Annotated in this window: 48 protein-coding genes, 3 tRNA genes, 3 rRNA genes and 3 pseudogenes (1 of these 57 running past the window's edge); 4 read left to right on the top strand and 53 right to left on the bottom strand. The window is 68.5% G+C overall.

The window, feature by feature from the left end; genetic code table 11:
- The 27 genes from GXY35_05415 to GXY35_05285 all read right to left on the bottom strand — a co-directional run.
- A protein-coding gene (locus GXY35_05415) for a beta-lactamase family protein (GenBank protein NLW94014.1) crosses the window boundary here: on the bottom strand, window positions 1-839 show its 5' portion. 640 nt of this gene lie to the left of the window's left edge; only the first 839 of its 1,479 coding nucleotides appear in the window; the start codon lies at window positions 837-839; the stop codon falls past the left edge of the window.
- Between the two features lie 168 nt (window positions 840-1,007).
- Entirely contained in the window at window positions 1,008-1,202 is a 195-nt protein-coding gene (locus GXY35_05410) for a hypothetical protein (GenBank protein ID NLW94013.1), read from the bottom strand.
- Between the two features lie 98 nt (window positions 1,203-1,300).
- Window positions 1,301-1,930: an NYN domain-containing protein gene (locus GXY35_05405; protein NLW94012.1), complete on the bottom strand. Its 630-nt coding sequence runs from the start codon at window positions 1,928-1,930 to the stop codon at window positions 1,301-1,303.
- A gap of 316 nt (window positions 1,931-2,246) precedes the next feature.
- A complete protein-coding gene (locus GXY35_05400; GenBank protein ID NLW94011.1) occupies window positions 2,247-2,825 on the bottom strand; it encodes a hypothetical protein in 579 nt (192 codons plus the stop codon).
- A 232-nt stretch (window positions 2,826-3,057) separates the two neighbouring features.
- The gene (locus GXY35_05395) at window positions 3,058-4,386 is read right to left on the bottom strand and encodes a sigma-54-dependent Fis family transcriptional regulator (protein ID NLW94010.1); all 1,329 of its coding nucleotides are present in this window, start codon (window positions 4,384-4,386) and stop codon (window positions 3,058-3,060) included.
- Between the two features lie 4 nt (window positions 4,387-4,390).
- Window positions 4,391-5,569 carry a PAS domain-containing protein gene (locus tag GXY35_05390; GenBank protein NLW94009.1) on the bottom strand — a complete coding sequence of 393 codons (1,179 nt, stop codon included), beginning with the start codon at window positions 5,567-5,569 and terminating at the stop codon, window positions 4,391-4,393.
- A 25-nt stretch (window positions 5,570-5,594) separates the two neighbouring features.
- Window positions 5,595-6,920 carry a tetratricopeptide repeat protein gene (locus GXY35_05385; protein NLW94008.1) on the bottom strand — a complete coding sequence of 442 codons (1,326 nt, stop codon included), beginning with the start codon at window positions 6,918-6,920 and terminating at the stop codon, window positions 5,595-5,597.
- A 34-nt stretch (window positions 6,921-6,954) separates the two neighbouring features.
- Window positions 6,955-7,128, bottom strand: coding sequence for a 4Fe-4S binding protein (locus tag GXY35_05380; protein NLW94007.1), 174 nt, complete (start codon window positions 7,126-7,128; stop codon window positions 6,955-6,957).
- A gap of 61 nt (window positions 7,129-7,189) precedes the next feature.
- On the bottom strand, window positions 7,190-8,530 hold the full coding sequence (locus tag GXY35_05375; GenBank protein NLW94006.1) for a chorismate synthase: 1,341 nt from the start codon (window positions 8,528-8,530) through the stop codon (window positions 7,190-7,192).
- A gap of 41 nt (window positions 8,531-8,571) precedes the next feature.
- Window positions 8,572-10,269, bottom strand: a complete 1,698-nt coding sequence (locus GXY35_05370) for an arginine--tRNA ligase (GenBank protein ID NLW94005.1) — start codon at window positions 10,267-10,269, stop codon at window positions 8,572-8,574.
- Window positions 10,270-10,311: 42 nt separating this feature from the next.
- Window positions 10,312-10,692 carry a ribosome silencing factor gene (rsfS, locus tag GXY35_05365; protein NLW94004.1) on the bottom strand — a complete coding sequence of 127 codons (381 nt, stop codon included), beginning with the start codon at window positions 10,690-10,692 and terminating at the stop codon, window positions 10,312-10,314.
- 168 nt (window positions 10,693-10,860) lie between these two features.
- Window positions 10,861-11,502: a nicotinate (nicotinamide) nucleotide adenylyltransferase gene (gene nadD, locus GXY35_05360; GenBank protein ID NLW94003.1), complete on the bottom strand. Its 642-nt coding sequence runs from the start codon at window positions 11,500-11,502 to the stop codon at window positions 10,861-10,863.
- 59 nt (window positions 11,503-11,561) lie between these two features.
- Complete coding sequence (locus tag GXY35_05355) at window positions 11,562-12,821, bottom strand: glutamate-5-semialdehyde dehydrogenase (protein NLW94002.1); 1,260 nt, start codon at window positions 12,819-12,821, stop codon at window positions 11,562-11,564.
- Between the two features lie 102 nt (window positions 12,822-12,923).
- The gene (gene proB, locus GXY35_05350) at window positions 12,924-14,066 is read right to left on the bottom strand and encodes a glutamate 5-kinase (protein ID NLW94001.1); all 1,143 of its coding nucleotides are present in this window, start codon (window positions 14,064-14,066) and stop codon (window positions 12,924-12,926) included.
- Between the two features lie 175 nt (window positions 14,067-14,241).
- Window positions 14,242-15,243, bottom strand: a complete 1,002-nt coding sequence (gene obgE, locus GXY35_05345; GenBank protein ID NLW94000.1) for a GTPase ObgE — start codon at window positions 15,241-15,243, stop codon at window positions 14,242-14,244.
- A 31-nt stretch (window positions 15,244-15,274) separates the two neighbouring features.
- A complete protein-coding gene (rpmA, locus tag GXY35_05340; protein ID NLW93999.1) occupies window positions 15,275-15,526 on the bottom strand; it encodes a 50S ribosomal protein L27 in 252 nt (83 codons plus the stop codon).
- Between the two features lie 10 nt (window positions 15,527-15,536).
- A complete protein-coding gene (gene rplU / locus GXY35_05335) occupies window positions 15,537-15,851 on the bottom strand; it encodes a 50S ribosomal protein L21 (protein ID NLW93998.1) in 315 nt (104 codons plus the stop codon).
- Window positions 15,852-15,953: 102 nt separating this feature from the next.
- On the bottom strand, window positions 15,954-16,880 hold the full coding sequence (locus GXY35_05330) for an alpha/beta fold hydrolase (GenBank protein NLW93997.1): 927 nt from the start codon (window positions 16,878-16,880) through the stop codon (window positions 15,954-15,956).
- Window positions 16,877-17,854 (bottom strand): NAD-dependent epimerase/dehydratase family protein, encoded by a 978-nt coding sequence (locus GXY35_05325; GenBank protein ID NLW93996.1) that lies wholly within the window; start codon window positions 17,852-17,854, stop codon window positions 16,877-16,879. The genes GXY35_05330 and GXY35_05325 overlap by 4 nt, the downstream gene beginning before the upstream one ends.
- 7 nt (window positions 17,855-17,861) lie before the next feature.
- Entirely contained in the window at window positions 17,862-18,872 is a 1,011-nt protein-coding gene (locus tag GXY35_05320) for an NAD-dependent epimerase/dehydratase family protein (protein NLW93995.1), read from the bottom strand.
- A 64-nt stretch (window positions 18,873-18,936) separates the two neighbouring features.
- A complete protein-coding gene (locus tag GXY35_05315) occupies window positions 18,937-19,746 on the bottom strand; it encodes an alpha/beta hydrolase (protein ID NLW93994.1) in 810 nt (269 codons plus the stop codon).
- 430 nt (window positions 19,747-20,176) lie between these two features.
- A complete protein-coding gene (locus tag GXY35_05310) occupies window positions 20,177-21,346 on the bottom strand; it encodes a dipeptide epimerase (GenBank protein NLW93993.1) in 1,170 nt (389 codons plus the stop codon).
- A gap of 12 nt (window positions 21,347-21,358) precedes the next feature.
- Window positions 21,359-22,111 (bottom strand): DUF1571 domain-containing protein, encoded by a 753-nt coding sequence (locus tag GXY35_05305; protein ID NLW93992.1) that lies wholly within the window; start codon window positions 22,109-22,111, stop codon window positions 21,359-21,361.
- A gap of 15 nt (window positions 22,112-22,126) precedes the next feature.
- Window positions 22,127-23,830, bottom strand: coding sequence for a GH3 auxin-responsive promoter family protein (locus tag GXY35_05300; GenBank protein ID NLW93991.1), 1,704 nt, complete (start codon window positions 23,828-23,830; stop codon window positions 22,127-22,129).
- Between the two features lie 38 nt (window positions 23,831-23,868).
- Window positions 23,869-24,714 carry a hypothetical protein gene (locus GXY35_05295; protein NLW93990.1) on the bottom strand — a complete coding sequence of 282 codons (846 nt, stop codon included), beginning with the start codon at window positions 24,712-24,714 and terminating at the stop codon, window positions 23,869-23,871.
- Between the two features lie 6 nt (window positions 24,715-24,720).
- The gene (locus tag GXY35_05290; GenBank protein ID NLW93989.1) at window positions 24,721-26,013 is read right to left on the bottom strand and encodes a beta-ketoacyl-ACP synthase II; all 1,293 of its coding nucleotides are present in this window, start codon (window positions 26,011-26,013) and stop codon (window positions 24,721-24,723) included.
- Complete coding sequence (locus GXY35_05285; protein ID NLW93988.1) at window positions 26,014-27,309, bottom strand: beta-ketoacyl-[acyl-carrier-protein] synthase family protein; 1,296 nt, start codon at window positions 27,307-27,309, stop codon at window positions 26,014-26,016.
- Between the two features lie 235 nt (window positions 27,310-27,544).
- Here GXY35_05285 and GXY35_05280 point away from each other — a divergent pair, with 235 nt between their 5' ends.
- On the top strand, window positions 27,545-27,787 hold the full coding sequence (locus tag GXY35_05280) for a DUF3006 domain-containing protein (protein ID NLW93987.1): 243 nt from the start codon (window positions 27,545-27,547) through the stop codon (window positions 27,785-27,787).
- Between the two features lie 160 nt (window positions 27,788-27,947).
- On the opposite strand, the gene GXY35_05275 is transcribed toward GXY35_05280, so the two are convergent.
- The 8 genes and pseudogenes from GXY35_05275 to GXY35_05240 form a co-directional block, all read right to left on the bottom strand.
- Window positions 27,948-30,386 carry a DNA internalization-related competence protein ComEC/Rec2 gene (locus tag GXY35_05275; protein ID NLW93986.1) on the bottom strand — a complete coding sequence of 813 codons (2,439 nt, stop codon included), beginning with the start codon at window positions 30,384-30,386 and terminating at the stop codon, window positions 27,948-27,950.
- A 222-nt stretch (window positions 30,387-30,608) separates the two neighbouring features.
- Window positions 30,609-31,229, bottom strand: a complete 621-nt coding sequence (locus GXY35_05270) for a hypothetical protein (protein NLW93985.1) — start codon at window positions 31,227-31,229, stop codon at window positions 30,609-30,611.
- 72 nt (window positions 31,230-31,301) lie between these two features.
- Window positions 31,302-31,457 (bottom strand): annotated as a pseudogene (locus tag GXY35_05265) (hypothetical protein).
- 210 nt (window positions 31,458-31,667) lie between these two features.
- Window positions 31,668-32,699 (bottom strand): annotated as a pseudogene (locus GXY35_05260) (hypothetical protein).
- A gap of 30 nt (window positions 32,700-32,729) precedes the next feature.
- Window positions 32,730-32,957: pseudogene (locus GXY35_05255) on the bottom strand (calcium-binding protein).
- 563 nt (window positions 32,958-33,520) lie between these two features.
- On the bottom strand, window positions 33,521-33,922 hold the full coding sequence (locus GXY35_05250) for a response regulator (protein NLW93984.1): 402 nt from the start codon (window positions 33,920-33,922) through the stop codon (window positions 33,521-33,523).
- Window positions 33,923-34,207: 285 nt separating this feature from the next.
- A complete protein-coding gene (locus GXY35_05245; GenBank protein ID NLW93983.1) occupies window positions 34,208-35,563 on the bottom strand; it encodes a sigma-54-dependent Fis family transcriptional regulator in 1,356 nt (451 codons plus the stop codon).
- 14 nt (window positions 35,564-35,577) lie between these two features.
- Entirely contained in the window at window positions 35,578-37,362 is a 1,785-nt protein-coding gene (locus tag GXY35_05240) for a response regulator (GenBank protein ID NLW93982.1), read from the bottom strand.
- A 165-nt stretch (window positions 37,363-37,527) separates the two neighbouring features.
- On the opposite strand from GXY35_05240, the gene GXY35_05235 reads away from it, so the two are divergent.
- On the top strand, window positions 37,528-38,508 hold the full coding sequence (locus GXY35_05235; GenBank protein NLW93981.1) for a hypothetical protein: 981 nt from the start codon (window positions 37,528-37,530) through the stop codon (window positions 38,506-38,508).
- Window positions 38,505-40,595 (top strand): tetratricopeptide repeat protein, encoded by a 2,091-nt coding sequence (locus GXY35_05230; protein ID NLW93980.1) that lies wholly within the window; start codon window positions 38,505-38,507, stop codon window positions 40,593-40,595. The genes GXY35_05235 and GXY35_05230 overlap by 4 nt, the downstream gene beginning before the upstream one ends.
- Window positions 40,596-40,629: 34 nt before the next feature.
- Here GXY35_05230 and GXY35_05225 read toward each other — a convergent pair whose 3' ends face one another.
- The 9 genes from GXY35_05225 to GXY35_05185 form a co-directional block, all read right to left on the bottom strand.
- Window positions 40,630-41,859 (bottom strand): hypothetical protein, encoded by a 1,230-nt coding sequence (locus GXY35_05225; protein NLW93979.1) that lies wholly within the window; start codon window positions 41,857-41,859, stop codon window positions 40,630-40,632.
- A gap of 43 nt (window positions 41,860-41,902) precedes the next feature.
- Window positions 41,903-42,985: a site-2 protease family protein gene (locus GXY35_05220; protein ID NLW93978.1), complete on the bottom strand. Its 1,083-nt coding sequence runs from the start codon at window positions 42,983-42,985 to the stop codon at window positions 41,903-41,905.
- A 95-nt stretch (window positions 42,986-43,080) separates the two neighbouring features.
- A complete protein-coding gene (locus GXY35_05215) occupies window positions 43,081-43,707 on the bottom strand; it encodes an XTP/dITP diphosphatase (GenBank protein NLW93977.1) in 627 nt (208 codons plus the stop codon).
- 5 nt (window positions 43,708-43,712) lie between these two features.
- The gene (gene rph, locus GXY35_05210; protein ID NLW93976.1) at window positions 43,713-44,450 is read right to left on the bottom strand and encodes a ribonuclease PH; all 738 of its coding nucleotides are present in this window, start codon (window positions 44,448-44,450) and stop codon (window positions 43,713-43,715) included.
- A 44-nt stretch (window positions 44,451-44,494) separates the two neighbouring features.
- Window positions 44,495-44,571 (bottom strand) — tRNA-Arg (locus tag GXY35_05205).
- Between the two features lie 485 nt (window positions 44,572-45,056).
- Window positions 45,057-46,163: an aminotransferase class I/II-fold pyridoxal phosphate-dependent enzyme gene (locus GXY35_05200; protein ID NLW93975.1), complete on the bottom strand. Its 1,107-nt coding sequence runs from the start codon at window positions 46,161-46,163 to the stop codon at window positions 45,057-45,059.
- Between the two features lie 71 nt (window positions 46,164-46,234).
- A complete protein-coding gene (locus GXY35_05195) occupies window positions 46,235-46,621 on the bottom strand; it encodes a cupin domain-containing protein (protein NLW93974.1) in 387 nt (128 codons plus the stop codon).
- 64 nt (window positions 46,622-46,685) lie between these two features.
- Window positions 46,686-47,579, bottom strand: coding sequence for a zinc metalloprotease HtpX (gene htpX, locus GXY35_05190; protein ID NLW93973.1), 894 nt, complete (start codon window positions 47,577-47,579; stop codon window positions 46,686-46,688).
- Window positions 47,580-47,604: 25 nt separating this feature from the next.
- Window positions 47,605-48,159: a LemA family protein gene (locus tag GXY35_05185; GenBank protein NLW93972.1), complete on the bottom strand. Its 555-nt coding sequence runs from the start codon at window positions 48,157-48,159 to the stop codon at window positions 47,605-47,607.
- Window positions 48,160-48,381: 222 nt separating this feature from the next.
- Between GXY35_05185 and GXY35_05180 the strand changes: the two genes are divergently transcribed.
- On the top strand, window positions 48,382-49,641 hold the full coding sequence (locus tag GXY35_05180; GenBank protein NLW93971.1) for a class I SAM-dependent methyltransferase: 1,260 nt from the start codon (window positions 48,382-48,384) through the stop codon (window positions 49,639-49,641).
- Window positions 49,642-49,671: 30 nt separating this feature from the next.
- Here the strand turns inward: GXY35_05180 and GXY35_05175 are convergent, their stop codons facing one another.
- From GXY35_05175 to GXY35_05135, 9 genes are all read right to left on the bottom strand, one after another.
- Entirely contained in the window at window positions 49,672-50,211 is a 540-nt protein-coding gene (locus GXY35_05175) for a Fe-S-containing hydro-lyase (protein ID NLW93970.1), read from the bottom strand.
- Window positions 50,212-50,278: 67 nt separating this feature from the next.
- Window positions 50,279-51,121 (bottom strand): fumarate hydratase, encoded by an 843-nt coding sequence (locus GXY35_05170; protein ID NLW93969.1) that lies wholly within the window; start codon window positions 51,119-51,121, stop codon window positions 50,279-50,281.
- A 51-nt stretch (window positions 51,122-51,172) separates the two neighbouring features.
- A complete protein-coding gene (locus GXY35_05165) occupies window positions 51,173-52,174 on the bottom strand; it encodes a 2-hydroxyacyl-CoA dehydratase (GenBank protein NLW93968.1) in 1,002 nt (333 codons plus the stop codon).
- Window positions 52,147-53,217 (bottom strand): pyruvate kinase, encoded by a 1,071-nt coding sequence (gene pyk, locus GXY35_05160; protein ID NLW93967.1) that lies wholly within the window; start codon window positions 53,215-53,217, stop codon window positions 52,147-52,149. Before pyk ends, GXY35_05165 begins: the two co-directional genes overlap by 28 nt.
- Window positions 53,218-53,528: 311 nt before the next feature.
- Window positions 53,529-53,642 (bottom strand): 5S ribosomal RNA (gene rrf / locus GXY35_05155).
- Between the two features lie 102 nt (window positions 53,643-53,744).
- A 23S ribosomal RNA gene (locus tag GXY35_05150) occupies window positions 53,745-56,646 on the bottom strand.
- 163 nt (window positions 56,647-56,809) lie between these two features.
- Window positions 56,810-56,886, bottom strand: a tRNA-Ile gene (locus GXY35_05145).
- Window positions 56,887-56,992: 106 nt separating this feature from the next.
- Window positions 56,993-57,068: transfer RNA gene (locus GXY35_05140), tRNA-Ala, on the bottom strand.
- A 189-nt stretch (window positions 57,069-57,257) separates the two neighbouring features.
- Window positions 57,258-57,494, bottom strand: a 16S ribosomal RNA gene (locus GXY35_05135); the annotation flags it as partial.

The following is a 57,494-nucleotide window of genomic DNA, read 5'->3' as shown; positions in this document are numbered from 1 at the left end:
GCGAACGCCTTCGCCCACACGAGGAGGTCCTCGACGCAGGAGATCATCGCACCCGCGCCGAACTCGGCGGTCGGCTCGTACCTGCTGCAATCCTTGAGAACGCCCGTGCATCCCGGGTCCCAGTAGCCATGCAGGCAGGGGTCCTCCATCGTGGGGCCGTCGGGCCACACGGTGCAGGCGAGCCCGAGCGGCTCGACGATGTTCTCGCGGATGAGGTCGCCGATAAACTCGCCGGAGACCTCCTCGGCGATCATCCCGAGGAGGATGTAGTTCGTGTTGGAGTACGCCCAGCGCGCGCCCGGCGGGAAGTCGGGGCCGTGCGATACGGCGATATCCACCAGCTCCTCCGGTGTCCAGGTCTTGTCGGGCTTCGTGGCGAAATCCTCCTCGAAGACCTCGTCGTTCGCATAGTCGAAGATGCCGCTCGTGTGATTGAGGAGCATCCGGACGGTGATCTCGGCGGCGTGGGGCACCTTCGCCCCGGCGTCAAACCGGTCGAGCGCGTCGTCGAGATCGAGCAGGCCGCGGTCGGCGAGCTGGAGCGCCGCGACCGCCGTAAACGACTTCGTGACGCTTCCGATGCGGATGGGGTCGGTGGCCTCCGCGTCCCTGCCCGCGTCGAGGTCGGCCTTCCCGCGCGCCACGAGCCACGTCCCCGCGCCGCCGATCCGGACGCCCACGACCGCCCCGGGGATGCCGTGCCGGACGAGGGCGGCGTCCGTGATCTCAACGATGCGGCGCTCGACCTGCGCATGCAGGGCGGTATCCTGCGCGGGGGCGGAAACCGCGCAGAGGGCCGTCGCTACGCCGAAGATCCCGAAGAACGCGATAGAGGCCATGTCACCAGTATAACCCCCCGCGGGCCTCTTCGGAAGAGGGACGCGCGCTACGGGCGGGGCGCGGCGCGCAGGGCGGACGATCCGCGCGGCATCCTCCCTCCCATGACGCGAGGGCAGGCCGGGATGCGGGAGCGGGAATATGCGCGTCGAGGCGCAGGGTGCGGACGGTTACACGACGAGCCAGGCGAGGATGGAGAGGATCAAAACGAGGGCGACAGCGGCGCAGAAGACGCCCCTCCAGCCGTAGCGCAGGGCGCCGAAGACGCCGAGCGCGGCGGGGAACGCCTCCCCGCAGTAGATGCAGTTGAGGTTCTCGTCCGGCGTGTCGCCGCCGCAGTGCGGGCACCGCACGTACTCATCCATAAAGCAATTTTCACCACAGAGACACGGAGGGCACGGAGAATGCTGAAGCTCAAATGACAAACGAATGACCACTATCCAATTGGGCCGTTTTGGTCCGGCTATGTCCCAATGGAGCGATAATCCCTGGAATCGATACAGGTGTCATATGTGGTGCGGTCGATACGGATCCAGTCAGTCTTGTTTATGCCGCGCGCCCTCGTCACCACAGGGCTCACCGGGAAGGCGGAGGCAACCTTGATCCAGCGGTTCTGCTCTTTCGCGATGACGCGCACCTCATCGGCAACCTCCGACAGATCCTGATCCTGGCTGAAGATGACGGCGACGTCGTACTCCCGACTGTGCGCAAGGCGGATCACATCGATGGCGATTCGAACATCAATACCCTTTTCCTCTCCGGAAGTGAATGTGTGCTGCGTGCTATCGGGCAGCCGGACTCGCCGATTGCGGTAGCGGAGGGAGCGCGAAAATACATGCACGCCATGCCGTCCCATTATCGCCAGCTTATGATTCCAGAAATGATGCCAGAATGCATTATCGGTCTGATCGGGCACTCCCGTGTAAAAGCGCGCCTGCCGAAGGTGCCAATTCTGCAAGCGACAGACTGCCTTTGAGAGAGCCATAACATCATAATTCGGATATGCATAGCCGAAGACATCCTTCACGGCGAAGAACAGATTCTGGCCGTCAACAAAGGTAATGGCGCGCTTTTGGGCGGGTTCAACGGGCATGGTGGGCCTCGGGAAAAAATAACCCCGTCCGAGGCCTTTCGGCGTGTCGGACGGGGATCAACTTCTGCCCATATAATATCACAGTGGTTTACCTTGTCAATATCCGATTGCCACTTGTCAGCAAGGGGCAGTTATAGGGGGAACTCCATAGTAGTTTGTCCTTCCGAGTAGTTTGTCCTTCCGACGACCTGCCCGCCATCCGGCAGGCGGGAAGCAGGAATCCAGCACTATGCGATCCAATGCTGGATCCCTGCTTCCGCGGGGATGAGATCCAAAAGACTACCCCCCCGAACTGACCCATTATCACTTGTCTTATTCACTCCGGCGGCAGGACGCCACTCGTGCGGATTTCGGCGTCGGGATCGACGGGCGCCGGGGACGGCCGCGAAGGGGCGTCCCGGTAGTTGATGGTGATCTCCGGCGTCGGCTCAGCCGGGCGTACCCACGGCCGGTACGGGGATTGGGAGATCACGTCCGTCCTGGGCGCCACGACAGGCGAGGAGGCCGATGGCGCCATTCCGGGGGGGACCTTCAGCGTCACGCTCTTGTTCTTGCCGGTGATCAGGCTGATCTTCAGCTTGATCTTGTCGCCGGTGGCGCCGGCGATACGGGCGCTGAACCCCCCGTCGGGCCCCACGATCCCCTGGCCGGGGGGGCGCTTGGGCCTGGCGCTCTTGTTCTCTATCGTGAAGGTGGCGGCGGGATTCCGGCCGAAGAAGACGGTCCCCGGGGGGCCCGAGAGGGTCACGATCCCGGCCGCGTCGGGCGGCGTGATGCCGATGCGCGATTCCGCCACGGAAAAATCCTTGGCGGCGTGCGCGGCGCACGCGCACACCAGCGGCGCCCCGAACGCGAGCGCGACGCACGCGATCATGCCCGGTCTGTATCCGTTCATCCCCGCTTTCCCCCGCCTTCGCGGCATGCGCCCGGGACGTCGGACCTGCCGGACTGGTCCGGCAAGCGCGTGCACGCGGCCCTATGCACGGCGGCCCCATCCCCACCCTGCGGGCTCGGCGCCTCGCAGCCGCGCGCCGCGATTCCACGCCTCGACCGCGCCTCGGCGGATGCCGCCGCACGGATGTGTGCGGCATTCGCGCGCCCGCGCGCGCGCCCGTGCCCCAGGCGGTTCACAGGCCGTACCGGTTGATCTTGCGGTGCAGCGTGCGGCGGCTGATGCCGAGGGCGCGGGCCGCCTCGGTCCGCGAGCCGCCGGCCTTCGCCAGCGCATCCTCGATCATCTTCCGTTCCGCGTCCCGGATCGTTGCGCCGCCCGGCGCCCGCGGCGTGTCGCCGGCCTCCTGCGCCCCTTCGCGGATCTTGCCCGGCAGGTCGGAGAGGGCGATCTCCGTCCCGCGGCAGAGCACGACGAGCCCCTCGACGCAGTTGCGCAGCTCCCTGACGTTCCCCGGCCAGCCGTAGGCGGCAAGCGCGGCGAGGGCGTCGGGGGCGAAGCCGGAGATCCGCGTTCCGTTGAGCGCGTTGAACTCGTTGAGGAACGCCGCCGCGAGCAGGGGGATATCCTCCTTCCGGTCGCGCAGGGGGGGCACCTCGAGCCGGATGACGTTCAAACGGTAGAACAGATCCTCGCGGAACCGGCCCTCGCGCATCAGTTTCTCGAGCGAGGCGTTCGTCGCGGTGATGAGGCGGACATCGACGTTGACCGTCTCCGTCCCGCCGACGCGCTCGAACGTTTGCTCCTGGAGGACGCGGAGCAGCTTCACCTGCGTCCCCGGGGCCGTGTCGCCCACCTCGTCGAGGAAGAGCGTGCCCCGGTCGGCCATCTCGAAGCGGCCGAGATGGCGACGGACGGCGCCGGTGAAGGCGCCCCGTTCGTGGCCGAAGAGCTCGCTCTCGAGCACCCCCTCCGCCAGGGCGGCGCAGTGCACCGCGACGAACGGGCGGGCGCTCCGGTCGCTCAGGGAATGGATCGCGCGGGCGATGAGCTCCTTCCCCGTGCCGCTCTCCCCCTCGATGAGGACGGTCGCCCGCGTCGGCGCGACCTGCCTGACGAGGCCCTTGATCCGCGCCATCGCCAGGCTGTCGCCGATGAGCGCGTCGAATCCCCTCCCCGCCGCCTCCTCGTCGCTAGGCCGCCGGGAGGCGATCGCGCGGTGCACCATCATCCCGAGCTCGTCGAGGTTCACCGGCTTGGTCAGGTAGTCGTACGCCCCCTCCTTCATCGCCTGGACCGCGGTCTCGACGGTCCCGTAGGCGGTGAGGAGGATGAAGATCGCGTCGGATTTTGCCGCCCGGGCGCGGCGCATCAGGTCGAGGCCGCTCTCCCCCGGCATCCTGAGGTCGGTGAGGACGAGGTCCACCTTCCGCGTCGTGAGCACCCCGAGCGCCTCGGCCGCGTCGGCGGCGAGCAGCAGCTCGTGCGCGGGCGACTCCAGCCCCCTCCGGAGCCCCTCGCGGGTGTTCTTCTCGTCGTCGACGATCAGAATAACCGGTTTCATCGCCTCACGCGCGCTCCCCGTTGACATCGCTGCCCCCGGTGAGGAGCTTGCCGTACTTCGCCGGCACCGGGATGCGCACCGTGATCGTCGTCCCCTTCCCCGGCGCGCTCGACACCGCAAGGTCCCCCCCGTGCGAGTTCACGAGCCGCTCCACGATCACGAGGCCGAGACCGCTCCCCTCCTCCTTCGTGGTGAAGTACGGCTCGAAGATCCTGCCGAGCTGGTCCCCGGGGATGCCGCAGCCGCTGTCGGCGACCGTCACCGCCACCTGCCCGCGCTCGACCCCCGCCCCGATGCGGATCGTCCCCCCCCCGCGCATCGCATGGACCGCGTTCTTGAGCAGGTTGATGAAGACCTGCCGCAGATGGTCGGGGCTGCACAGCACCGGGGGGACGAACGGCTCGTAGCGCCGCTCGACCGCGATCCCCGCCTGCCGCATCTCGGGCTCCATCAGGGCGATCGTCCGGTCGAGGATATCGGTCACCTCCGCCTCCGTGAACGCGGGGGGCTCCGGGCGCGCCGCCTTCAGGAACCCGCCGACGATCCGCTCGAGGCGCTTGACCTCCTCCTGGGCGACGCCGAGGAGTTCCGCGAGCTCGGCCTTCCCCGCCCCTTGCAAGAGCCTGATCTTGCGCCCGATGAGCTGAAGGTGGATATCGAGGCTGTTCAACGGGTTCCCGATCTCGTGGGCGATCCCCGCCGCCATCATCCCGAACGCCTGCATCCGCTTCATCTGGGCGTGCCGCGCCTGCCTGCGCATCTCCGCGGTGGTGACCCTGAAGATGAAGACCGCCCCGTCGAAGGCGCCCCCCTGCTCGTCGATCGGCATCACGGTGACCGTGAGGTGCTCGGGCGCCGGGCGCTCCACGGTCATCTCGCGGGCGAGTATCCCCACGCGCCCCCTGAGCGCCTCCGCGATGAAGCGGCGGAGCCGGGCGTCGGGGAGGACGTCGGCCAGGCGCATCCCCTCCAGCGTCTCCCTGCCCGCCGTCAGCATCGAGTCCGCGGACCGGTTGGCGAAGGTGACTTTCCCCTCCCGGTCGGTGACGACGATCCCCTCGCCGAGCAGGTTGAACACCTGCCGGAACAGGTCGCGCTCGCGCGCGAGCGTCGTGAGCATGCCGCCGAGCCGGTCCCGGTCGACCCGGTCGATCCGCGGCAGCACCTTGTCCAGGAACGGCATACCGGCCCGCCTCCGAGCGGCGCGTCTAGCCCCCGCCTTTCCCCCCGCCTTCCGCGTCCTCTATCCAGCGCGCCGCCTGCGCCGCGCGGGGGCTCCTCGAGTCGTAGAGCAGGTACATCCGGCAGTAGTGCGCGGCGGCGCGCGGGTCCTTCCGGTGCTCGCGCGCGATCAGGGCGAGCGCGAAGTAGGCGTCCGCGAAGTCGCAGTTCGCGTCGAGCGCCTTCTTGAAGCTCTTCTCCGCGTCGGCGTACTGCTTCTTCTTCGCCAAAAGCAGGCCGATCCTGTGGTGGGCGCGGGCGAGGCCGGGGTCGAGCTCCGCCGCCTTCCGGTACGCCTCCAGCGCCCTCTCGAAGCGCCCCGCCGCGCTCTGGATGGCGCCCAGCTCGAACCAGGCGTCGTAGTTCCCCGGGTCCGCCTTCAGGGCGAGCGTGTAGTGGCGCTCGGCCTCGTCGAGTTTTCCCTCGGCCCTGTACGCCTTCGCCAGGTTGGCGTGGAGATCGGCGGAATCGGGCGCGGTCTTCACCGCCGCGTCGAGCAGCCGGACGCTCTCTCCGGCGCGGTCCTGGACGAGGAGGACCATCCCGAGGCGCGACAGCGCCTCCGGGTGCCCGCGGTTGATCTCGATCGCCTTCTTGAGCGTCTCCTCCGCCTTCGGGTAGTCGCCGGCCAGGGCGTGGGCGAGGCCGAGGGAGGAGAGGGTCGAATAGTCGCCCGGCTGCGCGTCGAGCGCCTGCCGGAGCATCGCGAACCCCTCGTCCCTCCTGCCGTTCTCGACCAGCACCAGGCCGAGCATCCTTCGGACCTCCGGGGAGGAGGGGGAGAGCTCCAGCGCCCGCTCGTAGGCCCGTATCGCCCGGGGCACGTCGCCGGCCATCAGGGAGAGCCCGCCGATCGCCCGGAGCTTCTCGGTCTCCAGCGGCCGGGTCCGGACCGCCTGCCAGATCTCGCGGAACATCCCCGCGTAGTCGCCCCTGTTGCCGAGCAGGAAGGCGAGCTGGTAGCGCGCGGCGGCGTGGCCGGGATCGAGCGACAGCGCCTCCCTGAACTCCTTCTCCGCGAGCGAATCGTACCGGACGCCCAACTGCTCCAGCCCGGCGCGGTAACGCTTCTCGGAGGCGGAGGAGGGCGCCGCGGCGGCGGCCGTGCCGGCGCAGGCGTCGAGCGCAGCGGCCATCTCGGCTGCGGCTTCGCGCCGCCTGCCGGCCTCCAGGAGCTTCAGGGCGGAGGCGCAGCGCGCCCCCGCGTCGTCCGGCCCGGGGACGGCCTCTCCCCGGAGGGGCGCCGCGCAGGCGATCAGCGCCGCCGCGGCGAGCAGGCGGGCCGAATGCGGGCGCACGGTGTGCGGGGGCATCTGGGGCACCGAGACGACGGCGAGGCGGCGGCCGTCACTCGGGTTTCACGATGGCCTGCACGGGGCAGACCTCGACGCACGCCCCGCAGTCGGTGCACTTGGCGGGATCGATCAGGTAGGTCGTCTCGCCCTGGCTGATCGCCTGTACGGGGCACTCGGCCTCGCATGCGCCGCAGGACACGCACACCTCGATGATCTTGTGAGCCATCTCTCTCCTCCTGTCCTCACGCGATGGAACCGGTGCAACTATAGCACCTTGCGCCGGATTTTCAAGGGTTTGTTCCCGCCGCGCGCTCCCTGAGCGTCTGGTAGCCGAAATGGATCATCAGCTGGTCGAGCAGCGCCAGGGCGGCGTACGACTCCGCGACCGGCCAGATGCGCGCCACGATCGTCGGGTCGCGCCGCGTGATGGCCGCCAGCTCGGTATTCCTCTTCGTGTATTTGTCGATCGTCTTCTGCGGCCGGTCGATGGTGGGCGTGGGCTTGACGGCGATGCGCGCGACGACCGGCTGGCCGGTCGCCAGACCGCCGGTGATCCCGCCGGCGTTGTTGGAGAGGAAGATCACGCGCCCGTTCTCCGCCCGCATCTGGTCGTTGCACACCGAGCCGGTCATATCCTTCACGGCGAAGCCCGCGCCGACCTCCACCCCCTTGACCGCCCCGATGCCGAGCATCCCGCCGAGCGCCGCGTCGAGCTTGCAGAAGACCGGTTCGCCGAGCCCCGCGGGGACGCCGAGCGCGACGAGCTCCACCACGCCGCCCGAGGAGTCGCCGGCGGCCGACACCCGGGTGGCGGCCTCGAGCATCCCGGCGGCGGCATCCGGGTCCGGGCAGTTCACGACGTGGTGCACCCCGTACCGCTCCCGCACCTCCCCGGGGGCGAGCCGGGGCGCGCCGGCCCGTATTTTGTCGATCTCCTTCTCGATCTCGGCGAAGACGCGCGCCTTCTCGAGGAAGCGCATCTCCATCGTGACGCGCCCGCGCGCGTACACCGCCCGCTGGAACGGGTCGGTGTCGCGCCGCATCCGCTTGTACGCCTCCACGGAGGCGAACGCCTTCTCGTGGTCCATGTCGCCGCAGCGCACCCCCGCCATCTCGCGGACGTAGGCGAAGACGCGGATCCCGCAGCGGGCGAGGACCTTCCTGGCGACCGACCCCGCGGCGACGACCGGGGCGGTGTGGCGCCCGCTGAAGAAGCCGGCGCCGACGGCGTCGTCGTCGGGACCGTACTTGAGAAACGAGGCCCAGGAGGCGTGCCCGGGGCGCGGCGTGCGGTTGGTGTCCTGGTACTGCTTGATATGGACGAAGTGGCGGTCCAGGTTCGGGATGAGGATCGTCAGCGGCGTCCCGTTCGTTCGGTTCCGGTTCCCCGCCCCCTCCACGGTGTCGGCGGCGTTGAGGCCGGTCAGGATGATGGGCAGGTCCGGCTCCTTGCGCGGGCTGGAGAGCTCGTCCGCGCCCGGCTTGCGCAGCAGCAGGTCGGCGTAGATCTCCTCCTCGCTCAGCGGCATCCCGGGGGGGAGGCCCTGCACGACGGCGGCGAGCCCCTCCTGGTACGACCCCCCGGCGACGGTGACCTGGAACAGCCTCCCGATGGTGCATCCGATCATGGTCGTCTCCCTGTTGCGGTGGAGAGGCGCGCCGCGCCCCCCTACATCTCCCTCGGGGCCGAGACCCCCAGGAGGTCGAGGCCGCTCCGGACGACGGCGCGCACCCCCTCGGCGAGGGCCAGCCGCGCGGCGGTCAGGGCGGCGTCGTTCGAGATGACCGTGTGCGCGGCGTAGCAGCGGTGGAAACCGGCGGCGAGCGCCTCGAGGTAGTTGCAGAGCAGGTTCGGCTCGAGGGAGTCCGCGGCCTTCCGCACCATGTGCGGGAACTCCGAGAGCGCGCCGATCAGGTCGAGCTCCTCGCGCTGGACGAGCCGGTCGAGCGGCGCCTCGCCCCACGGCGGCACCACGAACCCCGGCAGCTTCTCCGGGAGCCGCTTGAAGATGCTGCAGATGCGCGCGTGGACGTACTGGACGTAGTAGACCGGGTTGTCGTTGGAGCGCTCCGCGGCGAGGGCGAGGTCGAAGTTGAGGTGGCTTTCGGTGCGCATCCGGGCGAAGAAGTACCGGGCGGCGTCCACGCCCACCTCGTCGACGACCTCCCGCAGCGTCACGAACTCGCCCGCGCGCGTGGACATCGACAGCTTCTCCTTCCCGCGGAAAAGGGTCGTGAGCTGGACGATGCGCGGGGTGAACCGGTCCTCTGGGTAGCCGAGCGCCCTGACCGCGGCCTTCATCCGGGGGATGTAGCCGTGGTGATCGGGACCCCAAAGGTCGATGACGCGGTCGAAACCGCGCTCGAACTTGTCGCGGTGGTAGGCGATATCGGGGGTGAAGTAGGTGCGCGACCCGTCGCCCTTGACGAGCACGCGGTCCTTGTCGTCGCCCAGCCTCGTGCTCTCGAACCAGACCGCCCCGTCCCGCTCCCGGACGAACCCGTTCCGGCGGAGGAGATCGAGGCACTCCTCGATCTTCCCCGTGGCGCCGAACTCCGTTTCGCTCGTCCACCGGTCGAAGCGCACGCGGAACCGGTCGAGGTCGTTCCGGATCTCCGCGAGGATCTCGCCCGCCGCGAAGCTGGAGAAGAACGCGACCGCCGCCTCCTCCGCCGCCCCGCGCCACCGGTCCCCCTCGCGCTCCCTCGCCCGCGCGGCGACGAGGCGCAGGTAGTCGCCGCGGTAGCCGTCCTCGGGGATCTCCGCCTTGTCGCCGAACAGCTCCAGGTAGCGCCGCCACGCGGAGAGGCCGAGGAGGCGGATCTGCTTCCCGCGGTCGTTCAGGTAGTACTCGCGCACGACTTGGTGTCCCGCCGCGCCGAGGAGGCGCGCGATGCTGTCCCCTACCGCCGCCTGCCTGCCGTGCGCGACCGTGAGGGGGCCGGTGGGGTTCGCGCTCACGAACTCGACGAGGATGCGCTTCGGGTCCGACGGGACGGAGACGCCGAACCGCTCCGGATCGCTCAGGAGCAGGGCGAGGGCGGCGTGGAACGCCCCGGGGGCGAGGAAGAAGTTGATGAACCCGCCCCCCGCGATCTGGATCTTCGCGATGACGGAGGGGCAGAGCCCGGCGTCCGCCCGGAGCGCGGCGGCGAGCCTCTCCGCGACGTCGCGCCCCTTCTCCCCCGTCTCCCGGGCGACGAGGAGAGCGAGGTTCGTGGACAGGTCGCCGTGCCCCTCCCGCCGGGGCTTCTCGAGGATGACGGCGGGGACGCGCCCAGGCGCGGAGGCGCGGCAGGCCCGGACGAGCGCCTCCTCGACGCGGGACCGGATGCTGCGGTCCCGGCGATGCCCTGGTGCGTCCATATCCGCCCTTCCGGGGAGCCGTACCCCCCATGCCGGAAACGATCAACCGGGAATTGTCTTCGTCTTCACCCGCGCGGCGTCGCCCCAGAGGCGCTCTATCCCGAACCGCTCGCGCGCCTCGTCCTGGAACACGTGGAAGATCACGTCGACGAAATCGAGGACGATCCAGGTGCAGTCCCGCCACCCGTCGCTGTGGTAGCAGCGCGTCCCGAGCGCCGCGATCGCGTCGATGACCCCCTCGGCGACCGCCTTCACCTGGCGGTCGGAGGCGGCGCCGCAGATCACGAAGTAGTCCGCGATCGAGGAGACCTTCCGGATGTCGAGGACGACGATGTCGCGCGCCTGCTTCTCCCCGGCGGCCTTCGCGCACGCGAGGGCGATCTTTTTCGCGGCCGGCGTCTTCCCGGCTCGTGGCGTTCTCACGCTGCCTCCTTTGTAGGGCGCCGCGGAGAAGTCGGAGGAGGCGCATCGTTCGCCGCGGACCTTCACGGCGACGGCATCATCCGACAAGATCCGCGAGTCTCCGCGGCGCACGCATCCCCGCATCGTATCCGCGCCGCGGCACCCGGCGCCGCGTTCCCTGCGGCCGCGTCAGCGCGTTCGCGCGGCGCGGCATCTGACGCGCCCCCTCTCCGCAGCCCCCCCGTACAGGCCGTGGGCGGCGATGTAGCGCTCCACCGCGGGGGGAACGAGATAGCGTATGCTCATCCCCGCCTGCCGCCGCCGGCGTATCTCCGAGGAGGATATGCCGATCAGCGGCGCGTCGAGGAAATGCTTCTTGAGCCGCGCGATCTCCCGGCCGCCGAACGCGCCCCGCGCCCCGCGCCACCGGTCGAGCGCAACGCCGGGCCGCCCCGCGGTCACCACCGTGCAGAGACGGAGCAGGCGCCGGTAGTCGCGCCAGGTGGTCAGTTCCCGCAAACTGTCGGCGCCGATGATGAACCAGAGTTTCGCCCCCCGGCCGTGGAGGTTCCGCAGCTCCTCGATCGTCTCCACCGTGTACGACACCCCCCCGCGGCGCAGCTCGATGTCGGAGGCGCGGAATCTCGGGTTGCCCGCCGCCGCGAGCTCGATCATGCGCAGCCGGTGCCGCCCGCTCGTGAGCCCGGCGGCGTCCTTGTGCGGCGGGATGTTGCACGGGATGAACAGCACCCGGTCCGCCCCGAGCGCCTCCCTCGCCCGCTCGGCGACGATCAGGTGCCCGAGATGGATCGGGTCGAACGAGCCGCCCATGATCCCGATCCTGGCCGGCTCCCCCGCCCCGTTTCGCCCGCCCCGCACGGTCGGCACGATCAGTCCCTCACCTGCCCCGCCCCGCGCACCACGTACTTGTAGATGGTCAGCTCGGGGAGGGCCATCGGCCCCCGGGCGTGGATCCGGTCGGTGCTGATCCCGATCTCGGCGCCCATCCCGAACTGGCCGCCGTCGTTGAAGCGCGTCGACGCGTTCCAGAAGACGGCGGACGAGTCCACCTCGCGCAGGAAGCGCTCGGCGGCCTCGCGGTCCTCCGCCACGATGGCGTCGGAGTGCTGCGAGCCGTACCGGGCGATGTGGGCCTCCGCCTCGTCGAGGTCTTTCACCACCCTGACCGCCAGGATGAGGTCGAGATACTCCCGCCCCCAGTCGGAGCCGGTCGCCTCCGCCATTTCGGGGACGATCGCCCGCGCCGCGGCGTCCCCCCGCAGCTCCACCCCGCGCGCGGCGAGGAGGGGGGCGAGGCGCGGGAGGAACGCGGGGGCGATCTCTTCGTGGACGAGAAGCGTCTCGGCGGCGTTGCAGACCGCGGGCTTCTGCGCCTTGGCGTTGACGACGATCCGCTCGGCCATTTCGAGCTCGGCGCTTCGGTCCACGTAGACGTGGCAGACGCCGCGGTAGTGCTTGATGACCGGGATGGTCGAGCGCTCGACGACCTTCCGTATCAACGCCTCGCCGCCCCGCGGTATCACGAGATCGATCCATTCGTTCAGCGTGAGCAGCTCGTCCACCGCCTCGTGCTCCGGCCTCTCGACGAGCTGGATCGAGTCCGCCGGGAGCCCACTCGCCGCGGAGGTTTCCCGGAGCAGCCGGGCGAGGGCGATGTTGGAGCGCAGGGCCTCGCGGCCGCCGCGCAGGATCACCGCGTTGCCGGACTTGACGCAGAGCGCCGCCGCGTCGGGCGTCACGTTGGGGCGCGCCTCGTAGATCATGGCGATCACGCCGATCGGGACCCGCACCTTGCTGATCCGGAGGCCGTTCGGCCGCTCCCACTCCCCGAGCAGCTCCCCCACCGGGTCGGGAAGCGCGGCCACCTGCCGCAGGCCGTCCCGGATCCCGGCGAGCGCGGCGCCGTCCAGCCGGAGGCGCTGGCGGACGGCGGGCGAAACCCCCGCCCGCTCCGCCGCCTCGAGGTCGAGCCGGTTGGCGGCTTCCAGCGACGCCGCCTCGCGCACGACGGCTTCGGCCATCGCCAGGAGCGCGGCGTTCTTGGCCTCCGTGGAGAGGCGGGCGAGCGCCGCGGCCGCCGCGCGGGCCCTGCGCCCGAGATCCTCGACATAGTTCCTGATCGCGCGCATACGCACCTCGGTTGTGATCGCCGGCGCGGCGCCGTGTGCGCCCCGTCCGTTTTCCGCCCGCCGAAAGGCAAAGGGCGTGTCCGCGCGGCGGGAGCGGGCCCCTTACCCCCCGCCGGTCTCCCGTCCCCCCATGAGCACCAGGTTGTCCCGGTGCACCGCCTCGTCGTAGTCCTTGTGCCCGAGAAGGCCCGCGATCTCGCCGGTCTTCCGCCCCCGGATGACGCGGAGGTCGGCGGCGGAGTAGTTCGAGAGCCCCCGCGCGATCTCCCGCCCGTCCGCGGCGGTGACGCGCACCGTGTCCCCGTCCCTGAACTCCCCGAGCACATCCCGGATGCCGGAGGGGAGCAGGCTGGTTCCCTTCCGCAGGAGGGCGGCCGCCGCGCCGTCGTCGACGATCAGCGTCCCCCTCGGCTTGACGAACCAGGCGATCCAGCGCTTCCGGCCGTCCATTTTCGCCCCGGCGGGGTGGAAGAACGTCCCGACATCCTCCCCGCGCAGTATGCGGCACAGGATCTCCCGCTCCCGGCCGTCGGCGATGACCGCCGCTTCGCCCGAAGAGACGACCATCTTCACCGCCCTGAGCTTGGACGCCATCCCGCCCGTGCCGCGGGCGGACCCGGCGCCCCTGGCGAGGGTTTCGATGCCGGGCGTCATGCGCTCCACCTCGCGGATGAGCTCCCCCTTCCCCTTCCGGGGGTCCTCGGTCATCAGGCCCCGCGTGTCGGTGAGGATCACCAGGAGGTCGGCGGCGACCAGATTCGCGACGAGCGCGGACAGGGTGTCGTTGTCGCCGAACTTGATCTCGTCGGTCGAGACGGTGTCGTTCTCGTTGATGATCGGGACGACCCCCTTCTCCAGCAGGGCGATGATCGTGTTGCGCGCGTTCAGGTGCCGGGTGCGGGCCTTCAGATCCTCCGCGGTGAGCAGGATCTGACCGACCTCCAGCCCCTCCCTGCGGAAGGCGGCGGCGTACAGCTGCATCAGGCGGCTCTGGCCCACCGCGGCGGCGGCCTGGAGCTGGGGGAGCAGCTTGGGGCGCGACGCGAGGCCCAGCTGGGCCACGCCCGCGGAGATCGCCCCGGAGGTGACCAGGACCGTTTCGCGCCCGCCGCCTCGCGCCGCGGCGACCTGGCGGGCCAGGTCGCCGATGACCCGCTCGCTCAGGTGCCCGGTCCTGTCGGAGAGCACGTTGCTCCCGACCTTGACCACGACCCTGCGCGCCTTCGATATCAGTTGCGTTCTCATATTCATCGTTGCCACAGAGATCACAGAGGCCACAGAGGGAAAGATTCCTTCTTTTGCCACGGATTCTCACGGATCTTCACGGATACCCGAGTGTTCGATCCGTGGACATCCGTGACGATCCGTGGCGAAACAAAACCGCCTCTTTCCGTGTGCTCTGTGCCCTCTGTGGCTGTCGTTATTCTTTTGAATACAGCGCCTTCGCGAGGGCCTCGACCAGCTCCCGCACCCCCTTCCCGGTGAGCGCCGAGATCGGGTATATCCTTCCGCGGTAGTCTTGCCGCCTGGCCCGCAGCGCCCGCAGCCGCTCCGCCGCGTCCGGGAGGTCCATCTTGTTCGCGGCGACGAGCCGCTCCTTCTGCATCAGGGCGGGCTGGTGCAGGGCGAGCTCGCGCTCGAGCGTCTCCAGCGCCGCCGCCGGGTCGTGCCCGTCCACCGCCGCCATGTCGAGGACGAACAGGAGCACGCGCGTCCGTTCGACGTGCCGGAGGAACTCGTGCCCCAGCCCGACGTTCCGGTGCGCCCCGTCGATGAGCCCGGGTATGTCCGCCGCGACGAACGACCGGTCGTCCCCCAGTCGGACGAGGCCCAGCTGCGGTTGGCGGGTGGTGAACGGATACGGGGCGATCCTGGGCCGGGCGGCGGAGATCTTCGCGATGAGGGAGGACTTGCCCGCGTTCGGGAAGCCGACGAGCCCCGCGTCGGCGATCATCTTGAGTTCGAGCTGGAGGGTCCGCTCCTCACCCGGCTGCCCCTTGGTGACGGTCCTCGGCGCGCGGTTCGTGGCACTCTTGAAGTGCGCGTTGCCGCGCCCTCCCCGCCCCCCCTTCGCCGCGACGAACCGTTGCCCGTGCTCCGTGAGATCGCAGAGCAGCTCCCCGTCGGGCGCCAGGCGCACCATCGTCCCCGGGGGCACCCGCACCTCGAGGTCGTCGCCGTCCGCGCCGGTCTGGAGCTTCCCCCTGCCGTGCTCGCCCCGGCCTGCGACGAGCCGCGGCCGGTAGTAGAAGTCGAGGAGCGTGGAGAGGTTCTTGTCCGCGACGAGGATCACATCCCCTCCCCCGCCGCCGTCGCCGCCGTTCGGACCGCCCCGCGGGACGTATTTCTCCCGGCGGAAACTCATGCAGCCGTTCCCGCCGTCGCCCGCCTTGACCAGGACCTTGATCTTGTCTATGAACACGTCGCGCCGTGAAGCCGGGGCCGGTCGCCGCTCACGATGCCGGCACCACGCTCACCTTCTTCTTCCTCGCGCCCGTGAAGGCGACGACGCCGTCGATCAGCGCGAACAGGGTGTCGTCTCTCCCCCTCCCGACGTTCGCGCCCGCGAGGATGCGCGTCCCGCGCTGGCGCACGAGGATGCTGCCGCTCGTGACGTCCTGCCCGCCGAAACGCTTCACGCCGAGACGCTGCGAATTGCTGTCCCGGCCGTTCCGGGAACTCCCCATCCCTTTTTTATGTGCCATGGCGAACCTCCTATGCGACGACGATGCTGCTGATCCTGACCACGCTCATCTTCTGGCGGTGGCCGATGCGGCGCTGCGAGTTCTTCCGGCGCCTCCGCTGGAGGGGGAAGAGCTTCGGCCCTTTCTTCTCCCCCTCGGCGGTCCCGACGACCTTCGCCCCCTCGACGACCGGGCGGCCGACGAGCACCTTCTTCCCGTCGGCGACGAGGAGCACCTCCTTGAACTCGATCTCCTTGCCGGGTTCGAGGCCGAGGGCGTAGATCTCGATCCTGTCCCCTTCGGACACCTTGTACTGCTTCGATCCGGACTCTATGATAGCAAACATTGTCGCCTCCCCGCACGTGGTGAGAACAAGGAGAGAATGGTACCGCGTTCCCCCTCCCTCGTCAAGGCCAAAGGGCCGGACGCGGGGAGGGGGCGGGGCGTCTCAGAGATACTCGCGGATGAAGGCGGTGACCCGCTTCCGGTACTCCTCGGGCTCGAGCTGGACCGCCTCGTTGTGCCGGGCCCCCTCGACGATCCAGAGCTCCTTGGAGGCGCGGATCCGGTCGTAGAGCCACGGGGCGAGGCGGGATTCGATGTAGCGGTCCTTCTTCCCGTGGATGATGAAGACGGGGACGTCGGTGTTCCTCCGGAGCGACCACTCGAGCGAGAGGAGCCGCAGACCGAGCCGCCGCTGCGCCGACTTCAGGCTGAGGAAACTCAGATAGACGATCAGCCATTTCGGAAGTCGCGGCGCCACGAAGCGGGGGAAGTAGATCGGCGCCCATCGGCGGATATAGCTCCCCATCGTCGCCATCGTCGAGAACGCCCCGTCGCTGACGACGGCCTTGACGCCCGGGTTCCTCCCGAGCACGCAGAGGCAGGTGGTGGCCCCGCGGGAGACGCCGAACAGGCCGATATGCTCGGGGTCGACGTCGGCGCGCCCCTGCACGTAGGCGATGGCCCCCAGGAGGTCGTAGTACTCGTTCTCGCTCGCCCACTGGGTCGGGTTGTAGTGCTCGTTCTCCTCGGCGTGCTGGCCGCGGAAGTCGAAGGAGAAGATGTTGTACCCCTCGTCGAGGAGGAAGGCGCAGTACCGCTCGTAGGAGTTGAGCCCCGCCCCCACCTCGTGCGCGAAGACGATCGTCCCGTTCGCCGCGCCGGAGGCGCACGGGACGAAGACGCCCTTGAGCTCGACGCCGTCGAGGCTGAGGAACCTCACCACCTCGCCGTCTATCTCCCAGCGCGTCTGCGGCGGCGCCGAGATCGTCGAGTTGAGGAAGATGCTCCTGATCAGGCGGACGTAGTGGACCGTGAGGCTACACAGGTAGGCCGCCAGCGCCAGGACCGCGACGAGGCCGACCCAGATCATCTCCCCTCCCCCCCCAGGAGCGCTTCGCGCCCGAAACGCGAAATCGTCCGCGCCATCCCCTCCTCGAACGAGACAAGGCGCCCGCCGCAGGCCGCGGGGGCGCGGTTGGCGGCGCAGACCGCGTCGCGGCGGGACATTCGCACCTGTTCGAGGTTCAGCGTCTTCTCCGCGCGCACGGCGCGCGCGCACAGGGCCAGCAGGTACGCCACCGGGAACGGGACCGCGGCGATCCCGTTCGGATTACCGAAGAGCCGCATCAGCGTGAGGGCCACGTCGCGGAGCATGAGCTGCGCGGGCCCGCCCGCTTCCCAAATCTCGCGGAGCGGGCCGTCGGCCAGGATCGCCGCCCGGAGACAGGAGACGAGGTCGGCGATGTAGATCGGCTGGATCCGGTTCCTCCCCCCGCCGACGAGCGGCACCGCGCGCCCCGAGGCCGCGAGGCGGGCGAGCTTGCGCACGATCTTGCTGTCGCGCCTCCCCGTCTCCCTCCCGAAGATGAGCGACGACCGCACGCTCACCCAGTCGAGCCCCGAACGCCTGAGCTCCTCCTCCGCCTCCCCCTTCGTGCGGGCGTAGAGGTTCGCGGCGTTTGGCGAGGCGCCGAGGGCGCTCAGGTACACCACCCGCCCGCGCCCGGACCCGCCCCGCCGCCGCCGGGCGTCGACCTCCGCGCGGAACGCTCGCGCGAGCAGCGCCGTCTTGGCGGTGTGCATCCCCCGGTAGCCGCCCCGCCGGGGACGCTCGATGCTCCCGAGGAGGTGCACGACCGTCTCCGCCCGGTCCAGCGCGGCGGCCAGGGGGCCGGCCTCCTCGAGGTCGGCCTCGACCAGCTCCGCGCCCGTCTTCCGCAGACACTCCGCCTCGGCGCCGGAACAGCCCCTCCGCACGAGCGCGCGGACCGCCGCCCCCTCCTCGCGGAGGCGCGCGACGAGGTGCGCGCCCACGTAGCCGTTCGCCCCGGTGACAAGGATCATGATCGGCTCACCTCGTCTTTCCGTTCGCCTTGAACCAGGCCACCGTCTCCTTCAGCGCCCGGTCGAACGGGATCCGCGGCTCGTAGCCGAGCTCGCGGCGGGCTTTGGAGATGTCGAAGGTGAGATGCGCCGTCATGAACTTCAGCCGGAAACGGTTGAGGATCGGCGGGGTCTTCAGCCGGAACAGTTTCGCCGCCGCCTCGCAGAGGGCGCAGACGGCGACGGCGACCGGGTACGGGACATTTTTCTTCGGCCGCGGGAGGCCGAGCTCGTCCGCCATCCGCTCGATCAGCTGCCGGCGGGTCACCGGGGCGCCGTCGGTGATGTTGTAGACCTTCCCGGCCGCCGCGGGGTTCCGAGCGGCCTTGAGGAGCCCCTCGGCGAGGTTCCCGGAGTAGACGAGCGTGAACGGGACGTCGCCGCCGCCGATGTAGGCGTACTTCCCCCGGGCGAGGTACTGAAGGATGCGGGGAAACATCTGCCGGTCCCGGGGACCGTAGACGTACGGGGCCCTGACCACCGTGACGGCGAGCTTGTGCGCGGCGGCGAACTCCATCAGCAGTTTCTCCGCCTCGATCTTCGTGGTGTTGTAGTTGTCGCCGGTGAAGACGTACGGGGCGGTCTCGTCGAGGTTGTCCTGCCTGTCCGCCCCGAGGACCACCATCGAGCTCATATATATGAAGCGCCGCACGCCCGCCGCCGCCGAGGCCTCGAGAAGCCGCCCCAGCCCCTCGACGTTCACCCGCCGCATCTCATCGAGGCTCACCCAGTCGCCCACCAGCGCCGCGCAGTGGAAGACCGCGTCCACGCCCCGCACCGCCGCGTCGAGGGAGGGGCGGTCGCCGAGGTCGCCGCGGGTCAGTTCCACGTCGAGCGTTTTCAGGAACGCGGTGTCGCTCCCCTCGCGCACGAGCGCCCGCACCTCGTGCCCCCGGGCCTTCAACAGCTCCGCCAGGGCGCTCCCCACGCACCCGGCCGCCCCCGTCACCAATGCCTGCATCTCCGTTCTCCTTGTCATCGGCCCCTTCCGCCCGGGCGCGTCCCCGCCCGGGGGGGGGCCCCCCACCCGGCGCACAGGCGCCCTATCCGTGCGCGTCGAACCAGGCCGCGAGGTCGTCGAAATACTCGTCGCGGCACGCGTCGAAGTCGAGCGTGTGCCGGGCCTCGGGGTACACCTTCAAGACCTTGTCCGCGGCCGGGCACTTCTCGAAGAGGCGTTGCGTCTTCGCGTTGTCCACGATCCGGTCGCGCCCCGCGAGGAGCAGCAGGAGCGGGGTCCGCAGCGTCCGCAGCGACCGGCGCCCGAGGCGCTCGAGTTTCCTGCTCTCGAAAAGAAACCGCGCGCTCGCGCGCCGGACCCCGAACTGGTCCTGCTCGATGTAGTTGCGCTCGTCGGGGTCGTCGGTGAAGAGGGCCGGGTCCTGCAGCGGTATCGAAAAGTCGCGGCGCGGGTTCAGGAGGAGCGCGGTGGCGACGGAGAGCTTCGTGCCGATGCTGCAGTCCCGCAAGGCGACGATGCCGGGGGCGGAGAGGACGACGCTGCGCACCCGGACGCGCCCCGCCGCGGCCGCCGCCGCGGCGATGCGCCCGCCCCACGAGATGCCGAGCAGGTGCACCGGTTTCCCCCGCAGTTCCACGGACGCGCGCGCGGCGAATTGCACCAGGTCCCCCACCCACCGCGCGACCCGCTCGGCGCCCGGCGTTCCCGCGTCCCGATTGAGGCCTGAGCCGCGGCGGTCGGGGAACAGCACCCGATACCCGCGTTCGGCGAGCCGGGCGCAGGAGCCGAGGTACCAGGCGCCGTGGCTCCGGATGCCGTGCACGCAGATCACGGCCCCTTTCGGATGCCGCGGCGCCCAGTCCCGGTACTGGAGCGCGATCCCGTCGTCCATGACCATCCGCTTTACCTCGGGCGCGGTCCCGTCCGTATCCGCACCCGTGGCCCCGCCGCAAGGTTCCTGCTCGTCCAAGCGGCGGTCCCGGCGTTCCTCCCGGCGATGCCCCTCCTCGTGTCCGTCTCCCCCCGCCCGGCGGCCGGCGGGACCGCGCGGCCTCCTGCGCCTCCTTCCGCCGCGCCTGCGCGCCTCCCTGTCGGCCTCCCCGCGGGGCGGCGGGACGTTCCCGGTCCCGGATTGACCGGCGCGCCGCCCGTCCGCTCCGCCGGCCCCTCCCGCATCCGTCCGCATCCCCGCCCGGCTTTCGTCGGGCGGGGGCGCCGATCCGCCGTGCAGCCGTTCTTCGCCGCGCTCTTCCCCGTTCATCCGCGTCCCAGTGCCTCCGTCCGTTTCGTCGGACGATGCGCCCGCCCGCCGCACGCCCTCGTCACAACGTCAGTTGCAGCCTCTCCGCCGCGCATCGGTCCAGCGCCTGAGGGTCGATTGTCACGCCGAGCCCCGCGCCCGGCAGCCGCCGCGCCCACCCGCCGCGGCCGAAGGTAACGTCCTCGGCGACCAGATTCTCCCGCAGCAGGTGCCTGTCGTACGAGCCCTCGAGGTGGCGCGCATCCGGGGCGAGGAACGCGAACAGGCGCCCCGCCGCGGAGAGGAGCCCGCTCTCGCCCACCTGGCACCCCATCTGAAACCCGAGCCCCGACGCCCGCGCCTGCGCCGCGAGCGCCAGCGACGCGAAGATCCCGCCGCACTTCGAGAGGCGGATATTCACGAGGTCGCACGCGCCGGCCTCCGCGAGACGGCGCAGCTCCGCGCTCGAGCGCACGGACTCGTCGAGCATCAGCGGCACCCCGGCTGCCCGCCTGAGCTCGGGGAGCCGGCCCCGCTCTTCCGGAGCGAGCGGCTCCTCCACCGACGAGACGCCGAACCCGCCGAGGCGGGGGATCAGACGCCTCGCGGTGTCGAAATTCCACCTGCCGTTGGCGTCCACCCGGATATCGGTCCGCCGCCCGAGCAGCCTCCTCGCGAGGCGCACGAGGGCGACGTCGCGCTCCTCCCCCCACCCGACCTTGAGCTTCACGGCCGCGAAGCCGTAGAGCCTGAATTTCAGGCAGGAGAGTGCGACCGCGCGCGGCTCCCCGCCCGAGCAGACGGCGCTGTAGCGCACCCGTTCAGGCGCCCCCCCCGCCGCGCCCGCCCCGGCGGCCTCCGCGCAGAGGGCTTCCGCGCCGACCTTCCAGGCCTTCCCCGCCGCGTCGAGGAGCGCCAGCGACAAGGCGCACCGCGCCGCGCCCGGGAATATCCCGCCGCGCTCCTCCGCCCCCTTCTCCCAGGCGCGCAGCGCCCGAACGGCCTCCCCCGCGGAACCCCAGCCCGCGGAGAGGAAGGCGAGGTCGAGCGTCCGGAGATAGTCGATCGCCGACGCGGGGGTCTCGCCGGTCACGTACTCCCTCGGCACCCCCTCGCCGAACCCGCGCACCCCGGCGTCGGTGACCGCCTCGACAACGACGTTGTCGGTCTCGGCGCGGGAGGCGCGGGCGTGGCTGAAGACGGTTCTGAACGGGACCCGGACACGGTACACGACCAGGCTGCGCACGCGCACTGCCGTCCTCCCTCAGGGAATGGGCGCGGTGAAGCGGCCGAACGCATAGGCGCGGTTTCCCCTGTCGAAATCGCGTTCGGTGAGGCCCACATTCGTGCGGAACCGCTCGTACCGGTACTTCTCGAGCAGCTCCCCGTCCCACCCGTAGCTGAGGACCGAGAGCGGGTAGCCTGTTTCCTTGTCGAGCTCCAGCAGGCTCAGGTGCGCCGGGTACCCCTTCCCCTTCGGCAGGAGGCGCTCGAAGATGTGCGTCGGCCGGCCCGCGACGTTCCCCTCCCCCCGATACCGCACCGTCAGGTCGCCGTTCCTTCGGGCCTCCTCGCAGACCCTGGCGATGAGGTTGATGGTGCTCTCCATTCCCGACTCGGTGATCGGGCGCAGGTTGTTCCGCATCGCGAGCATCCCGTTGGGATAGAGCGCCATGGTCGGGGCGAAATAGTTGGCCATCCCCCCCAGATGCACGAGCAGACGGTCGTGGTACTTCCCGCGCACGAAGAGCGCCTCCCTCCCCGTGTGCGAACCCCCGATCCACTTCATGTAGACGCTGAACGGCTTCATGAACTTGAACTGCGTCTTCTCCTCGGGCTGCAGCACCCCTCCCACGCGCTGCTGCTTGTGGAACACCGCCGTGTAGTCGGTGACGCCGGCGTAGTGGAGGCGCGCCGCGGCCAGGAGCCGCATCAGATCGGGCGCCTCCCCCTCCTCCGACGCCGAGAGGGGGGCGAGGATCAGCAGCAGCAGCGCAGCCGTCATCGTCGTCCGCATGCAATCCTCCGCGGCTCAGCCGCGTCCGTCTTCCGGCTCCGAGAGGCGGAACCGGGCGCAATGGTCGATCTGCGGGCTCAGGTAGGGGTGCTTGTACTGTTCCATCCTCCCCCCGCTCCTGCCGACGTGCGCGCACTTGTCCCGGTCGAACGAGCCGGGCTCGACCAGGCGCACGACCGGCATCCCGAGGCGCCCCGAGTCGCGCTTGCCCCGGTACTCGATATTCGCCCGCCCGAGGGCGAGGTCGAAGAGGGCGCCCGCCTCCGCCCAGCGCCGGCCCCCCTCCCCCGCCGAAACGGGGCCTCCGCCCTGCTCCTCGATCAGGATGAAGTAGCGGGGAGGGTCGCCCCATCCGGGGCAGACGGTGAACTGCGGGACCGCGAGGCCGAGCGACCGCTCGCACTCCCTGAACGCCTCCACCACCTGGTGCTCGGTGATCTTCTCACCGGTCAGGGAGCTGATGCGGCTTCCCTTGTGCAGGAATCTGAGCACCGGGGTGTCGCCGAACCGGCCGGTCACCTTCACGACGTCGGAGATATTATACCGGAAGAAGCCCGAGGAGGTGGTCAGGATAATGAAGTAGCTTTTCCCCACCTCCAGCTCGTGGGCGAGAAGCGTCGCCCCCGCCTCCTCCTCGCCGTACGGGATGAACTCGTAGAAGTGGCTCCCCACGTCCAGCACGCCGCCCCCGTCCCCGTCCTCCAAAGGGATGGTCATCCGCCCCTCGGAGGCGATGAGCCCGGGGTCGCGCAGCGGCCGGTCGCCCCAGTACGCCCGCGCGAGGTCGAGGTACGGCGTGAGCGTCCCGCCGGTCCAGCAACCGATCACCTCGAGTTCCGGCCAGGCGTCGCGCGGGAGAAGTTTCCCGTTCGCCGCAAGGATCCGGTCCAGCCGGCGCGCCCCCGCGGGGTCCTTCCGGAGCTGCCGGGCGACGACTGCCCGCACGGCGGGGGGGAGGGCGCCGGCCTCGTGGAAGACGCCGTCGCGAAGGTCCCGGACGAGCGCCGGCGCGCGCTCCTCGAACCGGCGCCCCAGCGCCACCAGCGTGCTCGGATTGGCCGCGATGAGGAGGCTGATCTTCTTCTGGAGGGCGAGCCGGAGGATGCACAGGTACTTCAGCCCGTAGTCGCCGATGCCGTACACCGCCGTCGGGAGGGCGTACTTCAGGTGGGCGATCCGCCGCTGCGATTCGGCGACGAGCCCGGTCGCCGCGCCGCACGGGATCCCCGAGGGGGTGGCGGACTCCCTGCTCGGGGAGACGATATGCAGTATCTTGTGCGCGATGGCGGCGGGGTGGTCCCGCAGGAGGCGCATCCCCCAGACGAAGTTCCCCTCCGCGAGCTCGGCGAGGTAGCGCTCCGTCACCGGGACGTACTTCGGCGTCGCGGTGGTCCCGCTGGTCATGGCGAACATCAGCAGCCGCTCGCGGGAGGGGAAGAGGATGTCGCCTTCCCCCGCGACCACGCGCGCCACGAGCGGGGAGATCGTCTGGTAGTCGACGAGCGGGACGGCGCGGCGGTAGTCGTCCGGCGTGGCGATGCGGGCGAATCCGTGGCGGCGGCCGTACTCGGTGCCGGCGGCCCAGGCGAGCTTCCGCCGGAGGACGCGCCGCTGCGTTTCGGCGCAGCGCCCCCCCCGCCGGAGGAAGGCCCGCTGCGCCCTGACGCCGTGCAACCTCGCCCACCCGTACGCGACGGCGGTGCAGACACTGCTGTACATTGCCGCAGAGGTCCCTTCGGGAGACGGCCGGGAGCGCCTCAGCGCTTCGAACCGGCGATGATCGAGTAGACCCCCAGGGGGTCCGACCGGAGGCTGAAATCCCCGAAGCCGCACTCCTCGAAGAGGCGCACGATCCTTTCCGGGGAACGGTAGTTCAGGTGCCAGTTGAAGATCCTGCGCATATAGCGGTCCACGCCGTGGCTCGAGACCATGCTGTTGGCGAGCACGGCGCCCCCCGGCGAGAGCTTCCGGTAACTGACCCGGAGGAGGTCGCGCACCTGGGCGTCGTTCAGATATTCGAGGATCCCCACCATCTTGACGATGTGCGGCACCACGTCGAGGAGACGCTCCAGGTTGATCGCGTTGCCGGCGATGTAGCGGATCCGCTCCCCGAGCCCCATCCGGGACGCCAGGGCGCGGCCGAAGTCGAACGCCTCCGCGTCCTCGTCGATGCAATAGGCGAAGACCCTGTCGGTGTTGGCGTCCACCATCGCCTCGAGGACGTTGAACCCCGGGCCGGTCCCGATGCCGACGATGTGGACGTCCCCCTTCACGCGGTATTTCTTGATCAGGTCGCTGATCGAGCGCGCCGCCATCCGCCGCCGGTTCCTGGCGCTGAGGGTGAGCACGGCGTCCTTCAGCATCCGCTTGTCGACGAAGTCCACCGGCACCCCGTCATCGTAGGTGATCTTCATCGCCCGCCAGCCGCCCGGGCGCAGCATCGACTCGTGCAGGAGCGGGCTCTTGCTCTTCTTGAGGAAATCCGAGAGGAGCCGCGCCGGGATGAGGTAGTTGATGAGCGGGTTCAGCAACGCCCGGTTGAACGCCCGCTGGAAGAGCGGCAGGGTCTCGTACCTGACGCCGTCGATCTCAAGCCATCGCATCGCGGTTCACCCCCTGTAGCGCGAGAGGACGAGGCAGATGTTCTGCCCCCCGAAACCGAACGAGTTCGAGAGGGCGATCTCCACCCGCGCCTCGCGGGCCCTGTTGGGGACATAGTCGAGATCGCACTCCGGGTCCGGGAACTCCTGGTTGATGGTGGGGGGGACGATCCCCCGCCCGATCGCGAGCAGGCAGACGGCCGCCTCCACCGCCCCCGCCGCGGCGATCAGGTGCCCCATCATCGATTTGGTCGAGCTGACCGGCACGGCGCGGCTGCGCTCCCCGAAGACCTTCTTGATCGCGAGGGTCTCCACGCGGTCGTTGATCTGCGTGGAGGTCCCGTGCGCGTTGATGTACCCCACCTCGTCCGGGGCGATCCGCGCGTCGTTCAGGGCGTTCCGCATCGCCTGGGCGGCGCCGCGGCCGTCCGGGTGGATGTCGGTGATCCGGTAGGCGTCCGAGGAGCAGCCGTAGCCGAGGAGCTCCCCGTAGATCCGCGCCCCGCGCCGCGCGGCGTGGCCGGCCTCCTCGAGGATGAGCACCCCCGACCCCTCGGCGATCACGAAGCCGTCGCGCTCCCGGTCGAACGGGCGGCTCGCCTTCTCGGGGTCGTCGTTGCGCGTGGAGATGGCGTTGAGGAGGTTGAACCCCGCGACCCCCATCGGGTGGATCATCGAGTGCGCCCCCCCCGCGAACATCAGCTCGGCGTCGCCGCGCACGATGGCGCAGGCCGCCTCGCCGAGCGCCTGGGCGCTCGCGGCGCAGGCGGTGAGGCAGTTGGAGTTGGGCCCCCGCGCGTTGAACAGATTCGCGATATGGTAGACCGGCTTGTTCGGCTCGTACTCGATGTCCCGCCGCGGATTCAGCATCTCCGCGCTGCGGCAGAGGAAGCGCCGGATGGAGACCTCGCCGTCTTCCTCGAGCGACTCCGCGATGCGCTGCGCGAGCCAGAGGAAGCTCGGGTCCCCCTCCCCGCAGCCGAGGTAGACGCCGACCCGCTCAGGGTCGAGGGGGCAGCCGCCGAGGCCCGCGTCCTCGTAGGCGAGGCGCGCGGCGGCGATGGCGAAGCGGCTGTGCGCGCCGAGGTAGTCGATGTCCCCGCGGTCCCCGAGGAGCCGGCTGGCGTCGAACTCCCGGACCTGCCCCGCGATCCGCGTCGCGTAGCCGGATGCGTTGAAGTGCGTGAGCCGGCCCACGCCGGAGCGGCCCTCGACGAGGGCGTCCCAGTTCCGCTCGATGCCGATGCCGAGCGGCGTGACCAGTCCGAGCCCCGTGATCACCACGCGCCGTGTGTCGTCCATCTAGGCGCACCCCGGATTTCGCAGCACCAGGCTCACGTTCTGTCCCATGAAGTCGAACGAGTTGCAGACGGCGCAGCGCAGCGCCGCCTCGCGCGGGTGCGGCACGTAGTCCAGATCGCAGTCCGCGTCGCGGTTCTCCCAGTTGAGGGTGCACGGGATGATCCCGCGTTCGATGGCCAACGCGGTTGCGATGACCCCGACCGCCCCCGAGGCGGGCCCCAGATCGCCGATCTGCCCCTTGATGGAGCTGACCGGGGTTGCGCGGGCCCGCTTCCCCCAGATCTCCTTGATCGCCAGCGTCTCGAGGCGGTCGGTGAACGGGATCGAGTTCCCGTGGGCGCCGATGTAGTCGACGCCGCCGGGTTCCGTTTCGGCCTCAAGGAGCGCCATCCGCATTGCGCGCGCCTTGCTGGACGGCTCGATCGTTCCGCCGGGGCCGCTCTGCATATCCACCGCGCTCCCGTAGCCGGCGATCTCGGCGTAGATCCGGGCGTTCCGCGCCCGCGCGCGCTCCCGCTCCTCGAGGATCAGCATCCCGGCCCCTTCCCCGATGACGAACCCGTCCCGCGCGGCGTCGAACGGACGGCTCGCCTTCTCGGGCTCGTCGTTGCGCGTGGAGAGGACGCCGAGCCGGTGGTAGCGCGCGAGCTTGAGCGGGGTGATGCAGGAGCTGGCCCCGCCGGTGATGACGAGGTCCGCGGCGCCGCGGGAGATGATGCGGAACGCCTCGCCGATCGCGTGGGCGCTCGCGGAACAGCCGCTGGTGATGGTGTTGCTCGGGCCCTGCGCGTCGTACATGATGGCGACGTGCGAGGCGAGCATGTTGGGGAGCTGCTTCAACAGCCAGAGGGGGAAGAGGTTCTGGATCCCCTCGGCGCCGAACCGCACAAGGTCGAACTGGCCGTCCTTCCCGAGGGACTGTTTGATGGCGGGGCCCAGCTCGCACGGGTCGGTCGAGATCATGCTCGCCCCGAAGACCACGCCGACGCGCTCGGGGTCGGGGGCGGAGGCGCCGAGGCCCGCGTCTGAGGCGGCCTCCCGCGCGGCGGCGACGGCGAACTGCATGTCCCGGATCATCACCTTGAGCGATTTCTTTTTCTCGATGTACCTCTGCGGGTCGAATCCTTTCACCTCCGCGGCGATCCTGGTGGGGAACCCCCGGGTGTCGAAGAGGGTGATGCGGGAGACGCCGGATCTCCGCGCCGTGAGGTTGGTCCAGAACTCGTCCCGGCTGAGGCCCAGGGGGCTTATCACCCCTATCCCGGTGATGACCACCCTGCGGTTGTCCTGGATCATGGCGCTCCGTCGACCGGCCCCCGGGCGGCCGCGAGGCGGCGCCTGCGGCATCCGACGGGGCACAAAGGAGAGCCGGGCCACGGAAAGACGCGCGCCCGGCAGCATGAAAAATCCTAGGGCATTTAGACGGAGATGTCAACACGCAATGCGCCCTCCGCGCAAGGGGGACGCCGCACTTTGCGCTTGAGCGACGCGCGGCTCCCTCCTATACTTGCGGCAACAGAGGAGGCGGGATATGAAGGTGCGCGTGGTCGTGGACCGGATCGAGGAGGATCTCGCGGTGCTCGAGGTCGGCGGCGAGGGGACGGTGGAGTGGCCGGTGAAGTTTCTGCCCCCAGAACTCCAGGAGGGAAACGTCCTCGACGTGGAGTTTTTGATCAACCGGCAGGCCGAAGCGGAGGCGCGCGCCGAGATCTCCGATCTCCAGAAACAGCTCCTCGAGCGGACGAAAAAACTGGACAAGGGAAAGAAGGCGTAACGACGAATGCAGGCGGCGCATGCCCGCGTGACGCTCGCGGGGGAGATGACGCCGCGCGCATGCCGTCGCCCGCCGCGTACCGCGCCGCGGGTTCGCGGCATCCTGCCGCAGCGGCGGATCGACGCCCGGCTCCCGCCGGCGGCCCCGAGGCGACGGCGTTCTATCGGAACGTATCCGCCGCCCAGCGCTCCCCGTCCGAGACGAACGTCACCGCCCCGTGCAGGTCGGTCCGGTAGACGATTATCCCCGCCTCCCGCAGGCGCGCCAGCGTCTTCGGCGAGGGATGCCCGAACCGGTTCCGCCTTCCCGCGCTTACGACCGCCCACGTCGGGGCCACCTCGCGAAGGAACTCCTCCGTGCACGAGGAGGCGCCCCCGTGGTGTCCGACCTTGAGCAGGTCGGCCTTCAGTGACAGGCCGCTGCGGCGCAACTCCTCCTCCCCCTCCCGCTCCAGGTCCCCGCAGAGCAGCGCGCGCGTCCGTCCGAACGCCACCATCAGCGCTACGGAGCCGTTGTTCAGATCCGCCTGCGTCTCCGGGCACAGGGCGCCCCCGGGGTGCAGCACGGTCACGGAGGCTCCGTCCCCGCGCGCGATGAGGTCCCCGCGTTTCACCTCGTAAAACCCTTCGCCTCCCGCGTCGTCCGGGGCGACCGCGAAAGGCGGCGGCGGGCGGCCGCCCGTCCCCCTCCCCGCGACCGTCCGTGCGGTCGGAAACTCGTCGAACACGGCGGCGAACCCCCCGAAATGGTCGTCATGGGCGTGCGTCAAAAGCGCCGTATCGACCCGTGACCGGCCCCGCGATTTCAGGAATGGCGCGACGACCCTTCTCCCCGCCGACCCCCCCGCCCCGGGTCCCGCGTCCACGAGAAGGGTCTCCCCTCGCGGAAACTCGATGCAGATCGCGTCCCCCTGCCCCACGTCGAGAAAGGTGATCCGGAGCTCGGGAGGGACACGCCCCAGCGCCGGGGGAAGGAGGGGGAACAGCGTCATCGCCGAGAGGAGGAGCGCCTTCCACCTCCCGCGCGCGGATCCTTTCAAGACGAGCAGGCCCGCGACGGCCGTCCCGTAGTAGGCGCACAGGAGGAGCGGTCCCGGCGAGCGCACGTGCCGCCAGGCCCACGGCAGACGCGAGATCGCGTCCACCCCGCCGAGCATCGCCCACGCGACGCACCAGGCGAGCCGGTGCAGGAGACCGGCGAGCGCCGTCGAGATGCAGGTGGCGAGAAGCCCCGCGAACCCCAGGCAGACGACCGCGAGCCCCGCGGGGATGACGAGCAGATTGCCGAGAAGGCCGAGCGCGGTCACGATGTGGAACGACGCCGCGAAAAGGGGGGCGAGGCCGATCCATGTGGCCAGCGACGCCGCCAGCAGCGAGATCGCCTGCCTCCCCGTCCACCATCGCACCCGCTCCCCGCGGCTCACCAGGAGCTGGCCCTGGAGCGGCCGACAGGGCCAGAGGCGGTGGAAGAACGCAGCCAGGGGGCCGGAGAAGACGAGGATGGAGAGGACGGCGGCGAAGGAGAGCCGGAATCCGGTGTCGAAAAGCTGGAGCGGGTTGGCGGCGAGGATGACGATCCCCGCGACGCCGAGGGCGTTGACCGGGTCCCGCTGCCTCCGCAGAAACGGGGCGATGAGCAGGGCGATGAACATCACCGAGGCGCGCAGCACGGGGACCGCGCCCCCCGTGACGACCGCGTAAAGCGCGATCAGCGGTATCGCGACAGCCGACGAGAGATGCCGCGGCACGCGCAACACGTCCAGCGCCGCGCGCACCGAAAGGTAGAAGAAGCCGACGTGCAGGCCGGATATCGCGAGGATGTGCATCGTGTTGGTCCGTCCGAACGGCCTGGAGATCTCGTCGCCGAGCCCCTCCCTGACGCCCAGGAGCATCGCCTGGACGACGCGCGCGGGGGCCCCCGGAGGCATCCCCGCGGCGAGTCTCCTGCTGAGCTCTCTTCTCAGCGCGTCGAGCAGCCCCGCGATCCGGCGCCGGCCGGCCCGATCCGTTATCCTCGTGCCGCCGGGGGAGACGGAGAGGATATACCCGATCCCCCTTCTTCGCCAGAACGTCCGCGCGTCGAACTGCCCGGGATTCGAGGCCCCGTCGATCGGGCGCAGGACGCCGTGCAGCGTCACCCGGTCGCCGCACCCGAGCGCGATCGGCTCGCCGGACCTCCACGCCGCGCGCACGATCCCCGACAGGCCGGTCCAGCCGCGCGCCGTCTCCACGGCCGAGACGCACACCTCTCCCGTGCCCCTCCAGTGCGCCTCCCCTCTCTCGTCGGGCCTCCTTTCCCACACCGGCGCGCGTCTCACCGTGCCGCGGAGCGAGAGGAATGCGGATCTTCCCCCCAACAACGCGTTCAGGTCGCACGCGTCCAGGCACCGTTCCTTCAGGGCGTATGCGCACACCCCGGCGAAGAAGACGGCGGCGAACGTCGCCGCCGTCGCCGCCCTGTCGTTCCTGATCCGGACACCGGCCGCGGCTGCGGCGAAGGCGCATGCGGCGGCGGGGATCGCGGGGCGGAACGGGAATTGGGCGCACACGAAGATCCCCCCCGCGAACGCGCATGCAAGCCAAAACGCCGGGTTGTGCATCGCGCCTCTCCGGCCCAGATGGTTGCAAGGAGCATGCCGAGGTGCGCACGGACCTTAACTTCCCGGGTTGCGCAACGCTCTAAGGATGAAGATGTTACGAATTGGGGGGGCGGGACATAACGGATTCGGGCGCACGGACTGTCAACCGGAGGCAACAGTGTCACCGCGGGTTGACAGCCGGTGGAACGCGGTGCCCGGGCGACGGCTGCACCCCGGCGGGGTTCAGTACGTCCAGCCGTACTCCAGGTAGCCGAGCGAGGGAGGGGGAGCGGGCTGCAGGTCGAACGTATAGCCGTTGTCTTCCACGAACCCCTCGGGAATCAGGTGCCATTCCGGCTGGAAGTTGACCTTCAGGGAATAGCCGATGTTGGGCAGCGTCGGCGTCGGCGTCGCGGTGGGCGGCACCGGGGTGATGGTCGGCGTCGCGGTCGGCGTCGCGGTGGGAGGCACAACCGTCGGCATGGAGGTCGGTGTCGGCGTCGGCGATTCCGTCGAGATCACGGAGAGATCGAAGGTTCCGCACGCGCCATCGAAGCCGTCGACCACGACGTAGTAGGTTCCCGCCGGGCCGTCGTACACGATCTCCTCATCGTGTGTTCCCCCGAACGCGCCGGCCGCGACGCACGAGTCGGGGCTCGGGCCGTCGAAGAGGAACAGGTCGAGGTCGGCGGAGAGGTTGGAGATCCTCACCGTGATCCTCCCGGCGAAGGCCGTGGTGAACATGTAGACGGCGTCCGTCCCGGTTTCGAGCACCTTCTGGAGGCAGGGATACGACTCGTAGTCGTTGTTCAGGCCGCAGGTGGTGCCGCTGCCGCCGTAATTCGGCTCGATTGCCATCGGCATTTCGAAGGTATCGTTGACAATGGGATTCGATATGGCCAGTTGGTACCCTCCGCAAACGCCGTCGTATCCGTCTATCACCAGGTAGTAGGTCCCCGCTTCGGCCTCGACGTCGATCGATTCGTCGGCCGATCCGGGATTGACGCTGGCGGCGACAGCGTATGCCGCCGAGGGGCCGTTGCAGAGGAACAGATCGAGGTCCGTCGCAAGACCCGTAAGGGCGATGTGCATCGGCCCGGCGGACTGGCGGGTGAACGAATAGACGACATCGGGACCGGACTCGACGATCTTGCTGTCGCCGTACCGTGTATAGTTGTCGTTGAAGCCGCACGTGGTGCCGCCCCCGCTGAAGTCCGATCCAACCTCGAAAGGCAGCTCGTACAGATCGCCTACAAGCGGTGTCGCCGTGGGTTCGGGCGTCTCCGTCGGTGTCGCCGTGGGTTCGGGTGTCTCCGTCGGTGTCGCCGTGGGCTCAGGCGTCTCCGTCGGCGTTGCCGTGGGTTCGGGTGTCTCCGTTGGTGTCGCGGTGGGCACCGGCGTCTCCGTCGGCGTTGCCGTGGGTTCGGGTGTATCCGTCGGCGTCGCCGTGGGCTCCGGCGTATCCGTCGGCGTTGCCGTGGGCTCGGGTGTCTCCGTCGGTGTCGCGGTGGGCACCGGCGTATCTGTCGGCGTCGCCGTGGGCTCGGGCGTCTCCGTCGGCGTCGCCGTGGGTTCGGGTGTCTCCGTCGGTGTCGCCGTGGGCTCAGGCGTATCCGTCGGCGTCGCCGTGGGCACCGGCGTATCCGTCGGTGTCGCCGTGGGCTCGGGTGTATCCGTCGGCGTTGCCGTGGGCTCGGGCGTCTCCGTCGGCGTTGCAGTGGGCACCGGCGTATCCGTCGGTGTCGCCGTGGGCTCGGGTGTATCCGTCGGCGTTGCCGTGGGCTCAGGCGTCTCCGTCGGTGTCGCCGTGGGCTCGGGTGTATCCGTCGGCGTTGCCGTGGGCTCGGGCGTATCTGTTGGCGTCGCCGTGGGTTCAGGCGTTTCCGTCGGTGTCGCCGTGGGCTCGGGTGTATCCGTCGGCGTTGCCGTGGGCTCGGGCGTATCCGTCGGCGTTGCCGTGGGCTCAGGCGTCTCCGTCGGCGTCGCAGTGGGCACCGGCGTATCCGTCGGCGTCGCCGTGGGTTCAGGCGTCTCCGTCGGTGTCGCCGTGGGCTCGGGTGTATCCGTCGGCGTTGCCGTGGGCTCGGGCGTATCCGTCGGCGTTGCCGTAGGCTCAGGCGTCTCCGTCGGCGTCGCAGTGGGCACCGGCGTATCCGTCGGCGTCGCCGTGGGTTCAGGCGTTTCCGTCGGTGTCGCCGTGGGCTCGGGTGTATCCGTCGGCGTTGCCGTGGGCTCGGGCGTATCCGTCGGCGTTGCCGTGGGCTCGGGCGTATCTGTTGGCGTCGCCGTGGGCTCGGGCGTCTCCGTCGGCGTCGCCGTAGGCTCCGGCGTATCCGTCGGCGTTGCCGTGGGTTCCGGCGTCTTCGTCGGCGTCGCCGTGGGTTCGGGCGTATCCGTCGGTGTCGCCGTGGGCTCCGGCGTATCCGTCGGCGTTGCCGTGGGCTCGGGCGTATCTGTTGGCGTCGCCGTGGGTTCAGGCGTCTCCGTCGGCGTCGCCGTAGGCTCCGGCGTATCCGTCGGCGTTGCCGTGGGCTCCGGCGTCTTCGTCGGCGTCGCCGTGGGCTCGGGTGTTTCCGTCGGCGTTGCCGTCGGTTGGATCGATCCACCGATCGCGACGATATAGACCTGCGTGACGTTGATCTGCCTATGGCCGGTGTTCCATTTGCTGTGCTTGATGGATGCCTTGAGCGCGTTGACCCCCTCGACCGTCCAGGGCGCCTGTGTGGCCGGGTCAACCGTCCATTCCGCCCCCTCCCCTCCGTATGTCGCATAGGATGTGGCGAGGACCTGCCCGGATCTCCAGCTCTCCGTTTTGCCTGATCGTATGCCTAGCTCGAGCTGGGTATGGGCGGGATGGGTCTTCCTGGCCACCACGTAGAGCCGGACCTTCTCGATCCCGGTCACCCCCGCAGGGAGGTTTTCGAGCTCGTAGGAGTCCGTGATGTATGGCGTCTTGCCGAAGACGTAGCTTCCTTCGCCGTCATGCGCGCCTTCCTCGTCCACGCAGTCGTAGTTGTGGGCGCCCGTGCTGCGCGTCCATTGGCTGAAGGCGTCGGCGATCGGGCGAAGCTCGTAGGACTGCGCGGAGGCATCCGCCGCGAACAGTCCGCACGCCGCGGCGAGGGCGCCGCATCCGATCCGGAGGGCCCGCTTCATCATCGCGCCGCCTCGCAGTTTGAATTCGCCGGGCCGCGCGCAAGCTCCCTGCCCACCGCGTCGAGAAGCGTTTCCTCGTCTATCGGCTTGCCCAGCACCGCACGCGCCACGCGCGGGATCTCCGCACGCCGTTGCGCGTTGAGGTAGCCGCTCATGAGTATCACCGGAGGCACGATGGGCTTCGACGAGATGGTTCTCGCCGCCTCTATGCCGGTCATTCCGGGCATCACCACGTCCATGAGGACGAGCGCCACGCCGCCGCGCTCCACGCACCGGATCGCATCCATGCCGCTGGATGCCTCGACGGCGTCGTACCCCGAGAATTCGAGCATCCGGCAGAAAGACCGCCGGATGTTCCTGGAATCGTCGACCACCAAAATCCTCTGTTTGTTCGAACTCACTGCAGTGTCACTCATTTCGCATATGGCGCGCATGTGACTGGATTCAGCAAGAACGATGCCACTCCATCGCATAGACCGTAGTTGCTATTCATTGTATCGCAAAGTGTTATAACTTGGATTATTTGCGCCCCTTAAAACAGTGCCATATTCGGCCCTTTCGGGTTGCTTGGAGAAAAAGAACAGTGCCAGTCTGGCACTGTTCGGGGGAACAATGGAACACCGAGGGTGCGTGTGGCACAGGATCGATAGAGTGTGCGGATACCTGGAGGATGCGGCGGGGAAGCGCTACGGCGAGGGGCGGCTTAGTTTGAACGAGGAGGGTTCGAGGGAATGGTGCGCGAGCTTCCTTCTGAATGTCCGCAGGGGGCAGCCCAGTTCCCGCGCCGCCCGCGCCGCGTTGCCGTGCAGTTCCTTGAGCTTCTCCACCATGATCTGCTTCTCGAAGTACGCCACCTTGTCGCTCAGGCGCATCGGCCGCGGCTCCTCGGGGGCGCCCAGAACGGGGGGAAGGTGCTCCGCCGCGAGGAGATCGCCCTCCACGGACGCCAGGGCGCTCTCCAGCACGTTCTCAAGCTCCCGGACGTTGCCCGGCCAGTCGTGTCGGAGGAGGAGGCTCATCGCCCCGGAGGAGACGCGCGCCCCGCCCCTGCCGAGCCGGCCGAGGAGGTGCCGTACCAGCGGCGGGATATCCTCCTTGTGCGTACGCAGCGGCGGCAGCTCGATATGCAGCACGTTAAGCCGATAGAACAGATCCTTCCTGAACCGCCCCTCCTCCACCGCCCGCGCCAGATCCTCGTTTGTGGCGGCGATGAGGCGGATATCCACCTCGATGGCGCGGTCGCTCCCCAGCGGCTCGAAGCTCCGCTCCTCGATGACGCGGAGGAGCTTGACCTGGGAGGAGAGACTCAGCGTCGCGATCTCGTCGAGGAACAGGGTCCCGCCGTCGGCGGATCGGATCTTGCCCGCCCTGTCGGCGACGGCCCCCGTGAACGCGCCCTTCAGGTGGCCGAAGAGCTCGCTCTCGATCAGCGCCTCCGGAAGCGCCCCGCAGCTCACGGCTACCAGCGGCCGGTCCTTCCTCGAACTGTTGAAGTGGATGGCGCGGGCGACGATCTCCTTCCCGCTCCCGGTCTCCCCGTTGATGAGCACGCTCGACTCCGCCGCCGCGGCGTTCGCGATGAAGCGATAGACCTCCCCCATCGCCTCGCTGCCGCCGACGAGGCCCTCGTACGGGGAGGACGCGCCGAGGCTCCTCCGGAGGGTGCGGACCTCGCTGCGCAGGGAGACGTAGTCGGAGGCTTTGCGGAGGGAGAGGAGCAGTTCCTCCTCGTCCAGCGGCTTCGTCAAATAGTCGAACGCCCCCTCCCGCATCGCCACGACGGCGTCCTTGACGTTGCCGTAGGCGGTCATCACCAGCACCATCACGTCGGGGAACCGTTTCTTGACCTCCCGCGCGAGGGAGATACCGTCCATCTCCGGCATCCGCACATCCGTGAGCAGGATGCCCGCCCCCCCCTCCTCGAGCGCGGCGAACGCCTCCGAGGGGCGCGTCGCGACTCTCACGGAAAGGCCCTGCATCGAGAGGAAGGTGGACAACCCCTTGCGGGTGTTGGCGTCGTCGTCGAGCAGCAGTATCGGCACCGGTTCCATCGGTTCTAGTCCCGCGGGAGCGAGATCGTGAAGACGGTCCCGCTCCCGGCCCCGCCTGCCAGCGCGATCGTCCCCCTGTGGCTCTCGACGGTGCGGTACACCTGCGAGAGCCCCAGCCCCGCCCCCTCCGCCTTCGTGGTGAAAAAGATGTCGAAGATCTTGTCCCTGATCTCGGCGGGGATGCCGCAGCCGTCGTCCTCGACCTCGACGACCACGCGATCCTTGTCAGACCGGGTCCGCACGGCGACGTGCCCCCCCCGCGGCGTCGCGTCGCGGGCGTTCAGAAGCAGATTGAGGATCGTATGGTGGAACGCGTCCCGCTCCACCCTCAACCGCGGCATGCCGTCCCCGTACCCCTCCCGGAGCTCGATCCCCGCCTCCGCGAACATCTCCCGCACCCCGCGCACCACGTTGGCGGCGAGTTCGTTCAGGTCGGTCTCCTCGAGGGTAATGGCCGCCGGCTTGGTGAACGCCATGAACTTGTCGACCATATCCTTCAGGCGGGCGATATCCGACCTGAGGATGCCGATGCTCTCGCCGCACAGTTCGCGGACGCGGGAGATCTCTCCGAGGGTGAGGGCCCTCTGGATGTTCGCCGTGGCGAACGACATCGAGTTGAGCGGATTCCTGATCTCGTGCGCCACCCCGGCGACGAGCTTGGAGGTGGCGGCGAGCTTCTCCGACTGGACGAGGTTCCGCTGCGCCTCCTCGAGCTCCTTCAGGTTCCTCCGGAGCGCCGCGGTCCGCTCGTCGACCCTCTGCTCCAGCGTGTCGCTGTACCGCTTCAGCTCCCGGTAGAGGCGGGCGTTCTCGAGCGCGATGGCGATCTGCCCGCCGATCTGCTGCAGTATCTCCTCGTGGCCCCGCGCATAGGCGGCCTCCGCGGCGCTCCCCAGGTTCAGCGTCCCGGTCACCTCGCCCCGGTACAGAAGGGGCACGACGATCCCCGACCGCATCCCGGTCGTTTGGATGAACTCGTCCTCGGCGAAGGATGCCTCCCCCTGGAGACGCCCCCGGATGAGCGGCCGCTTCTCTCCCGCGACCCACCTGATCCCGGTGCCGTCCAGGGGGAAGACGGCCCCCTGCATCCCCTCCATCGGCGGCTCCATGAAGTATACCCGGCTGTGCGTGCGGGTTTCGTTGAGCATCGCGATGCTCAAACGGTCGAACTGGATCAGCTTCTTGATCTCGCGCACCACGATCCGGAGGACCTCCTCCAGTTCGAGGCTCGATGTCAGGGCGTTGGAGATCTCATTGATGATGGCGAGCTGCCGGGCCTTCTTCTCGGTCTCCTCGCGCGCGGCCCCCAGATCGGCCGTCCGCCGGCGCACCGTCTCCTCGAGCCCGCGGGCGGACTCCTCGAGGCGCCCCCTTGACTCCTTGAGCTCGGCGATGAGCCGTTCGTTCTCGGCCCGGAGCCTGTTCTTCTCCGCGGCGCGCGAGACGGTATGGGATATCTCCCTGAGGTCGAACGGCTTCTGGATGTAGTCGAACGCCCCGTACTCGATCGCCCGGATCGCCGTCTCGACCGTCGCGTGCCCCGTGATGACGATGACCTCCGTGGACGGGGACGTCCTCCTGATCCAGTGCAGGAGGTCGATGCCGCTCTCGCCGGGGAGGACCAGGTCCACAAGGACGACGTCGAACGGTTCCCGCATCTCGCGGCGGGCTTCCTCCCCCCCCGCGGCGCAGCGCACCCGCCGGCCGTGGCTCGCGAGGGCGCGGGACAGGATGTCGCGCAGGGCCTTGTCGTCGTCCACGACCAGCACGCGCCCCTCGCCGGTCTTCATCGTCCCCTCCTCCCCCCCGCCGCCCCCTTCGCGCCGTCGTCGGCCGCGGCCGCCGCGGGGCGCCTGTCCGTTCAGTATAGCCGATTCCGCGGAAACGGCGCCAGGGAAAGAGGTTCGCGGCCGGACGCGAGGCGGCCTTGCCGCCCCCCCCGGCGATGCGCTACAATGGGTGCACTGAAAATGGCCGTTCCCCGCATCGCCCCCGCGGTCCCCCTTCGATCCCCGCCGCATCCGCGGCGGGGGACGGCCGCGTGCCTCCTCGCCGCCCTCGTGGCGGCGGCGCTGCCGGGATGCGCGCGCGACCGCCGGCCGGTCGCCGATGGCCGCTACGAACCGTACGAGAACCTCCTCGAGATCGCGAGCGACATCCAGCGGCACGCGCACGACAACACCTACCGTTTCGCCGCGCCCCGCGACCCGAGCGGACAGAACCTGCACAAGGCGAGCCTCATCCGCTTGATGAACTTCGAGAAGGTCTACCCCCGGCGGATGCCCGACACCGTGGCGTTCCTGAAGGGCCTCTGCATGGAACGGCTCCACGACTACGATGGCGCCCTCGGCGCGTTCAGACAGGTCGCCGAAAGCGACTCCCCGCTCAGGGAGCGCGCGCAGGCGAAGCTGCCGGTCCTGGCCAAATTCAACGATCTTGCCGGCTACCGGATAGAGAAGAACAACGTCGGCGACTATTTGACCGAGATGGAGTTCAGGCTCGACCGGTGGCGGCGGCTCATCGAGGAGGTCCGGGGCACCCCGTACGAATGGCTCGCCCTCGAGGAGGAGGAGAAGGCCGAGCAGCACCTCGCCGAGTTCGTCGCCCAGAACTACCTCATCGTCCGCAACGGGGCCGAGAGCGCGCTCACCCTGCACCGCCAGCTCACCGTGAAGCACGCCGCGAGCAAGAATATCAACATCCATTACCTCAACTGGGCCGACTTCTGCGCCCTGCTCGCCAAACGGTACGCGCAGGAGAAGGACCCGCGCAGCCTCGACTTCGACATGTCGGCCTTCAACAAATCCGCCGACGCGGCCATACGCCTCTACAGCCTCGTGGCGCAGAAGGACGGCGCCGAGGAGAAGGTGCAGGCCCTCGGCAAGCTCCAGTCGTTCAACGCCTACGTGGCGAGGATCCAGGGCGAGAGCGAATGAAACGGGCGATCGGCGTCCTTGCGCTCCTCTCGGCGCTCTCCGGCGCGGCTCGGGCGGAGGGGGAGCCCGCCGCCGCGGCGGGGACCGACTCCTCCTCCGGCATCGAGCGGCACGTCGAACGCGCGATCGCCTTCGCCTACCTCGGCGACGCCGATGCGCTCGAGAAGGAGTACCTCTTCTTCAAGGGGATGGACGACTTCCTCGATGCGCGAAACGCCCCCACCACGGGCCTGAGCGACAACGTGCTGGACCTCTCGATGAGCACCATCGCCGATCCCGACGAGTTCGTCAGGGCCCAGCGCAGTCTCCTCGGGGAGACGCCGGACGCGGATCTCCGCGGGCGGATCGAGCACCGCCTCGGCGACGAGGCGCGCAGCGCGGACGCCCTACTGCGCGCCGACCGGTACAACCGGTTCGCCTTCATCTTCAACACCTTCGTGCGCCCCCTGAGCCTCCTCGCGGTCGGCTACTTCCCGGCGATGATCGACGCCGGGATGGCGACGGCCCTCAACGCGGGGAAGCTCACCGAACTCAGCGTCGAGGAGAAGAAGGCCCTCGTCCTCTACCGGCGGTTTCTCGACAAGTACCCCGACAGCGACAAGGCGGAACTCCTGCGGCGGCGCGTGACCCGCCTCGACCGCAAGCGCCTCGAGACGGCCCGCTCCCGCGAGCTCGCCCTCGCCCAGGAGGAGCTGGCGAAAGGGAACTACTGGCAGTCGCAGCAGCATTTCAAGAACGCGCTCGCCTACGCGCCCGGCGACGACGCGGCGGCGAAGGGGCTCGCCCGCGCCCGGGAACTCGAGGCGGAACTGAACGCGCTCAAGCGCGGAACCCTCGAGCCCGCCGACAAGGCGGGCGCATTTCCGCCCGGGGAGGACGAGCGCGCCTACGCACGCGTCCTCTACGCCGCCGCCGACGGCGTCCCGGAGACGCTGATCTTCGAGGCGGAGGAGTTCCTCGCGCGCCACCCGCAGAGCCCCTACGCCCCCTCCGCCCGCTACGCGATCGCCGTCGCCCACGACATGAAGGGGGCGCACGACAGGGCGATCTCCCTGATGCGGGAGCTCGCGGAACGCGACGAACAGACCCATATCGGAAGGCGCGCCGCGGCGTTCCTCGCCGACGAGGGGTACAACCCGCAGCGGGCGTTCGAGCGCTCGCGGATGCAGCACCATAAGGAGACCGCGAAATACATCGCGCTGGGGGACGGGTTCGTGAAGTCGAACGTCATCCTCGGCACCTCCCGCTTCATCACCCAGGGTCTCCAGGCGCTCGGGAGCATGGGGACGTTCAACCTCCTCGCTCTCGGCATCCGCGGCGCGAGCTCGGTCCTGCGCACCCCTGTCTCCGAGGGGGAGATCATCGACCGCGGGGTCGCCTTCCTGCGCCGCTATCCGGACTCCCCGGAGGCCCCCGACGTCCATCTGAAGCTCGGCCGCGCCTACGCACGCCGGCAGAACCTGGCCAAGGCCGTATACCACTACGAGAGAAGCGGCAAGCTCTCCGAGGGGCGGCTCGTGAAGCTGCGGGAGAAGGCGGCCGCGCAGTACCTCGAGTTCGCGGAGGCGACGGACAGCGCCGAGGAGAAGATCCGCTGCTACGAGACCGTCCTCGACGACTATCCGGGGACCGCGGCGGCGCCCAAGGCGCTCGAGCGTCTCGCCGTCCTCGAGAAGTCCCGGGAGCCGGTCTTCTCCCTCGACAAACAGACCCTCAGCGAGGATCCGATCGTCTTCTCGATGACCGCGCTGCATCTGGGGCCGCACCTGCTCGACGGCGACCCGGACAACGGCGAGCTCTCCCCGAAAGGGATCGTCTCGACGCAGCGCGGCACGATCACCCTCATCCACCTCGACGGGAAGGGGGAGCGCGAGGAGACGATCGACCTCGACTACGCCACCTACCGCCGGCTGATGGCGTTCGCGGAGGAGGCGAAGTACCGCAGCGGCCTCCGGGAGAAGGGCGGCTACGCCGGGGGCAAGATCCCGATCGAACTGCGCGGCACCATAGGCGACGACGGGGTGTACGCGTACCCGCGGCTCAAGATCAGGGAGTACAAGGAGAAGGATCTCTATCTCTACCGGTGAGGGGGGGCGCCGCCTCCGTTTCGCCACCCTCGCGTCATGGACGGGCGAGATCGGGGAGGCGGTACCGGAACGGGGACGAGACGACCCGCCGGATCGCCGACTCGTCGAGCGCCAGGGCGCGCGCCATCCGGACGATCTCCCAGCTCAGCTTCGTGTGGGAGATCCAGCGGTTGTCGGTGCAGATGGCCACGGGGACGCCGTCGGCGAGGAAACGGCGTAGCGGGTGCTCTTCGAGGGTGGCGACGTTGCCCGTGTGCAGATTGCTCGAGGGGCACACCTCCACGAGGACGTCGTCATTCCGCAGTTTCGCGCGCAGGGCGCGCTGCCGGGCGGCCAGCCGCTCCAGGCGCGCCTCGGTGTAGCGCCGGCCGTTGAGATCGACCGTACCGCCCAGGCGGCGCGCATCCAGCCCCGCGGCGAGGCCGTGCCCGATCCTCTTCGCCTTCAGGATCTCCACGGCGTCCTCGATCATCGCGACCCCGTCCTCGAGCGCGGCGAACGCCTCCCCCGCATGGCAGACGACCGCCAGCCCCGCACTGTGCGCCATCGCAAACGCCTTGGCGTGCCGGGCGATGCAGAAGCCTATCTCGTTTCCCGCGCTGTCCACCCCGCCGATCTTCCCCCGAAGGGAGGGGCTCGAGGCCGCGTCGAGCATCTCCGACACGATCTCCTCCACCACCTCCGCGCTGTAGTCCTTCACCAGGGAGATGAGGAGGACGGCCTCGAGGTCGGGATGGCGGTCACGGGCGCGGTCGAGCCCGCGCCCGAGCGCCTTGAGATACGGCTTGATCTTGATCGCCCCGGTGAGCATCCGGGGGTTGCACCGGATCTCGAGGTAGCGTATCCGCTCGCGGAAGGCGTCCTCGCACACCTCGCAGGTCACCCGTTCGAGCGCCTCCTCGGTGGCGAGCACGGTCTTGGGCAGCGAGTAGGCGAGCATGTAGTCGGAGAGGCTGCCGCCGGTCTTGCGGTACTCGAGCAGCCGCGTGACCTCCGCCGGGTCCCCTTCCGCGATCCGCCTCCTCACCGAGTAGCCGTACCCTGAGTCGCAGAAGCTCCAGTCGAGGGCCGGAACGGTCCTGGCGAGGTCCCTGAGCGTGCCGGGGCGCATCGATCCGGCGAGGTGGCAGTGCAGCTCGGCCTTGGGCATCGCGACGACCGCTTCGAGGCGCCGCGTCCACCGCGCCCTCTCGGCCGGTTTCATCCCGGCGCACAGCTTGTCGAGAAAGCGCTCGTCGCTCCCGTCCAATTGTGTCGCAGGCACCGTCTCTCTTCCTTCCGCCGCCTCGTTTCGCGCATCCGGCATCTCACCCGCGCGCCGAGATCGGCACGGGCACGAAGCATAGCACGAGAATCAGGGCCGCCGCAAAGGCGATCCAGGTCCTCCCGCGGCCGATCGGCGTCACGTCGTCCAGCGGCGGGGAGTGGCCGGGGCCGAGGGCCAGTATGAGGAGCACCCATATCCACCAGGGACGCCAGAGGAAGCCGAGGGCGAGGAGGGCCGCGAGCGCGACGCGGGCGATGAACGAGTGGCCGCGCCCCGCGACCGCGTAGGCGATATGCCCCCCGTCGAGCTGCCCGACCGGCATCAGGTTGAACGCGGTCACGAGCAGCCCCACCCACCCGGCGAACGCGACAGGATGCAGGACCACGTCCCGTCCTTCGGCGATCCCCCCCTTGACGAGAAGGGTCATCACCCAGACGGCCAGCGAGTCGCCGAAGTAGTCCACCCTCCCCGCCCTGAGGAGCGGGGCGATCTCGACCACCTCCGAGCGCGCCAGGCCGACGCCGAGCGCGACCAGGGCGACGATGAAGCCGCAGATCGGCCCCGCGACCCCGATGTCGAGCAGGGCCTTCCTGCCGGGGATGAACGACTGCGTCTTGATCAGCGCCCCGAGCGTCCCGATCGCGGTCGGGGCGGGGATGAAATACGGGAGCGTCGCGCGAACGCCGTGGTACGCGGCCATGAAAAAGTGCCCGAACTCGTGCACGATGAGGATGGCGAGCAAACTCGCGGAGAAGGGGATCCCGGCCGCGAGGCGCCCGGGGTGCGCAACGATGTCGACGCCCGCGTTCGCCGCGCCGACGAGAAGCGTCGAGTAGACGGTGAGGGCGAACAGCAGAAGATTGACCAGCGGATTCGCGCGGGGCGGGGCAACGTCGCGGGCCAGGCGGATTTCGCACTCCTCCCCGCGCCGCGAGAGCAGGGGGACGAATCCGATCGCGCCGAGACGCTCCCTGAGAAAGGCGACGGCATCCCCCGGCGCCATGAGGAGCGCGCCGCGAAACACCATCCCGCGCCTGCTGAGGGTCGCGGAGCGGATCCGCATCGCCTGCTCGACCGGCTCCCGCAGCCGCAGGGCGAGCAACGTCAGGTCGTCGGTTCGCACCGGAGCTCCTTCCGTCGAAGACCGGTCCGCCCCGTTTCGACCGGGCCCGCGCCCGGGAAAGGCGTCCGGGGCACGGGAGGGCGGAGAGGGACGGTTCAACCGCCGGATCCCGCCCGATCGCGCTCCGTCTTGTACAGATGCTTCTCGAGCATCATCAGCGCCTTCTCGAGCGCCCGGGCGCGGTGGCTTATCCTGTTCTTGACGCCCGAAGGGAGCTCGGCGAAGGTCTTGTGGTACTCCAGCGGCTGGAAGAGCGGGTCGTAGCCGAATCCGCCGCTCCCCCGGCGCTTCATCACGATGCTCCCCGCGCAGCTCCCCTCCGCGACGTCGAGCACCTTCTCCGGATCGGCGATGGCGATGCAGCAGACGAAACGCGCCTGGCGCCTGCGCTCGGGGACGTCGCGCAGCAGGGCGAGGAGCTTCTCGTTGTTGTCCTCGTCGGTGGCGTTCTCCCCCGCGAACCTGGCGGAGCGGACCCCCGGACGGCCCGCGAGCGCGTCCACCTCGATGCCGGAATCGTCGCCGAGGGCGAGTTTCCCCGTCGCCTGCGCGGCGGCGAGGGCCTTCTTCGCGGCGTTCTCGGCGAACGTCTCACCGTCCTCGGGGACCGCCGCAGAGCCGGGGAAGTCGGCGAGGCAGCGCGCCTCGAGTCCGAGCCCGGAACGCCGGAGCATCTCCTTGAACTCGCGGACCTTGTCCCGGTTGTTCGTCGCGAGCACGATCTCGTTCACGAACGCCCCTCGAGCGCGCGCTTCTGGGTTTCGATGAGCGCGGCGATGCCGGACCGCGCCATCGCCGTCAACGACGCCATCTCCTCCGCCGTGAACGGCTCCGTCTCCGCCGTGCCCTGGATCTCGATGAACCGCCCGCTCTCCGTGACGACGAGGTTCATGTCGACCTGGGCGCGGCAATCCTCCTCGTAGTCGAGGTCGAGCAGTATCTCCCCGTCCACCTTGCCGACGCTCACCGCAGCAAGCGCCTCGCGCAGCGGGTTTCGTTCCAGGAGCCCCTCCGCCGCCATCCTCCGCAGGGCCAGCCGGAGGGCGACGAAGCTGCCGGTCACGGAGGCGGTCCGCGTCCCGCCGTCCGCCTGGAGCACCTCGCAGTCGATCCAGATGGTGCGGGGGCCGATGCTCTCCAAATCCACCACCGCCCGCAACGCCCGTCCGATCATCCGCTGGATCTCGTGCGTCCTCCCCCCGATCCTGCCGCGGGTCGACTCCCGCACCATCCGCTCCGGGGAGGAGAACGGCATCATCGAATACTCGCAGCTGATCCAGCCGCCGGGCCTCTTCTGGTCTCGCATCCAACGGGGCTGCACGTTGTCCGCCGAGGCGGCGCAGAGGATCTTCGTGTCCCCGAACTCCACCAGCACCGAACCGAGCGGGTACTTGACGAAATCCGGCGTGATCCGCACCTGCCGAAGCTCGTCGTTTTTCCGCCCGTCCTTCCGGTTCACGGACATACCTTTGCCTTCAACCTTGCACCTTCAACCTTGCACCGTGGTACTGGCGCGCCCGGGGCGGTTCGAACGCCCAACCTTTGGCTCCGGAGGCCAACGCTCTATCCAATTGAGCTACGGGCGCAGACGACATACGCGAGGTCCGCCGCGGCGCTTTTCGCCGCGGCGCGCGTTTCAGAAGGGAACTGCGCGGCGGAGGGGAGCGGTCGGCCGCTCCTTGTCACGCCGATGGCGTGCACGATGTTCCAACGGCGATGCGTCTGCGGACCTACTCCTTCTTCAGAAAGCTCGCAAGCGCGATGCTGTCCAGCGAAATGAGGAAGCAGAGGAGCAGCAGATCGTTCGGCGCGTCGATCTTCCCTATCAACCGCGCCAGGATGAAAAGGATGGTTCCCATAGGTACTCCTCTCTCGGCCGCTGAGGACCGTTCGCCTGAAACCGTCACAGTGATACCACAACGGGCCGGAGCCGGTCAATCGCAAAAGCGCCTCGCCCGGTCGGCGGGCGCGCCGGAGGGGTGTATCGGGCCCGCGGTTCAGGAGGCCGGTTTCGGGCGATTTCGGGCCCGGATCGGAGACGTTCGTGTGGGGCTCTCCCCGCGGACCGCGTTCAGGCGAGGCGGTTGAGGATCTCCACCCCCTGTCGGAGGGTGTCGTCGGGGGCGGCGAAGGAGATCCGGAAGTGCGTGTCCCGCTCCGAGAAGACGGAGCCGGGGACGAGGATGAGCTTCTCTTCGACCGCACGCCTGACGAACTCGGCCCCGCTCCCCCCGGGCGCTTCGGGGAAGAGATAGAATGCGCCCTCGGGCCTGACGAAGCGGAACTTCTCCGCGAGCCCGTCGCAGAGCAGATCGCGCTTCCGCCGGTATGCGTCGAGGACCGGGCGCATATCGATCCGGTAGGCGTCGAGGACGGCGTGCTGCAGCGGCGCGGGGGCGCAGATGAACGAGTACTGCTGCAGCTTGGTCATCTCGGCCAGGATCTCCCTAGGCCCGGCCGCGTAGCCTAGGCGCCAGCCCGGCATCCCGAACGCCTTCGAGTAGCCGCCGACGACCAGGGCGTCCCTCGAGGAGGCGCCGACGCTCTCGTGCGGGCCGTCGTAGCAGAAGAAGTCGTAGACCTCGTCCGAGAGGATGTACGCCCCCGCCCGTGCCGCGATCGCCGCGATCTCGCGCAGGCGCGCGCCGCGGGGGACCGCGCCGGTCGGGTTGCAGGGGCTGTTGATGATGACCATCGCCGCCCCCTTCCCCATCGCGCGCTCGAGGCGCTCGCCGGTGATTTCGAAGTCCGGGTAGGTGTCGAGGTAGACCGGCTCGGCCCCGACGACTCGGCAGAGGTGTTTGTAGATGACGAAGTACGGGTCGGGGATGACGACCCGGTCGCCCGGGTTGAGAAGCGCGAGGAAGGAGAGCATAATGCCGCCCGCCGCGCCGGAGGTGACGATGACCTCCTCGGGCGAGTATCCCTTCTCCTCCTCGAGGTGCCGGCGGATCTCGCGCCGGAGCGCGTCGATCCCCTGCGTGAGCGTGTAGCGGCTGTGCCCCGCCCGGATGGCGCGGATGGCCGCCTCCCTGATCTCCTCGGGGACGTCGAAATCCGGCTGGCCGATGCTCAGGTTGACGGGGTCCTCGATCGCGTGGGCGAGATCGAACGCCTTCCGGATGCCGGAGGCGTCGATCATCTTCATCCGCTCCGCGATCCTCAGGGGATTCTTCACGGTAATCTGCCTGTCGTTGCGGCCGCACGCACGCCTGAACCGCATCCGGTCGCGCCTCGACCCTTGTTGGCTCAGACGAGCTGCACCTTCTCCTGCGGATCCGTCCCCGCCACCCGGTCGCTGAAACAGACGATGAAGGCGTCGGTAGTCCCCGCGTTGACGAACGCGTGCGCGACGCCCGGGGGGATGGTGACCCGGATGCACTCCCCGTCGTGGAAGAGATGCTCCTCGGAAGCGCCGTCCAAGTCCCGCAAGACGAGCCGGATCTCGCCGGAGAAGACGACTGTCTCGGTCGCGCTCCGGTGGCGATGGGAGCCGCGAACGGCCCCGGGCGCCATCGTCGCCACGTGCGTGTTGCGGAGCAGGCCCGACTGGAGCGTCTCCGGGCCGAGCGGCTCGAACACCTTGCCGCGCTCGTCGCGGTGCATCCGTATCCGCTCGATCGTCACGCCCCGCATCGCATCCCCCCCGCCCCGCCACGCGGAGCATATCGTGTTCCGGTTCCGACGCGCCGCGTACGGCTCATATCCCCTCCAGCGCCCGTATCCTCTCCGCGACGGGCGGGTGCGTCGAGAAGAGGCGGCTCACCATCCCGCGGTCCCCCCGCAGGGGATTGACGATGTACATGTGCGCGGTGGCCTTGTTCGCCGCCTCGAGCGGGTCCGAGTCCGCGTCCAGCTTCCGGAGGGCGTCGGCGAGCCCCTTCGGGTAGCGCGTGAGCATCGCCGCGCTCGCGTCCGCGAGGAACTCCCGCCGCCGCGAGATCGCCAGCCGGACGAGCTGCGCGACCAGCGGCGCGAGGAGCGCGAGGAGCAGCGCGACGATCAAGAGGATCGCCTGCGCCTGCCCTCCCCCTCCGCGGTTGTCGCGGCGGCGGCGCCCGCCCCAGAAGAAACTCCTGAATATCCAGTCGCTCAGGAGCGTGACGACCCCGACCATCACCACCACGAGGGAGCCGAGAAGGATGTCGTAGTTCCTGATGTGCGAGAGCTCGTGGGCGACGACCCCTTCCAGCTCGAGCCGGTTCATCTTCTGGAGGAGGCCCGTGGTCACGCAGACGACCGCGTGCGCCGGATCGCGCCCGGTCGCGAAGGCGTTCGGGGCGCTGTCCTCGATCACGTAGACCCGCGGGACGGGGAGCCCCCCCGCGATCGCCAGCCCCTCGACGGCGTGGAACAGGTGCGGGAACTCCTCTTTCACAAGCGGCCTCGCGCCGCTCATCGCGAGGACGATCCGGTCGCTCCAGTAGTAGGAGCCGAAGGTCCACGCCACCGCGACGGCGACGGCGATGACGACCCCCGCGTTCCCCATCGCGGATACCTGGCCGAAGACCCAGCCGAGGAAGGCGACGAAGGCGACGAAGAGGACGCAGAGGACGACCGAGTTGCGCTTGTTGCGGGCGATCTGTTCGTACATTATTGTAGTATGCGGCAAGCTATCTTCAGAACTTCACCTTCACCGGCTCCCGCGCCGCCTCCTCCCCCGTCTGGAAATACTCCCTCTCGCCGAAGCCGAACAGGTTCGCGATGATGTTCGAGGGGAACGTCTCGCGCGTGGTGTCGTAGGTCATCACCGTGTCGTTGTAGAACTGGCGGGAGTAGGCGATCTTGCTCTCGGTCCCCGACAGCTCCTCCTGGAGCATTAGGAAGTTTTGGTTGGCCTTGAGATCGGGGTAGTTCTCCGCCACGGCGAATAAGGACTTCAGCGCGCCGGTGAGGGCGTTGTCCGCCTGCCCCTGCGCCATCACGCCGGAGGCGTTGATCGCCTTCGCGCGGGCCTCGGTCACCTTCTGGAAGACCTCCTTCTCGTGGCTGGCGTACCCCTTCACCGTCTCGACGAGGTTGGGGATCAGGTCGTAGCGGCGCCTGAGCTGCACGTCGATCTGCGACCAGGCGTTCTCGATCCTGTTCCGCAGGCGTACGAGACGGTTGTACCCGAGAACCGCATACAACACGACCGCGGCAACGACCAGCAGGATGATCCATCCGACCGACATTGCGCACCTCCTCATCTGTCCGACCGGATCCTTGCCGGCCGGCAACGCCTCGGTGATGCTACGGCAGCGCCGCTGTTTTCCTCCTCACGCGAGAGGGAGGAAACTGGTGGGCGGTGTGAATGCCATCCCACCGCAACCGGCCTATTGCGCCGGTCGGGAGATTATCGTTGCCCGATGTTCGGATACCGTATACAGTATCCTTTCCTGAGGAGAAAGTGTAGCATGAACCCACGCCCCGTGCTCGCGAAATGTCTCCCCGCAGGGGTGCGCTCGTTCATAAAGAACGTCCTCGGGATCTCCTCCACGGATACGTCGGTCGACGAGCGGCTCAGTGCGCTCCGGACAAGCCTGGCCGCGGCGGGCCATCGCGCCGACGCCGACGCTATGGCGCTCCGGGGGAGGATCGAGAGGATCGAGGCCGCCCTCGACGCGTCGGGCGCACTACCGCGGAGGGTCGAAACAGCCCGGGGGTATTTTGAAAAACTCGCCTGCGAGAAGAATCTGTTCAGGGCTTCCGGATGGATGCTCCTTCCCGACAGGGAACTTGACACGGCGTCGCTGTATATCAATCGGGTGAAGGTCGCGCAGGAGGAACTGGCCGAACGCGGGAGCCTCCAGGACGCGTTCCCGTTCATCTCCCACTCGCGCCGTTCAGCGTTCGACTTCTCCGTCCCCCTCCCCCAGCAGGACGGGGGGGGATTCACCGAGATCCGCGTGACGGGCTCGTCCCGCGGGAACGAAGCCGCCCAGATGGTCGCCTGGTACTATCCGGGCCTCTATTCCTGTTATCCGCTGCCGCCCGCCGAAAACATCAAGAGGTCCCAGGGAAGCATCTGGGGCGATATGTTCATGATCTCCGGCTTGCAATCCTACATGGAGTTTTGGAACCTCGCCTCCTCGCATCTTGACGCCCGGGGCATACGGACGATGCTGGAGTGGGGATGCGGGTGCGGACGGATCACCAGGTTCTTCTTGAGCTTCTCCGGGATCCCCTCCATACACGGCTGCGACATCGACTCCGACTCCATTGCGTGGTGCCGGGATTTTCTCCCGCCGGGGATATTCTCGACCGTCGATCCCTATCCGCCCACCGGGTACGCCGATGACTCCTTCGACCTTATCATTGCCTATTCGGTGCTGACGCACCTGGCAAAGGAAGTCCAGCACGCCTGGCTGGAGGAGCTGCGGCGCATCCTTGCCCCCGGCGGGTTATTGCTGGCCACCGTGCACGGTGAATTCGCGGCGGGATTCGCGCTTCCGGGGCGTCAGGCGGAGGAGTTGCTCGCGGGGGGGATCTACGACGGAATGGTCGATCACGGTCTGGACGGCGTCGCGCCGTCCGGATACTACCGGGGGGTGTTCCAGAAACAGGGGTACACGCGTGAGGCGTATTCCCGATATTTCGAGATCATCGACTATAGAGAACGCGGCGCCCTGAATTTCCAGGATATGGTCGTGATGAGAAAGAGGCGATCGGAATGATCGGCGCCATGCGCCGCTCCCGCCGCGCCTTTAAGCCGTGCGGCTATACAGATCGTTCCCCCGGCAGTCGGTCGCCACGATCGCGGGGAACCGCTCCACCGTGAGCTCCGTGATCGCCTCCGCGCCGAGGTCCGGATAGGCGACCGGCTTCGCCGCCTTGACGCACTTGGCCAGCAGGGCGCCCGCCCCGCCCACGGCGGCGAAGTACACTGCCCCGTGTTTCTTCATCGCGTCGATGACCTCCTTCGCGCGGGGCCCCTTCCCGATCATCCCCTTGAGGCCCAACTCCATCGTCTTCGGCGCAAACGCGTCCATCCGGTAGCTCGTCGTGGGGCCGACGGACCCGATCGGCTTCCCCGGAGGGGCGGGCGACGGGCCGGCGTAGTAGAAGATTTGCCCCTTCAGCTCGACGGGGGGCTTCTCCCCCTTGGCGACCGCCTCGGTGAGGCGCTTGTGCGCCGCGTCGCGGGCCGTGTAGATCGTCCCGGTGATGAGCACGCTGTCCCCCGCCTTGAGCCCCTTCACGACCTCGTCCGTCAGCGGCGTGGTGATCTCGATTGTCGCCATGATGATCCTCCCCATATTCGTGTCGGCATCGATTGCCTCTTCGCCCGCGCGCCGTCACTCCCATACGCCCTCACAGCTCCACGACCCCGTGCCGGTAGGCGTGGCAGCAGATGTTCACCGCGACCGGCATCCCGGCGATGTGCGTCGGGTAGGTGTCGACGTGGACGGCGAGGGCGGTGGTGGAGCCGCCGAGGCCCTGCGGGCCGACCCCCGTCCTGTTGATCTCCTCGAGGAGCTCGCCCTCGAGCTTCGCGATCTCCGGCCTCGGGCTCTTTTCGCCGAGCTTCCTCGTGAGCGCCTGCTTCGCCATCAGGGCCGCCTTCTCGAATGTCCCGCCGACGCCGACGCCGACGACGACCGGCGGGCACGGGTTCCCGCCGGCCTTCTTCACGCACTCCACGACGAACTGCCTGATCCCCTCGTAGCCGGCGGTGGGGGTGCACATCTTCACGAAGCTCATGTTCTCGCTGCCGAAGCCCTTCGGCGCGACGGTGATCCTGACCTTGTCCCCGGGGACGATGCGCGTGTGGATGACCGCCGGCGTGTTGTCGCCGGTGTTGCCCCGCTCGACCGGGTCCTTCACGACGGACTTCCTGAGGTAGCCGTCCTTGTACCCCTGCCGCACCCCCTCGTGCACCGCCATCTCGAGGTCCCCGCCGACGAGGCGGACCTCCTGTCCGACTTCGAGGAAGACGATCGCCATCCCCGTGTCCTGGCAGATCGGGAGGCGCTCCTCCTTGGCGATCCGCGCGTTCTCGAGGAGGGTCTTCAGCACCTCCTTCCCTACGGGGGAGGTTTCCGTCTTCAGGCGCTCCCTGAACGCCGCGAGCACGTCCTCGTCGGCGACGATGTTCGCCTCGATGCAGAGCCCCCTCACCGCCCGCGTGATCTCGGCGACTTTCAGCTCTCTCATACGATTTCCCCCCGGGGCGACTAACGCTATATCTCCCTTACTCCGCACATGTTACATACAACGTCTGCAAAGCATCTCCCCGAACGCCTCGAGGCGGATGCGGTTCCGCTCGTCCAGGCGGCCCGGGCGGTCGCACTCGAGCGCGAGGACCGGTACGCCGACCGCGCGCTGGATCAGAAGATCCTCGATCGCGCGATGGCAGAAGGTCTGGACATAGTGGATGATACCCGAAATGCGCCGCGTCCGCACCTCGGCCGTTATGTCCCGGAGGCGCGCCTGAATGTCGTACGGGTAGGTGTACGCGAGGTACTGGGAGGGAAGGTCGCGGGTCGCGTACGGCATCGCGAACTGCCGCTGCACCTCGTTGAAGACCACCTCGAAGCCGATCCGCTCCAGTTCGCCGTAGAGGCCATCGACGATGGGGGGCACGCCGACGTATCCGACGCGGATGCCGTGCCTCCCCGCCTTCCTTGTCCCGGCCGCCGCCAGGAACCTGTCGATCGCCCGCTCGAACCGGTCCGGGTCCCCGCCGAAATCGCTGCACGACACCTGCCAGGCGTGGTTCTCCTCCCCCGTCACCGTCCCATCGCGCCAGGTCAGTTCGTCGAGGCGCCGCACCTTCGCCCGTATCCGGTCGAGACGCCGCTTCAGTTCCTCGGCCCGCGCCGGCGTCGTGCCGAGGGCGGCGGCGAAGCGCGCGAGCTCCTCGCGAAGTCTCTTCGCGCTCCTGTCGTGCGGGTAGGCGAACGGGACCACCTCGATCCCGTCCTCCCGCCACCGCTCGACGATGGCGCGCGTGTTCGAGCAGTCCCCCTCGAGGACGCCGACGACCGCCCGCAGCCGCATCGCGCGGGCGACCGCGTAGATCCCCTTCGTCCATGCGCAGGTGGTCCGCGGCATCCCGGCCCGCTCCGCGGCGTCGAGGTGCCCGGACGGGTCCGCGGAGGTCACGAGGACGTTGTTGAGATCCACGGGGCGCCGCCCCGCCGCGTAGATGATCTCGACGGGGACCGTGCTCGTCAGGCCTATCGGTGCCGGGGCCGCGCGCCGCATCCCCTCCCCCTTCTCCTCGCGGGCCCGTAGTACCGGGACGCCTCCGTGAAGCGGATGACCTGGTCCATCATCCGCACCGCCTCCACCGGGTGCCTCCCCGCGGCGGTCTCGGCGGAGAGCATCACGTAGTCGCTCCCGTCGAGGATGGCGTTGGCGATGTCGGAGACCTCCGCGCGCGTCGGGCGCGGGTTCTCCGTCATCGACTCGAGCATCTGCGTGGCCGTGATGGAGAACTTCCCCGCCGCCCGGCAGGACGCGATGATCTCCTTCTGGAGCACCGGGACCTTCCAGACCGGGACCGACACGCCGAGGTCGCCGCGGGCGACCATCACGCCGTCCGAGGCCTCGACGATGCCGTCGAGCGCGCGGATCCCCTCCTCGTTCTCGATCTTGGCGACGAGGAGGCAGCCCGGCAAGCGCCCGGCGACCTCCCGGCGGATACTCTTCATCGCGCGCGGGGAGCGGACGAACGACTGCGCGATCATATCGACGCCTTCGCGCACGCCGAGCCGGATGTTCTCAAGGTCCGACTCCGACACGTCCGGGATCGAGAGGCGCGCCCCGGGCGCGTTCACGCCCTTGTGCTCCTTCAGGATGCCGCCCGCCACGACCCGCGTCCTGACGGCGTCGCCGCGGACCGACTCCACCTTCAGGCAGATGTTCCCGTCGTCGATGTAGATCTGCTCGGCGCCGCGGAGGTCGCTCAGGGGGCCCGCGTAGTCGAGCGGGACGACGTTCCCCTCCCCCTTGAAATCGCCCGCCTTCAGCCACAGCACCTGCAACCTCTTCAACGGGATCGGCCGGTGACCCTTCAGCTCCCCGATCCGTATGCGGGGCCCCTCGAGGTCGAGGAGAACGCGGATACGCCTGCGCGTCCTCCGGTTGAACGCGCGGACGCGGGCGACTGATTCGCGTATCGCGGCGTGCGTGGCGTGCGAGCAGTTGAGGCGGACCACGTCCATCCCCGCGCGCGCCATGCCCGCGATGCTTTTCGCCGAGGCGGTCGCCGGCCCCAAGGTGCAGATGATCTTCGTGTGCGGCATAGCCTGCTCCCTTCCGGCCCTATGATATACCAACCATGCGCCCCCGGGACGTGCAAATGAGCTCCCCTTCCGTCTTTCATTGAAAGCGAGGAACAGGGCGGGTGGCGCCCCCTGGGGGACCCCAGGGGGGATGAGAGGGATACAACATTGACTAGCTCAAGTACATGCTCAGGTGATAGTGCGAAAAAGAGTGGACACTACCGGACACTACCACAGCGTACGGTATCACGATCGGAGGAGGCACACGCGTGATGGACATTCGCATAAAAAAAAACGCGGGCGTGAACGAATCACGCCCGCGCGAAGAAAAGTCCCGGCGACGACCTGCTCTCCCACCCTTTGGAGGTAGTACCATCGGCGCTGGAGGGCTTAACGGCTCTGTTCGGAATGGGAAGAGGTGTGGCCCCTCCGCCATGGTCACCGGGAATACGGTTGCCGGTTGCTCGTTTCCGGTTTCCAGGGGAAACGAAGCGACCGGACAGTATCCGGACAATGGATAGAGAACTTCAATTATGCCGAGAAGACAAATGGTTAAGACGATGGACCGATTAGTACCGGTAGGCTGAAGCCCTTGCGGGCCTTACACCCCCGGCCTATCAACCTCGTGATCTACGAGGGGTCTCATAGGGATATCTGATCTTGGAGAGGGCTTGGCGCTTAGATGCTTTCAGCGCTTATCCTTTCCGGACATAGCTACCCAGCAATGCCGTTGGCACGACAACTGGAACACCAGAGGTCCGTCAATCCCGGTCCTCTCGTACTAGGGACCGACCTCCTCAAATATCCTGCGCCCACGGAAGATAGGGACCGAACTGTCTCACGACGTTCTAAACCCAGCTCACGTACCATTTTAATCGGCGAACAGACGAACCCTTGGGACCTTCTCCAGCCCCAGGATATGATGAGCCGACATCGAGGTGCCAAACCGCTCCGTCGATATGAACTCTTGGGAGCGATAAGCCTGTTATCCCCGGAGTACCTTTTGTCCGATGAGCGACGGCAATTCCACATTCAACCGCCGGATCACTAAGACCTGCTTTCGCACCTGCTCGTCTGGTAGGACTCGCAGTCAAGCTCCCTTATACCTTTACGCTCTATGCACGATTGCCGACCGTGCTGAGGGAACCTTTGTGCCCCTCCGTTACACTTTGGGAGGAAACCGCCCCAGTCAAACTGCCCACCTGACAATGTTCCCCGGCCGGTTTCACGACACGGGGTTAGAATTCCAGTGCGAAGAGAGTGGTATTTCAAGGACGGCTCCGCTCCGGCTGGCGCCGGAGCCTCAAAGCCTCCCACCTATCCTACACAGATCGAACCGAAATCCAATATCAGGCTACAGTAAAGGTTCACGGGGTCTTTCCGTCTTTCCGCGGGTAAGCGGAGTCTTCACCGCTACCTCAATTTCGCCGAGCCCCTCGTCGAGACAGCGTCCAGATCGTTACAAGATTCGTGCAGGTCGGAACTTACCCGACAAGGAATTTCGCTACCTTAGGACCGTTATAGTTACGGCCGACATTCACCGGGGCTTTGGTTCGGAGCCTCGCCTTGCGGCTAACCCCTTGCCTTGACCTTTCGGCATTGGTCACGTGTCACACTCTATACGTCCACTTGCGTGTTTGCAGAGTGCTGTGTTTTTGTTAAACAGTCGCCTGGGCCCGTTCACTGCGCCCCCTCGCGGGGGACCCCTTCTCCCTAGGTTACGGGGTTATTTTGCCGAGTTCCTTAACGAGGTTTCTCTCGCGCGCCTTGGTATGCTGGTACCCTTCCACCTGTGTCGGTTTTGGTACGGTTGCCGGCTCGATTGCCAGGAGGTTTTCTCGGCAGCCTGGCGTCACCCTCTTCGCGCCCCCTCGCGGGGGCGCTCACCGTCGCCCTTCAGGGTTGCCCGCGCGGATTTGCCTGCGCGGGCCCCCTAGGGGCTTGGACGACCATCCATCAGGTCGCGGGGCCAGCCTCCTGCTGACTCCATCGCTCGAACTCTCACCGGCAGTACGGGAATATTAACCCGTTGTCCTTCGACTACGCCCTTCGGCCTCGCCTTAGGACCGACTAACCCCGGGCGGACGAACCTGCCCCGGGAAACCTTGGAATTCCGGCGGTGGGGATTCCCACCCCACTTTTCGTTACTCATGTCCGCATAGTCACTTCCGCACAGTCCACGCTCGGTCCCCCTCGCGCTTCGTCCCGTGCGGAACGCTCCTCTACCATCCCCCCGGAGGGGGAATCCGCGGCTTCGGCATCTGGTTTGACTCCCGATCATTTTCGGCGCGGAATCTCTCGACTAGTCAGCTATTACGCACTGTTTAAATGGTGGCTGCCTCTAAGCCAACATCCTAGCTGTCTCCGAGACTCCACATCCTTAGTGACTTAACCAGATTCAGGGGCCTTAGCCGGCGGGCTGGGCTGTTTCCCTTTCGACTGTGAAGCTTAGCCCCCACAGTCTCACTCCCCGCGTGACAGCGACGGTATTCGGAGTTTGAGAGGCTTCGGTACCCCGGTAGGGGCCCTAGACCATTCAGTGCTCTACCCCCGTCGCCTGCATTCGCGAAGGCTGCCCCTAAAGGCATTTCGAGGAGAACCAGCTATCACCCGGTTTGGTAAGCCTTTCACTCCCACCCACAGCTCATCCGAGCCCTTTTCAACGGACACCGGTTCGGTCCTCCACCTCGTGTTACCGAGGCTTCAACCTGGCCAAGGGTAGCTCACCGGGCTTCGGGTCCACGGCAGACGACTAGAACGCCCATTTCGGACTCGCTTTCGCTACGGCTTCCCCCCATCAGGGGTTAACCTCGCCGCCTGCCGTGACTCGCGGACTCATTATGCAAAAGGCAAGCAGTCACCCCTCTCGGGGCTCCTACAGCTTTGTGGGCACACGATTTCAGGTCTCTTTCACTCCGCTAACAGCGGTTCTTTTCACCTTTCCCTCGCGGTACTTGTCCACTATCGGTCACCAGCGAGTATTTAGGCTTGGGGGGTGGGCCCCCCGGATTCGGACGGGGTTTCACGTGTCCCGTCCTACTTGGGAATTCGCCAGGCCGCTCCTGCATTTCGCCTACGGGGCTTTCACCCCCTGTGGCCGGACTTTCCAGACCGTTCGGCTATGCAGAAACGATGCCATGCGGCGCTCCCGCAACCCCGCGGGGCAAGCCCCGCGGTTTGGCCTCTTCCGGTTTCGCTCGCCACTACTCACGGAATCTCGTCTTGATTTCTCTTCCTCGGGGTACTGAGATGTTTCACTTCCCCCGGTATCGCCCCATGCGCCTATGTGTTCAGCGCATGGTGGTGGGCCGGACGCCCACCGGGTTTCCCCATTCGGAAATCCCCGGATCAATGCCTGCTCGCGGCTCCCCGGGGCTTATCGCAGCAAGCCACGTCCTTCATCGCCTGCTGGTGCCAAGGCATCCATCGTGTGCCCGTATACGCTTGACCGGATCCGGGACCATCGGTCCCGGCCGGCTCGGTTGCAACTTCATACCCAGAACTATGCTATTGTCAAAGAACTATGCGCGGCGGCCCCGTGAAAGGGGCAACGCCGCCGGAGCGCCCCCCGCCGCATCGGCGGGAAACTTCCGCGGCCGCGGATGCTAGCCAGTGGTGGGCGTGCCTGGAATCGAACCAGGGACCTCGTCCTTATCAGGGACGCGCTCTAACCAACTGAGCTACACGCCCGGTGCAACCCGGCCACCGCCGGAAACCCGGATTCCGGATTTCAGATTTTTAGATTGCCACATTCGCAGCAATCACAAATCTAAAATCACAAGTCTAAAATCAGGGCTGGTGGAGGCAACCGGGATCGAACCGGTGACCTCATGCTTGCAAAGCACGTGCTCTACCAATTGAGCTATGCCCCCAAACCTGCGCCACCGGCGGCGCTCGCGACCTGTTTCGGACAGCCCCGGCGGAATAACTCCGCGCCGGAAGGGATGCGATGAACCCGCGCCCATGCGGGTTCCGTGTGTTGGCGGCGTGCCCTCGCGGGCCGCCATGTCTCCGGCTCGCGCCGGAGACATCCACCTGGGCGCGCCTTGGACGGCGCGCCCTGCTCCTTAGAAAGGAGGTGATCCAGCCGCTGGTTCCCCAACGGCTACCTTGTTACGACTTCATCCCAATCACCACCCACACCTTGGACGCCCACCTCCCTTGCGGGTTGGGACGGCGGCTTCGGGTGCAGACGGCTTTCATGATGTGACGGGCGGTGTGTACAAGGCCCGGGAACGTATTCACGGCGCCGTAGCTGATGCGCCGTTACTAGCGAATCCGACTTCATGCGGTCGGGT

Source organism: Chlamydiota bacterium, from assembly GCA_012729785.1.
Classification (GTDB): Bacteria; Auribacterota; Tritonobacteria; order UBA1439; family UBA1439; genus UBA1439.
Note: the sequence above shows the minus strand (reverse complement) of the source record. Positions and strands in the feature narration are given on the sequence as shown.

Excerpts from the sequence above, each read along its gene's own strand:
- GXY35_05410 (NLW94013.1), bottom strand. The coding sequence starts at position 1,202 with ATGGATGAGTACGTGCGGTGCCCGCACTGCGGCGGCGACACGCCGGAC.
- GXY35_05405 (NLW94012.1), bottom strand. The coding sequence starts at position 1,930 with ATGCCCGTTGAACCCGCCCAAAAGCGCGCCATTACCTTTGTTGACGGC.
- GXY35_05400 (NLW94011.1), bottom strand. The coding sequence starts at position 2,825 with ATGAACGGATACAGACCGGGCATGATCGCGTGCGTCGCGCTCGCGTTC.
- GXY35_05395 (NLW94010.1), bottom strand. The coding sequence starts at position 4,386 with ATGAAACCGGTTATTCTGATCGTCGACGACGAGAAGAACACCCGCGAG.
- GXY35_05390 (NLW94009.1), bottom strand. The coding sequence starts at position 5,569 with ATGCCGTTCCTGGACAAGGTGCTGCCGCGGATCGACCGGGTCGACCGG.
- GXY35_05385 (NLW94008.1), bottom strand. The coding sequence starts at position 6,920 with ATGCCCCCGCACACCGTGCGCCCGCATTCGGCCCGCCTGCTCGCCGCG.
- GXY35_05380 (NLW94007.1), bottom strand. The coding sequence starts at position 7,128 with ATGGCTCACAAGATCATCGAGGTGTGCGTGTCCTGCGGCGCATGCGAG.
- GXY35_05375 (NLW94006.1), bottom strand. The coding sequence starts at position 8,530 with ATGATCGGATGCACCATCGGGAGGCTGTTCCAGGTCACCGTCGCCGGG.
- GXY35_05370 (NLW94005.1), bottom strand. The coding sequence starts at position 10,269 with ATGGACGCACCAGGGCATCGCCGGGACCGCAGCATCCGGTCCCGCGTC.
- nadD (NLW94003.1), bottom strand. The coding sequence starts at position 11,502 with ATGGGCGGCTCGTTCGACCCGATCCATCTCGGGCACCTGATCGTCGCC.
- GXY35_05355 (NLW94002.1), bottom strand. The coding sequence starts at position 12,821 with ATGCGCGCGATCAGGAACTATGTCGAGGATCTCGGGCGCAGGGCCCGC.
- proB (NLW94001.1), bottom strand. The coding sequence starts at position 14,066 with ATGAGAACGCAACTGATATCGAAGGCGCGCAGGGTCGTGGTCAAGGTC.
- rpmA (NLW93999.1), bottom strand. The coding sequence starts at position 15,526 with ATGGCACATAAAAAAGGGATGGGGAGTTCCCGGAACGGCCGGGACAGC.
- rplU (NLW93998.1), bottom strand. The coding sequence starts at position 15,851 with ATGTTTGCTATCATAGAGTCCGGATCGAAGCAGTACAAGGTGTCCGAA.
- GXY35_05330 (NLW93997.1), bottom strand. The coding sequence starts at position 16,880 with ATGATCTGGGTCGGCCTCGTCGCGGTCCTGGCGCTGGCGGCCTACCTG.
- GXY35_05325 (NLW93996.1), bottom strand. The coding sequence starts at position 17,854 with ATGATCCTTGTCACCGGGGCGAACGGCTACGTGGGCGCGCACCTCGTC.
- GXY35_05320 (NLW93995.1), bottom strand. The coding sequence starts at position 18,872 with ATGACAAGGAGAACGGAGATGCAGGCATTGGTGACGGGGGCGGCCGGG.
- GXY35_05315 (NLW93994.1), bottom strand. The coding sequence starts at position 19,746 with ATGGACGACGGGATCGCGCTCCAGTACCGGGACTGGGCGCCGCGGCAT.
- GXY35_05305 (NLW93992.1), bottom strand. The coding sequence starts at position 22,111 with ATGCGGACGACGATGACGGCTGCGCTGCTGCTGCTGATCCTCGCCCCC.
- GXY35_05300 (NLW93991.1), bottom strand. The coding sequence starts at position 23,830 with ATGTACAGCAGTGTCTGCACCGCCGTCGCGTACGGGTGGGCGAGGTTG.
- GXY35_05295 (NLW93990.1), bottom strand. The coding sequence starts at position 24,714 with ATGCGATGGCTTGAGATCGACGGCGTCAGGTACGAGACCCTGCCGCTC.
- GXY35_05290 (NLW93989.1), bottom strand. The coding sequence starts at position 26,013 with ATGGACGACACACGGCGCGTGGTGATCACGGGGCTCGGACTGGTCACG.
- GXY35_05285 (NLW93988.1), bottom strand. The coding sequence starts at position 27,309 with ATGATCCAGGACAACCGCAGGGTGGTCATCACCGGGATAGGGGTGATA.
- GXY35_05280 (NLW93987.1), top strand. The coding sequence starts at position 27,545 with ATGAAGGTGCGCGTGGTCGTGGACCGGATCGAGGAGGATCTCGCGGTG.
- GXY35_05275 (NLW93986.1), bottom strand. The coding sequence starts at position 30,386 with ATGCACAACCCGGCGTTTTGGCTTGCATGCGCGTTCGCGGGGGGGATC.
- GXY35_05270 (NLW93985.1), bottom strand. The coding sequence starts at position 31,229 with ATGCCGATGGCAATCGAGCCGAATTACGGCGGCAGCGGCACCACCTGC.
- GXY35_05240 (NLW93982.1), bottom strand. The coding sequence starts at position 37,362 with ATGAAGACCGGCGAGGGGCGCGTGCTGGTCGTGGACGACGACAAGGCC.
- GXY35_05235 (NLW93981.1), top strand. The coding sequence starts at position 37,528 with ATGGGTGCACTGAAAATGGCCGTTCCCCGCATCGCCCCCGCGGTCCCC.
- GXY35_05230 (NLW93980.1), top strand. The coding sequence starts at position 38,505 with ATGAAACGGGCGATCGGCGTCCTTGCGCTCCTCTCGGCGCTCTCCGGC.
- rph (NLW93976.1), bottom strand. The coding sequence starts at position 44,450 with ATGTCCGTGAACCGGAAGGACGGGCGGAAAAACGACGAGCTTCGGCAG.
- GXY35_05195 (NLW93974.1), bottom strand. The coding sequence starts at position 46,621 with ATGCGGGGCGTGACGATCGAGCGGATACGGATGCACCGCGACGAGCGC.
- htpX (NLW93973.1), bottom strand. The coding sequence starts at position 47,579 with ATGTACGAACAGATCGCCCGCAACAAGCGCAACTCGGTCGTCCTCTGC.
- GXY35_05185 (NLW93972.1), bottom strand. The coding sequence starts at position 48,159 with ATGTCGGTCGGATGGATCATCCTGCTGGTCGTTGCCGCGGTCGTGTTG.
- GXY35_05180 (NLW93971.1), top strand. The coding sequence starts at position 48,382 with ATGAACCCACGCCCCGTGCTCGCGAAATGTCTCCCCGCAGGGGTGCGC.
- GXY35_05170 (NLW93969.1), bottom strand. The coding sequence starts at position 51,121 with ATGAGAGAGCTGAAAGTCGCCGAGATCACGCGGGCGGTGAGGGGGCTC.
- GXY35_05165 (NLW93968.1), bottom strand. The coding sequence starts at position 52,174 with ATGCGGCGCGCGGCCCCGGCACCGATAGGCCTGACGAGCACGGTCCCC.
- pyk (NLW93967.1), bottom strand. The coding sequence starts at position 53,217 with ATGCCGCACACGAAGATCATCTGCACCTTGGGGCCGGCGACCGCCTCG.